The following is a 57,671-nucleotide window of genomic DNA, read 5'->3' on the forward strand; positions in this document are numbered from 1 at the left end:
GATTCGCGCCCAGCGGCAGCGCTTCCAGCGCCGCAACATAGCTGTGCGCGCTGTTCCAGGTCTTGAGCCCGTCGACGGCGGCCACCACGTGTTTGCGCGGAATGGCCTCCACCCGGCCGAACAGGTCACCGGCGTCGGAACCGTTCACGTGCACGGTCGAGAGCGAGCACGACCCGAGCAGAATCGTGGTGACGCCGTGCCGCAGCGATTCCGACAGCGTCGGATCCAGCAGCACCTCCACGTCATAGTGGGTGTGGATATCGACCATGCCCGGAATGACCCACTGCCCGGCGGCGTCTATTACTCGCGCGCAATCGGTTTCGTCCAGCGGGGTGGCACTGACCACGGCGATCCGGCCGCCGCTGATGCCGATATCACGGATGGCCGAGGGCGCGCCGGTGCCGTCGAACCAGCGACCGCCCTTGATGATGGTGTCGTACACGGTGATTCACTCCCCCAGCGATAGTTCGCGGCGCAGCACCTTGCCGGTCGCATTGCGCGGCAGGGCGTCGGCGGTGATGAGCCAGCGCGCGGGCACCTTGAAGTACGCCAGCCGCTGTGCCACGTGATCGCGCAGCTCATCCTCGGTGACCGAATCCGGGTCCGCGACAACGATAATGGCCGCGACCTCCTGCCCGAGATCCTCGTGCGGCACACCGAGCACCGCGGATTCGCGCACCAGCGGATGCTCATCGAGGGCGTTCTCGATCTCGGCGGGGTACACGTTCTCACCACCGCGCAGAATGAGATCCGAACGCCGCCCGGCCATTTGCAAACGGCCTTCGGAGACGAAGCCGAAGTCACCGGTGCGCAGCCAGCGATTCTCATCGATGGACGCGGCGGTGGCGGCCGGATCGTTGTAGTAGCCGAGCATGACGTACGGGCTGCGCACGCAGATCTCGCCCTCGGTACCGTCCGGCACGACTTTGCCTTCGGCATCACGGATTTCGATGGCGACGCCGACGATGGGCCGCCCCACGGTCTCCGGATTCGCGATCAGATCCGGCGGGGTCGCCACGGTGGCGGCGGTACCGCTCTCGGTGCAGCCGTAGCTGGTGGTCAGCGCGACCTGGGCCACCGGCACCCGCTCGCGCAGCCGCTGATGCAGGGCGGGCGAGGACGGCGCGGTGTTCAGCGACAGCGCCGACAGCGAGGACAGATCGTATTGCGCGACATCGACATCGAGCAGTCGGCTGGCCATGGTCGGCACCGCCGCCCAATTGGTGATGCGCTCGGATTCGATGAGCCCCAGAATCTTCTCGGCGTCGAAACCGCCGCTGTGGAAGATGACGGCGTCACCGGTGGTGAGCCGGGGAATCACCAGATTGTGCAGGCTCGCGATATGGAACAGCGGCGAGGTGTTGAGGTAGCGCCGATTCGTCGGCGAACCATCCCATTGCAGCCCGCGGAAGCCCGCCGCCAGCGCATCGGTGAAACGGTGATAGTCGCTGACCGCCACCATATTCCGCTGTGAGTGCACCACGCCCTTGGGACGGCCGGTGGTGCCGCTGGTGTAGAGGATGCAGGCCGGATCCTCCTCGGCCACTTCGGCGGTCGGGTACTGCCCCGCGAATTCCGCCGTCAGCGCCGGAAGGTCGTTCTCCATGGTGATCACGGGCACCTGTGCGCCCGAATCCGCCAGTAGCGCGGCCCGTTTGGCGTCCGCGATCACCACCTTCGGCTCGGTGTGCCCGATACCGTAGGCGATCTCCTGCGGGGCCCACCAGGCGTTGTAGCCGACCGGGATCGCGCCCAAACGCTGTGCGGCCCAGAAGGTCAGCACCCATTCGGGGGTATTGGCGGCCAGAATGCCGACCCGGTCGCCCTTGCCGACGCCGTAGCGCTCGGCCAGCGCGGCGGCGAGCGCGCCCGCCGCCTCGTAGTGCTGGGCGTAGGTCAGCCGGGAATCGGCGGTGACCAGGTAGTCGCGATCGCCGAGTTCGCGCGAATCCTCCAGCAGTTCCAGCAGGGAGCGCCGCCGATTGCGGAATACCGGAATGGTCGCGCCGAGCACCGGTTCCACGGTGATCTCGAACGGGCCGCCGGGACCGGTCAGGCCACCGGCGATCCGCGCCGCGAGCGCTTGGAGGTCAACAGCTTTGGTCATGAATCAGATCCTCGAGTATGTGGTGGGTCCGCGTACCGATATTGCCGTTTCTCCGCGCGCTCACGCGCCGCCCCGCACCGCGGCGAAGGCCGCCTTCAGGTAGGCGTCCGCGCGGTCGGAGCCGATCAGGCCCGGGGCCATGCGATTCATGGTGTACGCGAAGGTCACCCGGTGATCGAGATCGTTGACGACCATGGAGCCGCCGAGACCGCCCCACCAGCACACCCGGCCGTCCGGGACATTCGGCACCGTCTGCGCGTGCGGCAGGCCGTAACCGATGCCGAAGCGCAGCGGTAGCAGGATCGCCAAGTCCACACCGTCGGTCTGCTCATCGAAGATGAGGTCGATCGTCTTCTCGGACAGGTACTTCCGGCCGCTGAGCTCCCCGCCATTGCTGATCAGCGACTGGATGCGCGCCACCGAACGGGCATTGCCCTGACCGTTCACGCCGCCGATCTCGGCGTCCCGCCACTCCGGCGTACCGCACATCTCGAAATCCAGCAGCGGCTGGAACAGCGTCTTGTACATGACGCTGTCCTGCGGCAGCAGCGATTGATCGAACTCCGGATACTCCGGCGGCACCAGGGTGGCGATGCGATCGGAATACTGTGCGGCCCCGCCGATATGGAAGTCCGCGCCGAGCGGACCGGCCAGCTCGTCGGCGAAGAACTTCCCCAGGGTGCGGCCGTCGATGCGGCGGATCAGCTCACCGATCAGATGCCCGTAGTTGAGCGCGTGATAGCCCGAGACGGTGCCCGGCTCCCACCACGGCTCCTGTTCGGCCAGCCGCGCGGTGGACGACTCCCGCTCGTAGATATCGGGCACCTCGATCGGGGCTTCCCAGCCCGAGACGCCCGAGGTGTGCGAAAGCAGGTGCCGCACTTCGATATCGGCCTTGCCATTGGCCGCGAACTCCGGCCAATAGCGCGCCACCTTCTCGTGCACATCGAGCGCGCCCTGATCGACCAGCAGCAGGGCGCTGAGCGCGGTCATGGTCTTGGTGACCGAGAAGGCGTTCACCAGGGTGTCCGCACCCCAGCGCCGGGTGCGCTCGGGGTCCGCGTACCCGCCCCACAGATCGACGACGGTATCGCCCTCGACCGTGACGCACAGGGACGCGCCCAATTCCGCCCCCGACTCCACCTGTTCGGTGAAAGCCGTACGGACATCGGCGAATTCGTCGGCGCAGAATCCAGCCACGTTGCTCATTCCGATCCGCCCTTCCTCAGACTCGGACGGCCGCGCGGGCCGGGACCGGTAGCTCATGACCCCGTGCCGCGGCGCGTTTCGCACCGCGCGCCAGCTCGCGCTGGAGATCGCGCACATAGGGCTCGAATTCGATCTGAATGGTGTGCCGCGGCGAGTCGTAGTACTGGCCGCTGCGCTTCTCCTCGGCCAGCCGCATGGCCTCGGTCATCTCGGCCTCGGACGGCAGCCGGTAATTGCCGGTCAGATAGGCGGCGACCAGCTTGGACTGCTGTTCGGCGAAGTTCACCAGCGTCGGCATGGGCTGGGCCAGACCGAGATAGAAGAGATTGTCGATGCCCGGCTTGATCATCTGCCGGTACAGCGGAATCATATTGCGCGCATCGGGCACCAGTTCCGCATCGGAGAAGAACGGGAAGCTGATGTGATATCCGGTGGCGCACAACACCACATCCACCTCCTCCACACTGCCGTCGGCGAAATGCACGTTCTTGCCGTCCAGGCGGGTGATGGCGGGTTTGAAGTCGATATCACCGCAACCGGCGCGGTGCAGGAATTCCTCACTCGCGGACGGATGCGCCTCGAACGGCAGATGATCCGGCTTGGGCAGGCCGTAATCCTCCATATAGCCGCGATTCTTGACCACGAAGCGCTGTTTCAGCTTGAGCCCCAGCTTCTTCGGCATCCACGGCGGCAGCGACGCCTTATCGCCGACCTTGCCGTTCACATACTTGGGCAGTACCCAGACACCGCGCCGGGCGGACAGAAAGAACTTCGAGGCGATGAACTTCTGCGACAGCTCGGTGGCGATATCCAGCCCCGAATTGCCCATGCCCACGACCACGATCCGCTTACCGCGCATATCGATCGGATCGAACGGATCGTTGTAGGCGTGTGAATGCATGAGCACACCGTCGAATTCGCCCGGGTAGTCCGGCATACGCGGATCCCAGTGGTGGCCGTTGCACACCAGCAGCACGTCATAGGTTTCGGTGCGGCCGGTATCGGTGCTGATCTGCCACAGGCCCTCGGCATCGCGCTTGGCCGAGATCACCTTGGTGTTCAGGATGATTCGATCGCCGAAGCCGAAATGCTCGACGTAATCCTTGAAGTACTGATGCAGCTGGGTGTGGTGCGGGAAGTCCGGCCACTCATCCGGGGCCGGAAAGTCCTCGAAGGCCAGCCGGAACTTGGAGGTGTCGATGTGCAGGCTCTGATAGCAGGCCGACATGCCGTTCGGGTTCTTGAAGTACCAATTGCCGCCGATCTGATCGGAGGCCTCATAGCAATCGAAGGGGATGCCGTACTCGGCAAGCCGCTTGGCGGCAGTGATGCCGGACGGGCCGGCGCCGATAACGCACACCCTGGGCAACTCGCGTGTTTCCAATGCACTCTCCTGGCTTCGGCCGCAGGTCACACTCCACGGCCGGACGTGATGTGACACACACGCTAGCATTCGCTAGACATAGTGTCTAGTGAATCTACAAACGTCTATTATCGGGAGGGAAACACCGGCAGACGTAGACTCGAGCATCGGAAAAGGCCGCCGCACGGGCGCCTTTCGCTCACCCCGAACCAAGGCGGCCAGCACCCATGCAGACCGAACCGGCCACTGACCCCGCACCCGTCGCGGGGGTGACCACCCGGCGCACCTCACTGCGCGATGAGCAGAAACGGCTCACCCGCAGCAGGCTCATCGACGCGGCCAAACAGCTGTTCACCACCCAGGGGTACGCACCCGTGCGAGTGGACGACATCGCCGCGGCGGTCGGATGCAGCCGCGCCACCTTCTATCTGCACTTCACCGGCAAACCGGATGTATTGCGGGCCATCGCCGCCCAGGGCGCACTGCCCAGCGTGCAGCATTTCTACGAGGATCTGGACCACGTGCTCGACACCGGATCGCGCGAGGAGTTCGCGGCCTGGATGCGGCGATCCATCGACTGGTTCCAGGAGTACAAGGATCTGCTGCCCGCCTGGGATGAGGCGACGGCGCTGGAACCCGAGTTCCGGGAAGTGGCGCGCGAGGGCATTCTCGCGGTGCCGAATGTGATGACGTCGTATCTGTCGCGCTGGCCCGAGGGGCAGCAGGATGAGGCGCGGCTGCGGATCGAATTGCTGGTGGCGCAGCTGGAGCGGTTCTTCACGCGCTGGGCCATGCAGGGCACGATCGACGTCTCGGCCGAGGAGGCCGCGACGGTGCTGACCGATATCTGGTTCCCGGCGCTGCAAACACCCGGGGCCTGAGGGCTATTGGCGATGCCGGTCAGCGTGGATCGGCAAATGCTCTGCGGTGAGCACTGGCAAATGCCCAGTTGCCTCAGTTCGCGATGAATGTGGTGCGGGCTTGTTTCAATTCCCAGAAGGCGCGCAGCGCAATGATTTTCCCCGCCGAATTCACGCGATAGGTGAAGACGCCGTCCACCTCGGTGGCGCGCTCGGCGCGCTCGCTGCGAATGGTTCCGATGAACGCCACCTCATCGCCGCAGGCATAGGAATCGGTGAGCCGGAAGTCGATGGCGCTGGGGGCGATGGCCATATCCCAGAAGGCGGCAATGGCATCGAGGCCGAAATGGCCCGCACCGATGGGATCGTACGGGGAGATACCGATGGGGTCCTCGACCCGCGCGTCCGGCGCGAACAGGGCCAGCCACTCCGCCTTGCGTTTACCGCGCACCGCGGCCTGTGAGGCGAGACCGGCACGGCGGGCGGGATGTTCGGCATCGGACATGCCGCCATCCTGTGCCCGCCGCAGTCAATAGTCGACCGGGAATTCCGGTCAGCGGGCGGCGGCGGAACCCGTCCAGCCGAAGCCCGCACCCGGGGTGACAGCCGGATCATTGGCATTGACCTGCGCGCTGCACGCCTCATCGCTCAGGCCCGAGGCCTTGCACGCCGTCCACGGGTCGTACATCGGCACAGCGGAGGCAGGGGCGAAAGACCCTGCGGCACAACCTGCAATCAGACCGACAGTGACAACCAGCTTCTTCACCGGGAAACCCTTCGAGCGAAATGGAATTTCCTGGCACATTGCCATGGCACTGCGAAAACTGCCAAACAATCGAAGATTTCGGCGATTCGGTCAGGCGGCGCGAACGGTGCGCAATGTGCCCGCCGCGATGCGATAGCGATCGATGAGCAAACGCACGATCGCGGGGTGCACACCGATCGGCTCGGCCACTCCGTCCGCGCCCGCGCCATGCAGCCGCTCATGGAAAAGACCGTGCGCCAGCAGATACGACGCGATGAAAACCCGCTGTGCGCCCGCCGCCCGCAATTCGGCGACCACCTCGGGCACCTTCGGCTCACCGGTGGCGATATAGGCCACCCGCACCGGCGCGGCGATCTGCTCGGCCAGCAGTCCCGCCGCCCGCCGCACATCCCGGCGCGCCCGCGCATCCGATGATCCGGCCGCCGCGAACACCACCGCGTCACCGGGCCGCCAACCGGCAGCCCGCAACCGCATCCGCATCACCGCGGCCAGGGCCGGATCCGGCCCCATGGCCCGGGTGACCGCGACCGCGCCGTGCGCACTCGCGGCCACCTCTCGCGGCACATCCTGATACACGTGATAACCGGACGCCAGGAACGCCGGAACCACAACGGCGGGAACATCATCCACGTCGCACAACACCTCGGACGGCGAAGGCCCGAGCACATCCACGAACGCCGTCCGCACCCGCGGCACCTCGGAAGATGCCGATGCGCCCCCGAACGGCGCACCGGCACCAGTCTGTGCCCCGAGCTCGCGTGCCACGGCTTCCGCCAGCGCCGCGATCATCTCCACACCGCGCGCACTCCTGGTGCCGTGCGCCACCAGAATCAGCGCCGGGGTGTTCACCAGACCTCCGCTACGGGGGCGGGGCGGATCGGGCGGACCGGTGCGCCGGAGCCGGTGACGGCGGGACGCGGCGGGAAGACCGGGTGCGCCGCGCCGTTCATCGGGGAGTCGGTGGGACGGGCGATGGCGGGGCCGCGCGCCGGGATGTCCTGGCGAGGCGGGAAACCCGTTGCCTGGGAAGGGAATTGTGAGCGCGCGGCGGAAGCCGGAGGCGGAGCCTGGACCGGGCGCGGGTTGTCGATGCATTCGGCCGGGTCCAGGGCGAGGCGGTAGCCGCGCTTGACGACGGTTTGAATGGCCTTGGGGGTGCCCAGGCCCGCGCGCAGGCGGGCGATGGCGGTTTCCACGGCGTGGGTGTCATCGCCGCCGCCGGGGAGGGCGGCGAGCAGATCCTCGCGGGAGACCACGCGACCGGCCTGGCGGGCCAGCGAACGCATGAGAGCCATTGGGGCCGGGGCCAATTGGCGCACCTGGCCGTCCACCACGACGCATGCGCCGCGCACGCTCAGGATGTGACCGGCCGCCTGGATGCGGTTGGCACGGCGTGGAAGTTCCTCCGCCACATGGCGAGCCAGCGCGCCGAGCCGGGCGCGACCGGGCATGGTGGTGGCGACACCGAGTTCCTCCAGCGGCGCGGCGGTGATCGGGCCGACGCACGCGGCCAGCACACGACCCCGGAAGGCGTGCAGGATGGCGTCGAGCAGCCCGGTTTCCTTGGCGCGCATCAGAAGTGAGGCCACGGCGGGCGCACTGGTGAAGGTCACGCAGTCCAGGCCGCCGGTGACGATGCCCTCGATGAGGCGATCCATCGGGGTGCGGTCCTCGGGCGGAATCCAGCGGTAGACCGGCACCGGCACCACATCGGCTCCGGCACAGCGCAATACCTCGCAGAAGTCCGGGACCGGCTCCCATTCGGTGGTCGCGCCGTGCAGCTGCACCGCGATCCGCATACCCTCGACGCCCTGGGCGAGCAGATGATCGAGCACCTCGGCGGAGGATTCGGACGCGGGCGACCATTCCTCGCGCAGTTCGGCGGCGCGAATCGCGCCCTTGGCCTTGGGTCCGCGCGCCAGCATGCGGGTGGTGGCCAGGGTTTCGCGCAGTTCCTCGGCCAATCCCCAACCCTCGGCGGCCTCCATCCAGCCCCGGAATCCGATCCCGGTGGTGGCGACGGTGAGCTGCGGCGGTTCGGCGATCAGCTGGCGGGTGACCCGCTCCAGCTCGGTGTCATCGGCGAGCGGAATGATTCGAATCGCCGGTGCGGAAACAATATTCGCACCCCGGCGGGTGAGCAGCGTACCGAGCTCATCGGCCCGCCGCGCCGCCGTGATGCCGACAGTGAATCCGGCCAGCGGGGTGCCGGCGTCGACCTCGGTCATGCCGTACCGCCGTCGAACGCTCCAGGCTCACCGGGAAAACGCATGGGCTCGGTCGCCACCGAGACCACACCGTCCACCACACGCACCGCGTGCACCGGCACCGATACCGCCTCATCATCCAGGCAGCGCCCATCGACGAGCGAGAACGCCTGCTTGAGCAGCGGCGAAGCCACCACGGGCACCCCGCCGCGGTCGCCCACGATGCCGCGCGACATGACCGCCGCCCGGCCGAACGGATCGATATTGCCGATGGCGTACAACGTGCCATCGGTGGTCAAGAACAGCGCCGCCTGACGGCCGCCCTTCAGCAATACCGCAACGCCGCGGCCGGGAATCAGATAATCGAGTCGGCATGCCGGGGTCCAGCCGGCGAGGCTGGTCGCGGTGCCTGGTGTGTCGATCACGGTGGTCATCGGTACTCTCCTCCGAACGCCCTCACCTATTGATACGGACGTCCTGTTTCCGGGCGGTTAAGCGGTCATTTCCCGTAGGTGGCGATGGCTGAGCCGCTGATCACAGCGAATCGGCCGCCTTGATCGGCGGAATTCCCAGCAACACCGGCACCTTGCGCTCACCGCTCTCGTCGAAGGCGATGGTCGGATCCGCCTCTTCCGGGGCGTTGACGAACGATACGAAGCGGGACAGCTTCTCCTCGTCCTCGAGCACGGCGGCCCATTCGTCGCGGTAGCCGTCCACGTGCCGGGCCATGGCGGCTTCCAGATCGGCGGCGATGCCGAGACTGTCCTCGCAGACGACGGCCTTGAGGTAGTCGATGCCGCCCTCGAGGGCCTCCTGCCACGGCGCGGTGCGCTGCAAACGGTCGGCGGTGCGGATGTAGAACATCAGGTAGCGGTCGATATAGCTGATCAGCGTCTCGTCATCGAGTTCACCGGCCAGCAGCACCGCGTGCTTCGGGGTGAGACCGCCATTGCCGCCGACGTACAGGTTCCAGCCGTGCTCGGTGGCGATGACGCCGACGTCCTTACCGCGCGCCTCCGCGCATTCGCGGGCGCAACCGGATACGCCCAGCTTCAGCTTGTGCGGGGAACGCAAACCGCGGTAACGCTTTTCGAGCAGCACCGCCATGCCGACCGAATCCTGCTGACCGTAGCGGCACCAGGTGGAGCCGACGCAGGACTTCACCGTGCGCAGCGATTTGCCGTAGGCGTGCCCGGATTCCATGCCCGCGTCGACCAGGCGCTGCCAGATCAGCGGCAGCTGCTCGACCCGCGCGCCGAACAGGTCGATGCGCTGACCGCCGGTGACCTTCACGTACAGATCGAATTCCTTGGCCACCTGGCCGATGGTGATGAGCTGTTCGGCGGTCACCTCACCGCCGGGCATGCGCGGCACCACCGAATAGGTGCCGTTCTTCTGAAGATTGGCCAGGAAGTGATCGTTGGTGTCCTGGAGCGCGGCCTGCTCGCCGTCCAGAATGTGATCACTGGAGGTCGAGGCCAGGATGGAGGCCACGGTCGGCTTGCAGATATCGCAACCGGTGCCGGTGCCGTGCTTGGCGATCAGACCGGAGAAGGTGCGGATACCGGTGGACTGGATGATGTGGAACAGCTCGGCGCGGGACTGCGTGAAGTGCTCGCACAGCGACTTCGAGACCGCGACGCCCGACTGCTCCAGCAGCTTCTTGAGCATGGGAACGCAACCGCCGCAGGAGGTTCCGGCATTGGTGCAGCTCTTGATGGCCGGGACATCGCACGCGCCATCGGCGATCGCTCCGCAGATCGAACCCTTGGAAACATTGTTGCAGGAACAGATCTGGGCGTCATCGGGCAGTGCGTCCGCACCCAGTTCCGCACCGGCCGGGGAGATCAGCGCGGCCGGTTCGGCGGGCAGCGGGCGGCCGACCAGCGGGCGCAGCGAGGAGTACGCGGTGGCGTCGCCGACCAGGACGCCGCCGAGCAGCGTCTTGGCGTCATCGGAGACAACGAGTTTGGCGTAGGTGCCCTTGGCGGCATCGTGCAGTACCACCGAGAGCGCGCCCTCGGTGCGGGCGTGCGCGTCACCGAAGCTGGCCACGTCCACACCGAGCAGCTTGAGCTTGGTGGACAGGTCCGCACCCGGGAATTCCCCCGCACCACCGAGCAAGCGGTCCGCGACGACCTCGGCGGTGCTGTAGCCGGGGGCGACCAGGCCGTAGCAGACGCCCTCGATCGCGGCGACCTCGCCGATGGCGTAGATGTTCGGATCGGAGGTTCGCAGGCTCAGGTCGGTGATGATGCCACCGCGCGGGCCGACCTCGATGCCTGCCGTGCGGGCGATCTCATCGCGGGGGCGCACGCCCGCCGCGAACACCACCAGGGCGGCGCGCAACTGCGACTCGTCCGAGAAGGTGACGTTCAGCTTCTCCGAAAGCGGTGCGTCCGCGATGGTTTCGATGCTGGAGGTGCCGACGCCGGTGTGTACGTGCAGGCCCAGTTCGGTGACCAGCTTGGCCAGGATCGCGCCGCCGCCCTCATCGATCTGGGCGGGCATCAGCCACTGGTTGAACTCGACCACGTGCGGGGTCATGCCCAGCAGGCGCAGCGCGTTGGCGGCCTCCAGGCCGAGCAGACCGCCGCCGACGACCACGCCGACCGCGCCCGGACCGGCGGCTTCGGCGGTGGCGCGAATGCCGTCCAGATCCTCGAGGGTGCGGTAGACGAAGCATTCGGGCTCGTCATGACCGGGGACCGGCGGTACGAAGGCGTACGAACCGGTCGCGAGAACCAGTGCGTCATAACCGATTACGTCACCGGTCGAGGTGGTGACCTTGCGCGCGGCCTTGTCGATCGCGTCGGCGCGCACGCCCAGGCGCACCTGCACCAGCTCATCGCCCGGGTAGTCGTTACCCGGCAGCGCCAGCGCCGCGGTCTCCCACTCGCCCACGTAGGACGAGAGGCCGACTCGGTCGTACGCGGCCAGCCGCTCCTCGCTGAGCACGATGACCTGCCAGTCACCGGCGTCGTCGCGGGAGCGCAGCGCCTCCACGAAACGGTGTCCCACCATGCCGTGGCCGACGACCACCGCGGTCTTGCGTTCGACTGAGTTCGTCATGACAGGTCCTTTCGGGACGGTGCGGGTCAGACCCGGGCCGACGTGGTGGACGGGGAATCGGATTCGGCCGCTTCGGCTTTCAGCACCAGCGCCTCGGCCTCGGTGACCACCTCGGAATCGAGGGCCTTGAGACTCGGGCGGCGCATGAAGACCGTCCAGCAGACCAGGGCGCAGACCACGTAGAAGACCATGAAGACCCAGAAGGCGGTGGTGGCCGAACTGGTGGAGGCGTAGGAGGAGCGCAGCACCAGGTTGATGCCGACACCGCCCAGGGCGCCGATCGCGCCGACGAAACCGATGAGCGCACCGGAAGTGTTCTGCGCCCACGCCGCGCGGGTCGCCGAATCGCCCTCGATACCACGGGATTTCGCTTCGAAAACAGACGGGATGATCTTGGTGACCGCGCCGTTGCCGAACCCGGAGATGATGAACAACGCGGTGAAGCCGATGATCAGCGCCACCAGCACGCCGCCCTTGGGGCTGCCCGTGCCGTCACCCAGGGTGCTCGACACCGCGACCACCGCGGCGGCTGTCGTCATAGCCCCGAAGGTGTACAGCGTGACCCGGCTGCCGCCGATGCGATCGGCCCACTTACCGCCGTAGGGGCGGGCCAGCGAACCCAGCAGCGGACCGATGAAGGCAATCTGCGCCGCGTGCAGCGCCGCGGCGGCGGCGGTCGCGCCGCCCGCCTTGAAGCTGATCTGCAACACCTGGCCGAACGCGAAGCTGTAGCCGATGAAGGAACCGAAGGTGCCGATGTACAGGAAGGCAATGGCCCAGGACTGCGGTACCCGCAGCGCCTTGAGCATGTAGGACAGATCCGCCTTCTGGTTCTTGACGTTGTCCATGTTCAGCGCCGCGCCCAGCGCCGCGACCACGATGAGCGCCAAGTACACCAGGCAGACCACCGAGGCATTGCCGTACGCGTTGCCCAGGGTGGCGATGACTCCCAGGCCGACAAGCTGAATCACCGGCACGCCGATATTGCCGCCGCCCGCGTTCATGCCCAGTGCCCAGCCCTTGAGCCGCTGCGGGTAGAAGACGTTGATATTCGACATCGACGAGGAGAAGTTGCCGCCGCCCAGACCCGCGAACGCCGCGATCACCAGGAAGGTGGTGTACGAGGTGCCCGGCTTGTTGATGAAGTACAGCGTCAGCAGCACCGGCACCAGCAGCGCCAGCGCGCTGAAGATGGTCCAGTTGCGCCCGCCGAACCTGGCGGTGGCCACGGTGTATGGAATACGCATGATGCCGCCCACCAGGGTCGGCACGGCGCCGAGGAAGAACTTTCCGGCGGTGTCGATATGGAACACATTGGTGGGCATGAACAGCACCATGACCGACCAGATCGACCACACCGAGAATCCGATGTGCTCGGCGAACACCGACCAGATCAGATTGCGCCGGGCGATGGCCTTACCACCGGATTCCCAGGCTTGAACATCCTCGGCATCCCAGTGTTCGATGTCGCGATTGCGCGTCAGCATCTTCCCGGCCTCCCTGAAATCTTGATGACTTCAAGGTAGGAAACGGGTATTGCCGCAATGCTGCGCGAAATGACCGGGAAATCAAACGTTGCTCACGTATCTCATGAGCGCGCGGTGAGACGGCGAGAAACCTCACCGTCACATTCACCGCGTAGTGCGCGGAATTATCCCCACGTATCTTCCAGCATGCGCGGCTTGCACGCCAGCCAAGCGCCGCCGACCAACACCAGCACCGCGACCGACAGGAAGGCGAAGGGCGCCAGCCACTTTCCGGTCATCGTGTGCAGCGCGCCGAACAGCACCGGGCCGATGCATGCCACGGCGTAGCCGACACCCTGGGTGAAACCGGACAGCGCGGCCGAACCGGCGGAGGTGCGGGTGCGCAGGTTGATCAGGGTCAGCGCCATCGGGAAGGTGGACGGGCCCAGGCCCAGCAGCAGCACCCACACCAGCGGGGCGCTCATCGGGGCGATGAGCAGACCTGCGAAACCGGCGAAGAAGAAACCGGCACAGGCGATCACGACCGGGAACGGATTGCGCATGCGGCCCACCACGATCGGCGCGCTCAGCGCGGCGGCCAGGCCGATGAGGGCGAAGACGCCGACCATGCTGCCGCCGAAGGACGCGCTGGCCCCGGCGTCGGAGAAGATCGTGGGCATCCAGGTGAACATGGAATACGTGGTCAGCGAGGTCATACCGAACATCAGGGCCATGCCCCAGGCCAGCGGTGAACGCCACACCTTGCCGGTCGCCTCCAGCGGCTCGGGCGGGAGTTCAGTGGTGTCCAGGCGGGCGTGATCACGCCGGATGCGCAGCACACCGAGCCACGGCAGCATGGCCAGCAGGGGCAGAATCGCCCACAGGCCCAAGGAGACTCGCCAGCCGTGCGAATCCGCCAGCGGCACCGCGATCAGCGCCGGGATGACGGTGCCCAGCTGCACCAGCACGATGTAGACCGAGCTCAGCAGGGCCAGGCGATCGGAGAAGTACCGCTTGACCAGCGGCGGGATCACCACATTGCCGATGCCCATACCGGTCAGGGCCAGTGCCGAGAAGGCGAGCAGCTCCCAGGTATCGGGGACCACCGCGCGCACGGCGGAACCCGCGGCGGTCATGAGCATGGCGATCAGGGCGGTGGTTTCCAGCCCGAAGCGGCGGGAGAGAACGGGGGTGAGCAGGCCCGCGATGGCGAACATGGCGGTCGGGATCATGCCGAAGACGCCGACGACGGCGGTGGAATAGCCCAGGTCATCGCCGATGCGAGAGGCCAGCGGGGTGAAGGCGGTGACCGCGATGCGCAGGGTGAGCGCGGACATCAGGATGGCGGCCAGGACGAGCAGGCGGCCTTCGAGCAGGGAGCGTTTGCGTTCCGGTACCGATCGCCTCGTATGCGCCTTTTCCGATTCGACGGCGGCGTTCTGCCGGGTAGCAGAAGTAAGGCCCCGCGTGGGGGCCGTCGTCTCGTTCAGGGTCGCAGTCACCACGAAATCATAGGATGACCCGATGATGTGATGCAAAGAATGTGAGGCACGGTACGCTGTGCAACGTGCAACCAGTCCGGCGCACCAGCCTCATCGCCCAGGTGACCGAGCAGCTGCGTGCCGAAATCCGTTCCGGCCGTTGGCCCGTCGGCTCGCGTATCCCCACCGAGCCCGAACTCACCGAGCTCACCGGCACCGGCCGCAATACCGTCCGTGAGGCCGTGCAGGCGCTCGTCCACGCGGGGATGGTCGAGCGCAGACAGGGTTCGGGGACCTATGTGATCTCCACCTCCACGCTCGGCGGCACCCTCACCGAGTTCTTCGCCGACGCCCAGCAGCGCGACATCCTCGAACTGCGGCAGGCGCTGGACACCACCGCCGCCGCACTCGCCGCCCAACGCCGCGATGACATCGACATCGCGAACCTGGAGCGACTCGACCGGGAACGCCGGATCGCCTGGGATGACGATCACGACACCGCCATCGACGCCGACGTGCAACTGCACCGCGCCATCGTGGTCGCCAGTCATAACGCGGTATATCTGGAGTTCTACGATTCGCTGCTGCCGGTGATCGCGGCCGGAATCCGTTCTCGCTCCGAGAAAGCCGGCGAGGCGTACCACACCGAGCACACCGAGCTGGTGCGCGCGGTCATCGACGGTGATCCCGAGCGCGCGGCGCGGGCGGCCAACTGCTTCCTCGGCTCGCTCATCGCGGAATATCCGGACAACCGATAAATCCTGCGGGTAAACGGAACGTCACCGCGCAGGTCATCCGAAGGTGAGCCGGAATTAGTTTCGGCGTCACCGAATGCTATGTCGGCGTAATCACACCTTCGTACGGTTGTCCCGACCGCAGGTAACCACGATGAGGGCGGTCGACATGCGAGAGGAACGCTGCTCATGGCAACCGTCGAAGAAACGAAACCCGCGTTCGCATTTCAGAAACGCGGACGATGGATAGATCACTGGGAACCCGATAACAGTGAATTCTGGGAGAACGGCGGAAAACAAACCGCGCGCAAGAATCTGATCTTCTCGGTATTCGCGGAAAACCTCGGGTTCAGCATCTGGGTGATCTGGGGCAGCGTCGTCACCGCCATGGGCGCGGCCGGATTCGACTTCCTCGCCGGACTCGGCAAGGGCAACCCGACCGCGGTCAGCAACGCCCTGCTGCTCACCTCCACCCCGACGCTTGTCGGTGCGGCACTTCGCATTCCGTACACCTTCGCCATCCCGCGCTTCGGCGGGCGCAACTTCACCATCTTCAGCGCGGGCATGCTGCTGCTGCCCACACTCGGCCTGGCCTGGTTCATCAATCAGCCCGGCACGCCCATGTGGGTGTTCATGCTGCTGGCCGCGCTCGCCGGTGTCGGCGGCGGCAACTTCTCCTCGTCGATGGCGAACATCAACTTCTTCTACCCCGAAGGCAAAAAGGGTGCGGCACTTGGCATCAACGCCGCGGGCGGCAATCTCGGCGTGGCGCAGACCCAGTTGTTCGTGCCGCTGATCATCACGCTCGGCACGCACATCATGGCCAAGGACGCGGGCGGTTACCGGTTCGGCATCACCCTCGCGGTGCTCATGTGGATTCCGTTCATCCTGGTCGCCATGTTCGGGGCGCTGCGATACATGGACTCGCTGTCCGGCGCGAAATCCGATGGGGCGTCGTACAAATTGGCGCTCACCAACCGGCACACCTGGGTGATGGCGATCCTCTACGTCGGCACCTTCGGATCGTTCATCGGCTTCTCCTTCGCGTTCCCGACACTGCTCAAGGCCAACTTCCCCAGCCTCGCCAAGATCGGCTGGATGGGGACGCTCGGCAATCTGGCATTCCTCGGCGCACTCGTCGGCTCCATGAGCCGGCCGTTCGGCGGATGGATCTCCGATAAGGTCGGCGGGGCCAAGATGACGCTGTACGTGTTCGGCGGTATGGCGGTCGCGACACTGCTCATCATGGCGTCGCTGTCGGCGAAGAACTTTCCGCTGTACCTGATTTCGTTCCTGGTGCTGTTCGTGCTCACCGGTATCGGCAACGGGTCCACCTACCGGATGATCCCGTCCATCTTCGGGGCGGAATCGCGGCGGCGAGCCTCGGAGACCGGGCAGGACATCTCGGCGGCGCTCATCTCCGCCAAGCGGCAGGCCGGTGCGGCCATCGGTGTCATCGGCGCGGTCGGCGCGGCGGGCGGCTGGGTGCTACAGCAGGCGCTGCGGCTGTCGAATACGCACTACGGCAGCATGACTCCGGCGTTCTGGGGGTACGCGGTGGCGTATCTCGCGATGGCGGGGATCACCTGGTGGTTCTATCTGCGGACCTCGTTCGCGGCGAGCCGCGTCCCGTCCCTGGCGCACGCCAACGTGTGATTCTCGCGCTCGGGGAGCATCAATCCCCCTGAATATGACTGTCGCGCCGAGCAATTCGCTCGGCGCGACAGTCTTTCGGCATCGGCGCGGATCGGACGACCGCGCTTGTCCGACTACAGGATCAGCCGGATCATGTCGGCGGTGCGCGCCAGCCCCGGGAACGCCTGCGGCGTCGACCTCGGGTGCAGCGCGTGCACCGCGAGCCGGAACATGACCGCCCGCACCAGCATCTGCGGCCATTCGGGCAGTCCCGCCCAGCGCTCCAGCAGGCCGTCGTCGGCTCCGCCCCAGGACAGCGCGTCGACCACGATGACGGCCGCCGCCCAGGGCGCGGGCCGCCAATACGGGGTGATGTCGGTAAGGCCGGGCGCGGAACCGGTGTGGAACAGCACGGTCCCGAACAGATCACCGTGCACCAGCTGCGGCGGCGTGGCGATCGGCTTACGCAGCGTCGAAAGCTGCGTGATCAACATCAGACTGCGATCCCCGTCCGGCGAGGTCGCGGGCAGCAACCCGCCCACCTTCAACGTCCGCAACGGCACCGCCTCCCAGGCAGCCCGATCCGCCGCGGCGAAAACATCCACATCCATCCAGGGCGCGGCGGGCGCCTGCGCCAGAAACCGAGGCCGCTCCAACTTCGCCGTCACCTCGTGTAATCGAAGCGATAGCGAGACCACCTCATCATGCCGAGGCTCCGGAATCCCCTCGAGGAAGGTATCCGCCCGCCACCCCGACACCACATACCGCCCATCGGTGGCCCGCACCGGCCGAGCCAACCGCACCCCATCAACCCGCAACGTCTCCCGAACCTTCGCCGACCAGGCAGCCCGCGCATGATCGGTCACCGGACTCAACACCACATCCGCACACCGCCACCCCCCATCCCAGTTCCCCAGCGGAACCGGCGCAGCCTCGCGCAACCCAAAGGTCGCCCGCACATGCTCAGGAGGCTCCACAGCAGTCATGGTCACGCGCGTACGGTACCGCCGCAAAGTGACCCGAATCGGACGCCGCGCCGGAAACCGCCCGGTCCGTAAACCATCCTTACCGCCTCGGCCACCAGCCCGCGGATTCCGCATTCACACAACGGCTTCGAGAACATCAGCAGTGCCCTCTGGGGAAATGCCCCGATGGCGGCGGGACTCGACCGGCGAATCGAGTCGATCGGATCCGGCCTTGCGAACCCACCGCGGACCACCAAAACGGGCGTCGGTAAGCCTAAGCCGTAGCGGGCCAAGCCATTTCGACTGGCCGGGAGTTGGCTCCCGACCAGCCTCTGCGTTTCGGTGTGCCGCCTAGTAGACCGGGAGGGAGGGGTCTACCTGGTTGGCCCAGGCGATGATGCCGCCTTGGAGGTGGGTGGCGTCGGAGAAGCCGGCGTTTTTCAATGCGGCCAATGCCTCGGCTGAGCGGATGCCGGTTTTGCAGTGCAGGACTATGGGGGTGTTTTGGGGGAGGTCGGCTAGGGCTTCGCCGGTGAGGATGCGGTCCTTGGGGATCAGGGTTGCGCCTTCTATGCGGACGATTTCCCATTCGACTGGTTCGCGGACGTCGATGATGGCTACGTCCTTGCCCGCGTCGAGCATTTCCTTCAGTTCGCGGGCGGTCACCGTGGAGCCGATCGCGGCGGCTTGGCCTTCCTCGGAGACCACGCCGCAGAAGGCGTCGTAGTCGATGAGTTCGGTGATGGGCTGGCGTTCGGGGTCGCGGCGGAGCTTGATGGTGCGGTAGGTCATATCGAGTGCGTCGTAGACCATCAGGCGGCCGAGCAGCGGGTCGCCGATGCCGGTGATGAGTTTGATGGCCTCGGTGACCATGATCGAGCCGATGGACGCGCACAGCACGCCCAGGACGCCGCCTTCGGCGCAGGAGGGGACCATGCCGGGCGGCGGGGCCTCGGGGTAGAGGTCGCGGTAGTTGATGCCGCGGCCGTCGGGGGCGTCTTCCCAGAAGATGGAGACCTGGCCCTCGAAGCGATAGATGGAACCCCAGACGTACGGCTTGCCCGCGAGCACGGCGGCATCGTTCACCAGATAACGCGTGGCGAAGTTGTCGGTGCCGTCGACGATCAGGTCGTACTGCCGGAACAGTTCGATGGCGTTATCGGGTTCGAGGCGAATCTTGTGCAGCTCCACGTTGATTCCGGAGTTGATCTCCAGAATCGAGTCGCGGGCGCTGTCCGCCTTGGAACGGCCGATATCGGATTCGCCGTGAATGATCTGGCGTTGCAGGTTCGAGGCGTCGACCTCGTCGAATTCGACGATGCCGAGCGTGCCCACACCGGCGGCGGCCAGATACAGCAGCGCCGGGGAACCCAGCCCGCCCGCACCGATCACCAGTACGCGGGCGTTCTTCAGACGTTTCTGACCCGTCACCCCGAGATCGGGAATGATCAGATGGCGGCTGTAGCGGGCGACCTCGTCCTTGGTCAGCTCCGCGGCCGGCTCCACCAGGGGCGGCAGGGAAGGATGCGTTGCTGTCACGCTGGCAGACTCCTCAATCGACTTCGCCGGCATTTCGCGGCCACTCGTGCAACACCGCGGCCCTGGCCGTTCTTCCCCAGCCTAGGCGGCGTGCGGCGGCGCACTAGTCGCGGGGATACGGCCACGGATTGAAGCGGCACTTCTTACCGTCCATCGGCACCACACCGGTCGGGTCGAGGGTGGCGATGTCGTTATTACGGGTGCCGAAAGTCTGCTGCATCATCACCGGCGCCAGCCCGCCGTCCACATCGCACGGCTGATGCTCGTGATAGCCGATGGCGTGCCCGGTCTCATGGTTGATCTGATACTGCCGGTACGAGCCGATATCGCCCTCGAACGCCGGCGCACCGCGCACCCAGCGCACCTCGGACAGCACCACGCGATCCAAATCCGAGTTGTAGCAGGAGGAGTCGATCGGGATCTCGAAACCGCACGACTTGTGCGTGGTCTCCCGCGAGGTCAGTGAGATCCGGAAATCCGGATTGCCGTTGTCGACGCGCCGGAACGCGAAACGCGAATCATGGGTCCAGCTCTTGGGATTGGCGAGCGTGGCATCCACCATCTGCGCCACCGAGGTGTCCCCGCCGAACCCGGAAGTGTCCACCCCGTCCTCGATTTCGACGGTATAGCTGAACACGTGCTCCGAACCGGTGCCGACCTGTCCGGTCCCGCCTGGCACGATATGCCAAGTGCCCGCACCGATTTCGGTGAACGGCCCACCGCCGGGCACCGCACCCGTCGGCAGGTTGGCGGCGAACTTGCCACTGCCCGGCGGCGGTACACCGATGATCTTGGTGGTCTCGCTGCGATCACTCAATCGCCCGAAACCCGGTACCCCGGCGACACTGTCACCGCCGCCGCGGAACGCGTCCACCGCGACCAGCCCGGTCACCACGAGCAGTACCGGCAGCGCATAGGCACGCCAGCCGTAGGTGGAGACGAAACGCCCCAGCGGACTCTGCTTCTTGGTCTCGCGTTCGGGCCGATCACGCGATCCCTCGGGCGCGGCGGTGGGATCCCAGCTGGCGCGCAGCGGTTCATGCGGGAGCGGGAGCCGTTCCTCGGCGAGCACCGGCAGTCCGGACGGTCCGGGCGAATCCGGTTGTCCGGATTGCTCGGGATGTGCCGGAGGGTTCCCGGTGTACAGCCCGAGCGGATCGTAAATCGGCCCGGTCGGTCGGCCTTTCCGCTTGGAGTTTCTGCCCCCGTCGTCGGTCACCAGAACAGACTCTCACAGTGCGCTCGACCGCACTCACGGGCCGTCACGGGGACAGCGACGGATCTCACAAATCCGGACATGTGCTACACAGTTGTGACCCGCCTCGCATAATCGAAGCGGCAAGCGCGCTCGCCGAATACACGAGCCGCATCCACAAAGCCTTGTGCGGATCGACAAACATCCAGCACATCAATATTCGGAACCTGGATCGGCACCGACCCCTCGAGCGAGTATCGTTCGGGTGATACCCGGTGACATCCTTTCCGCCGGGAATCGACTGGGAGATCGGAAAATGACTGACCTCGTGGACCGGATGAGCGCGCAGCGCACGTCATCCGAGGCCATGGCGCCGACAAAGCGCGGCACCCGCCTGCCCCGCGAGGCCCGACGCGCACAGCTGCTCGCCGCCGCCGGCGAGGTATTCGTACTCCGCGGTTATCACGCGGCCGGCATGGATGAGATCTCGCAGTGTGCGGGCGTCAGCAAACCCGTGCTGTACCAGCACTTCTCGAGCAAGCTCGAGCTGTACCTGGCGGTGCTGCAGAACTATGTCGAAGCCCTCGTGTCGAGTGTGCGCCAGGCGCTGCGCTCCACCACCGACAACAAGCATCGCGTGCGCGCGGCCGTGCAGGCGTACTTCGACTTCGTCGATCACGAAACCCAGGGCTTCCGACTGGTTTTCGAATCCGATCTCACCAATGAGCCGCAGGTGCAACGCCGGGTCGAGCAGGCCACCGAATCCTGTGTGGACGCGGTCTTCGATCTTGTCGCACACGATTCCGGATTGGATCCGTACCGCGCGCGCATCCTCGCCGTCGGCCTCGTCGGCGCCAGCCAGATCAGCGCCCGCTATTGGCTCGAGGCGGATCGCCCGATTCCCAAGGACGAAGCGGTCGATACGACCGTCGCACTCTGCTGGGGCGGCCTGTCACACGTGCCTTTGCATCCGATCGACGACAAATACTGAAGACCAAGCAAAGAATTGCCCCGTTGAATTCTCAACGGGGCAATTGCTTTTGACGCATTCGCGGCTTCAGACCGCGGCGAAACCCACACGACCCGCGGACGGAGCGCCGATCTCCACGTAGGCGACCTTCTTGGCCTGGATCAGGTACTTGCGGCCCTTCTCGTCGGACAGCGTCACCACACCGCTCTCACCCGACAGCGCGCCGGTGACCAGTGCCTCCACCTCGGCGGGAGTCTGCGCGCTGTTGATGATCAGCTCACGCGGGCTATCCGAAATACCGATCTTGACCTCCACGGCCAACCTCCGAACCTAGAGTCCTGTGCTGTCTTCGCCAAGGCTAGTGCAGGACGCCCGGCCACCGGCAGCGACCGCCCTGCGCTGAGAGCGAACGAGGGCTAGCCCAGACCCAGCACGCGCATGCGCTCGGCATGCGAATCCTGCATATGTTCGAACAGCGTCGCGATACCGTTCAGATCGCCGGTGGCGGTGAGCACCAGTTCGGTGAGCTCATCACGCTGCGCCATCACGTACTGCGCCTGCGTGATCGCCTCGCCGAGCAGGCGGCGTCCCCACAGCGTGAGCCGGTCGCGCTCGGAGCGATTCTGCTCGACCGCCCGGCGCACCTCCTCGATCACGAATTCCGAATGCGAGGTCTCGGCGAGCACATCGCGGACCACATCGGCGACCTCGGGAGCCAGGGCGCCGGCGATCTCGGTGTAGAAGTCGGCGGCGATACCGTCACCGACGTAGAACTTGACCATCGACTCCAGCCAGGTGGAGGGGTCGGTGGAGGCGTGATAGGCGTCGAGCGCGCGCACGAACGGGGCCATGGCGTCGAAGACGTCCGCACCGCGGTCCGCGAGCGCCTGCTCGAGCGTTTCGAAATGGCCCATCTCATTGGCGGCCATCTTGGCGACGTGCACCTTGCCGCGCAGTGACGGCGACAATTTGGCCTCTTCGGCCAGCCGATAGAAGGCGGAGATCTCACCGTAGGCGAGGACCGCGAAAAGGTCGGCGACTCCGGGATGTGTGGCGGCGATCCGCGCGTCGGCCGATTCCGACGCGTCGCCCAGCGCGGTAGACGAGTTTGCTCCCATGGACCCCACCCTAGTCCGCGGGTATGAACGCCATTCACCCATCGCTGACACATCATCGGTCGTACCCTCGAATTGCTCGGAAGGTACTGTGCCACAACATTTTTCATGATCAACCGATAGTTCGGGAGAAGTACCGTGCCCACTGCGATTCAGAATCTCGTCGTCCTCGGCGACAGCCTGTCGGATATCGGCATCAAACGGGAGGCGCCCGCCGGCATGTTCGCGCGCGCCGCCGGCATGATGCGCACCAATGAAGTAGGCCGCTACAGCGACGGTAAGAACTGGGCCGACTACCTGATCGAGTGGATCGGCGGGGAACCGCTCATTCGCGGCGATAAGAAGAACACCGAATACGCCACCGCACCGCATCGCACCCTGACCACCGACTCACTGGTGCTGCGCACCAACTTCGGTGATCTCGCCCCGGTCAAATACGCCAACTACGCCGAAGGCGGGGCCATCGCCGCCTCGGACTGGAAGCCCAAGGCCGGTGCGCTGGGCTACCTGAAGGAGCAGGTCTCCAGCTATATCAACGCCCGCCGCAAACTGATCGAGCAGAACCAGTTCACCGGGCACACCCTGCACGTCATCTGGATCGGGCTCAACGATCTCATCACCGCCAAACGGCCGGTTCCCGACAATCCGGGACCGACCGATGCGGCCGGAACCGGCGTCCGGCCGCTGGTGCGCGAGATCAACGATCTGGTCAACGAGATCTGCGATTCGTTCCCGACCAATCCGTCATTCGAGCATTTCGTGCTGATCGACCTGCCCAGCCCGCTGGTCTCGATCCGCTTCCAGGACAAGGCCGCCGACAAGGGCGAGGATTCGGTGGCCAAGGCGGTCGCGAACGTGCAGGCGTTCAACACCGCGCTGCGTCAGCTGGCCACGCACTGGGTGCCGCCCAAGGACGGGCTGGGAGCGTTCGCGCCCAATATCTCGTTCGTGCGCATCGCCGACTGGATGCAGGTGGTGTCGAACAATCCACAGCAGTTCAACCTGACACCGCTGGCCCAGGATCACGGGCCGGTGCTCTACCTGGGCATGCAGGATCCGACGCCGCCCGCGATCCGGCGCGCCCTCACCACCAGCGATCTCGCGCACCCCACCCAGGCGGTGTACGAACTCATCGCCCGGCAGATCGCCGACACGCTGGTGCCCAACTACCGCATCGGCACGCTGACCACTACGTCCTGGCCCGAAAGGCGGCCGTTCCCAACGATTCCCGGGATCTAACGGCCGTCCACTCCCCCGGGCTAGTTCACATCCCGCAGGAACTTGTCCAGGTACATCCACGTGGTGTCGCGGGCGATGAGAATGCCGAGGTGCGAACCGGGTGCGGTCTCGTACCGCACCTCCGGTGAGCCGGTCAGCGTGGTCGTGCCGTGCTCGACGGCGGCCGCCGCGGTGATCGCATCGTTCGGCCCGCCCACCAGCAGCACCGGAACCGTGACATCGGCGACCGCGATTTCGCGCGCACCGAAACGCACCACGCCCTTGCCGATGTCATTGTTCAACATGAACCGGCCCCACAACTGGTTGTAGAAACGGCCCGGATAACCCGGCAGCGAATTCTGGAAACGGTCGATCGTCGCCATCCGCTCCAGCGTCGGCGTATCGGTGATATTGCTGGCAATGAAGAAGGGGCGCTTGAGTTCTCGATCCCACGCGGTCGCGCGGTACGCGATCCGGGTCAGCTGTGCCGACACCCCACCGGTGGCGCGAATCGCGGCCGTCGCGGTGCGGCCGCCGTCCAGACGGGCCAGCGCGCGCAATTCCCGCACGCCCACCATGTGGTTGTAGCTCAGCGGCGCGCCCACCGCCGTGATGGAGCGGATCGGCAGCGTGTCATCGGCGGCAGCGGTCAGCAGCGCCAGCACGCCACCGATGGACCAGCCCACCAGATCCACCGGCTGACCGCCGCGATCGGCGGACACCTGGCGAATCGCCTCCGGCAGGATGTCGTCGATCCAATCCTCGAAGCCCATACGGCGGTCCTCGAAGCTGATATCGCCGTAATCGACCAGGTAGGGCGCACGACCGGATTCCAGCAGGAAGCGCGCCATGCTCTGCTCGGGGCTCAGATCGAAGCAGAACGCGGGGGCGGCCAGCGGCGGCACCAGCAGCACCGCCGGATCGCCGTCCGCCGCGCCGTCATAGCGGCGCAATTCCCGGTGCGGCGCACTGGAAAGCACCGTTGACGGGGTCGGTTCGGGGGCTCCGATGCCGGTGCCGAAGGTCAGGGCCCACGCATTGCGCGCGGCGATGCTCACGGTGTCTGCCAAGCTCACCCGCACAACTTCGCACATGCTGCTACAGCTTGTAACAGCTATGTGAGCAATCCAACTGCCGACCTGGGTGAGTACACGCGGCATCCGGGCCAATTCCACTGCGGCACAATCCTTAACGTGGCTGCGAAGACTCGGGGCGGGCAACCGATATGCCGGGGAATCGCGTCTAGCAGCGCAATATCGAAGGCAATTGCGGTGGCGGGGAAAAGAGCGAAGACCGTATCACGCTACAATCTCCGGGGACAACGGAAACTTTCGCCCGAACGTGTTTCGATCGGGTGGCCGTAGTCACGGAAAATGTGCGCGCACTCCGATCCGCAACATTGTCCGCCGCGCCAGGTCGATGCCCGCAAGAGCATCCCGCAGCGGCGACAGACGAACGGATCAAGTGGCAGCGCGGACCGGCCGGTCCGCCCCACACCTCGTGCGCGCGAGACGCGATAAATCGAGGAAGGCACGTACCCTGAGCAAGATCACCGTAGAGCAGGAACCCGGAGTGGCCGACACGCTGCTGACCGCGGAGCTCGACGAAACCCACACCGCCCCCACCTTCGCCGAACTCGGCGTCAACCCCGAGATCGTGCGCGCCCTCGGCGAAATGGGCATCGAACGCACCTTCGCCATCCAGGAACTCACCCTGCCGCTCGCGCTGGCCGGTGAAGACCTCATCGGGCAGGCCCGCACCGGCATGGGCAAGACCTTCGGCTTCGGTGTGCCGCTGCTGCACCGCATCGCCTCCGGCACCTCGGGCACCATTCCGCTGGACGGCACGCCGCGCGCACTGGTCATCGTGCCGACGCGCGAGCTGTGCATGCAGGTCACCTCCGATCTGGAGAACGCCAGCAAGTACGTCAAAACGCATGAGGGACGCCCGCTTCGGGTCACCTCCATCTACGGCGGACGGCCCTACGACACCCAGATCGCCGCGCTGCGCAATGGCGTCGACGTCGTGGTCGGCACCCCTGGACGACTGCTGGACCTGGCCGAACAGCAGCACCTCATCCTGGGCAAGGTCCAGGTCCTGGTGCTCGACGAAGCCGACGAAATGCTGGACCTGGGCTTCCTGCCCGATATCGAGCGCATTCTGAGCATGGTCCCGGACCAGCGTCAGACCATGCTGTTCTCGGCCACCATGCCGGGTCCGATCATCACCCTGGCGCGCACGTTCCTGAACCGGCCCACGCATATTCGGGCCGAGGAGCCGCACGACTCGACCATCACCGATCGCATCACGCAGTTCGCGTACCGGGCGCACGCACTGGACAAGAGCGAAGTCGTCGCCCGCATTCTGCAGGCCGAAACTCGCGGCGCCACAATGATTTTCGCGCGCACCAAGCGCACCGCGCAGAAGGTCGCCGACGATCTGGCCGAACGCGGCTTCGCGGTCGGCGCGGTACACGGCGACCTCGGGCAGATCGCCCGCGAGAAGGCGCTCAAGAAGTTCCGCGAAGGCAAGATCGACGTGCTCGTCGCCACCGATGTCGCCGCGCGCGGTATCGATATCGACGATGTCACCCACGTCATCAACTACCAGTGCACCGAGGACGAGAAGACCTACGTGCACCGCATCGGCCGCACCGGCCGCGCGGGGCGCACCGGCGTCGCCGTCACGCTCGTCGACTGGGATGAGCTCAAGCGCTGGGCGTCCATCGACCAGGCATTGAAGCTCGGTATGCCCGAACCGGTCGAGACCTATTCGCGGTCCCCGCACCTGTACTCCGATCTGGGCATCCCCCAGAACGTCACCGGCATCGTGCGCACGCGCCCCGTCGTACGCGATGAGGACGCCGTGGTGGTGGAACGCGAACCCCGCGAAGCCCGCTCGCCGCGCAGCCGCAATCGCAAGCGCACCCGTGGCGCGCGCACCGGTGAGGACGTGCGGGTCAACGGGTCGAATGCGACTGGCGCAGAAGCCGATTCGGTCAATGGCAGTTCGGTCGACGGCAACTCCGTGAACGGCAACCCGGTCAACGGCACCGCCGTCAACGGCAATGGCGCGGCCGTGAACGGTCACGCGCTCAACGGTCACGCCGTCAACGGCCATGCGGTCGCGGGCAACGAGGAAGGCTCCGCCGATAAGCCGGGCCGCCGCCGTCGCCGCCGCCGTGGCCGTGGTGGTTCCGACAATGCCACCGCCGCAACGGTTTCCACCACCGCCGAGGATCAGGCCGACACCGAGTCCGCCGCCGAGGCCCCCCGGGCCGACACCGGCGACGCCCCGGTGCGCGAAGGCCGCAGGCGCAACCGCAACCGCCGCAACCGCGGTTCGGACAACAACGGCGTGCGCGGCAACGGTGAGCACACCACCGAGAACGCGGCGGCCGTGAATTCCGTGGCCGAGAACGACGCCACGGCGAACACCGTGACCGAGAACGCGGTCGGCAACGCCGGTGGCGCGGTCACGAACGGCGCGGTCACTCCGCCCGTCACCACGGTCACCTTCAGCCATGCCGACGAAACCGGCACCGCGGCAACCACTTCCGCGGTGGCCGCAGGTTCGCCTGCGACCGTGGATTCGACTGCGACCGCATCCGCTCCGTCCGACTCGGTGGCATCCGACTCTGTGGCGACCGCATCGGCTCCAGTCGACTCGGTGGCGTCCACGTCGGCTCCGGCCGATTCGGCCGCGGTGGCCGAGGCCGCCGCACCAGCGAAGCGCACCCGCACCCGTCGTGCGCGGGGAACCGGCGAGAACGGTTCGGCCCCGGCCGAAGCCGCCGCCCAGGTCGGTGTCACGGACTCGGCCCAGGTCACCGCGCCCGCCGTGGTTGCCACCGAATCGGTTGCCGCCGAGGTGAATTCAGCCGAGGTCGCATCCGGCACGGCGGCTGCCGCTCCGGCGAAGCGCACCCGCGCCCGCCGCGCGGACAAGCCCGCGGCCGATGCGGTCACCGGCAACCCCGCCACGGCTGATCAAGCGGTGGACGGTGCTGCCACCGCGCCCGCCGCGACGGTCACCGCCGAAGCCGAAGCGCCAGCCGCTCCGGCAACGGTGCCAGGTCAGCGCCCTGCCCGCCGCCGCGCCAGTCGCCCGGCCCTGGCTCCGGGCGATGCGGCTGCCGAAACCACCGGTGCCGCAGTCGCTTCCGGCGATCCGGTCACCGCGTCGGTGGCTCCGGCCGAACCGGTCAAGAGCACCGGCCGCCGCCGGGCCAGCCGCCCCACGGCGAGCCCGGCCCCGGCCGTGAACGGTTCCGCCCCCGCCGCAACGGTTTCCGGCGATCCGGTCACCGCCACGGCTCAGGTCTCGGAGGACGCCGCCCCCAAGCGCGCCCGCCGCAGCACCAAGGCCGCCGCCGAAACCGCCACGGCCCCCGCCGAAGTCGCAGTCGCGACCGAAGCAGCCGCACCGGCGAAGAGCACCCGCAAGCGCACCGCGGCCGAGACCCCGGTCACCGAGACCGAGACCCCGGCACGCAAGCGCACCGCCAAGGCGGCGACCACCGACACGGTCGCCGAAGTCGCGGCCGCACCTGCGAAGGCCGCTCGCAAGAGCACCAAGGCAGCGGCCAAGACCGCCGAGGTCGCGGAAGTGGTCGCCGAGCCCGTAAAGGCCCCGGCACGCAAGAAGGCCGCCGCGTCCGCCAAGGCTCCGGCAGCGGTCGAAACCACGCCCGCCAAGACGGCTCGTAAGAGTGCGGCCAAGGCAGCGGTCGACGTCGTCGCAGAGCCCGCGAAGGCGACCGGCAAGCGCGTCGCCAAGACTGCTGCCGCAGTGGAGGTTCCGGCCGAACCGGTCAAGGCGGCTCGCAAGAGCACCAAGACCGCAGCGGCGAAGAAGACGGTCGCACCGGCCAAAACCGCACGCAAGACCGCGGCCAAGGCAGTTGCGGCAGCCGAGGTTCCGGCCGAACCGGCTAAGGCCGCTCGCAAGAGCACCAAGACCGCAGCGGCGGAGCCCGCCAAGGCCCCGGCCCGCAAGGTAGCCACCAAGGCCGCAGCAGCGGAGAAGACGGTCGCGCCCGCCAAAACCGCACGCAAGACCGCCACCAAGGCGGTTGCGGTAGCCGAGGTTCCGGCCGCACCGGCCAAGGCAGCTCGCAAGAGCACCAAGGCCGCAGCCGAGACCGCGGTGGCAGAGCCTGCCAAGGCCCCGGCCCGCAAGGCAGCCACCAAGGCCGCGACAACGACCGCCGCCGCGTCGAAGAAGGCCGCCCCGGCTGCCAAGACCTCGAGCAAGACCATTGCGGCAGTCGAGGTTCCGGCCAAGGCAGCTCGCAAGAGCACCAAGGCCGCTGTCGCGGAGCCCGTCAAGGCACCGGCCCGCAAGAAGGCCGCCGAGGCAGCGAAGCCCGCCTCCAACGGGGCGAAGGCCGCCCCCGCGAAGAAGGGCAAGGCCAAGGCGGTCGAGGCCGCACCGGCCAAGAAGACCCGCGCCAAGGCCGAACCCGAAGCACCGAAGTCCGCCGCCAAGAAGCGGACCAAGGCCACCGCTTCCAAATAACCGAAGCAGACCAGCCGGGACCGCCGCTCACCCCTGAGCCGCGATCACCCGCTGGCACGTCATCGCCGCCGCGATCGTCGATCCCGATGATCGCGGCGGCGCTGGTTTATGGCCCGGGGGCGGGTTGCCGCCTCGGCGTAGTGGAGGGGATCGGATAGTCTCGCTGTCGTGCTCGCACCCGAGCGGCGAACGCGCGCCGATATTCTCACCGCTGCCGCGATCGTCGCTCTGCTGGCGATCGCGGCAGGCGTGGTGTGGTGGACCAGTGATGCCCGTGGCACCGAATCGGTGACCGCGGATAAGACGCTTTCCGCGCCACCCACTCCCGAGCAGTTGCCCGCGAGCATGCGGGAGCTGTGGAACTCGCCGAATCCGGCGAGTGCGCGGGCCATTACGGTCGGCGGGGTCGCGGTCACCGGGGACGGGGGCACCGTCACCGGGCGGGATCCGGTCACGGGTGAGCAGGTGTGGAAGTACCAGCGGGATATGCCGTTGTGCGGGATCGAATCCCAGTTCGGGACGGTGATCGCCACCTATCGGGATCAGCGCGGATGCAGTCAGACCACGCTGCTCAATGCCGAGACCGGCGGGCGGATCACCTCGCGGTCCAGCTATATGGACGATTCCATCAAGATGTCGGTGGACGGGACGTACACGCTCGCGCAGGGACCGGACCGGCTCGAGGTGTGGCGGTCGGATCTGGTGCGGACCCTGGAATTCGGCAAGGTCGACGCCCCGGTGAACTCGAAGACCCAGCCGCGCACCGGATGCGCGCTGCTGTCGGCGGCGTCCTCGCCCAGCCGGGTCGCGGTGCTGGAGCGCTGCCCCAAGGACACCGCCGTCCGGCTCACCGTATTGAATCCGGCTCCCAAGGACGGCACCACGCCCGAGGAGTACAGCACGCATGTGCTGAACGAACCGGGCGGCGCGTCCGAGAGCGCGCGGGTGATCGCGGTGTCGGACAGTCGAATCGCGCTCTACCTGCCCGGAATCGGCGGCACCGCACCGCAATTCGTGGTCTACGATATTTCCGGCAATGTCATTGCCACACACCAGCTTCCGGCACCGCTGCCGGACAACGCACTGGTGAGCCATGTGAGCTCGGCCTGGTTCGTCTTCACCGGGCAGTCCCTGCTGGCGCTGAACGCGAGCACCTTCGACGTCACCTGGACGATCCAGAACGTGCTCGGCACCCCCACCCTGATGTCCGGTCAGCTACTGGTCCCCGCACCGGAGGGACTGCGCGCGGTCGATCCCGCCACCGGCGCGGCCGCCGGGCGGATCGCGGTGCAGCGCACCGACTATCACAATGAGCCCATCTCGCTGGCGGCCATCGGCGGCACGGTGCTGGAACAGCGCGGCACCCGGCTGTACGCCCTCGGCGCGGCATAGTCCGGCGATACCGCCGCTATTTCCGTGCGCCGCCGCCCGGGACGGGCGGTTTGTCGGGCATGATCGAGGGCGTGTCCGAACATGATTATCGGCTGATATTGCTACGACACGGTGAGACGGAGTGGTCGGCCGCACGCCGCCATACCGGGCGCACCGATATTCCGCTGACGCCCGCCGGGGAGGAACAGGCCCTGGCCGCCGGGAAATTGCTGGCCGGTCTCGGGCTGCACGATCCGCTGGTATTCAGCAGTCCCCGGCAACGCGCATTGCGCACCGCCGAATTGGCCGGATTGACCGATGTGCACGTCGACGATGATCTCGTCGAATGGGATTACGGCGAATACGAAGGTCTCACCACGCTCGAGATCCAGCGCATGTCACCCGGCTGGACCATCTGGACCGGCGTCACCCCCGAAGGCGAAACCGCCGATCAGGTCCGCAAGCGCGCCGACCACGTGCTGGCCACCGTCATCCCCGAACTCGCCAACCGCGATGTGGTGCTGGTCGGGCACGGGCACTTCTCCCGGGTCATGATCGCGCGCTGGGCCGAATTCGAGGTGGTGGAGGGGCGGCGATTCTTCCTGTCCACCGCCGCCGTTACCGTGCTCGGGTACGACTACCAGGCGCGAACCCTGCTCGCGCACAACCTGGTTCCGCAGTTGGAAGGGAACTGATCGCATGATCCGCCGCGCCACACCCGCCGATATCCCGGCTCTGGTGGGACTCGTCTACGACCTCGCCGAATACGAAAAGCTGCGCGACGAGTGCACGCTCACCGAGGACCAGCTGCGGACCGCGCTGTTCGGCCCGAACCCGGCGGTCTTCGCGCATGTGGCCGAGGGTCCGGGCGATATGGGTGTGGCGGGCTGCGCGATCTGGTTCCTGAACTACAGCACCTGGACCGGCGTGCACGGGATCTACCTGGAGGATCTGTACGTCAAGCCGGAGACGCGCGGGCTCGGCCTGGGCCGTGATCTGCTGGCGGCGCTGGCCCGCGAGGCCGTCGAACAGGGGTACTCCCGGGTCGACTGGGCGGTGCTGGACTGGAATGAGCCGTCGATCAATTTCTACAAATCGATCGGCGCGGTCGCGCAGGACGAGTGGACCGGTTACCGGCTCACCGGTGGCGCGCTGGCCCGGCTGGCTTCGCACGCCGACGACTGAGCCGATCGGGCACATCGGGTAGGTCGGGCGTCCAAAACCCCGCTGTGGCGTGATCAGCGGGGTGTATGCGGCACTCCTGGACGGTTGACCTACTCGTCGTCCGGGGTGACGTAGCCGGCCGCCATCCACCGGCTCGACGCGGGCGCGAACAGCGCACCGAGCGCGCCCAGCGCGATGACGCCGAACAGAATGCCGAGCGGCACCTGATGCGAGGTGATCATGTACCAGGCCGGCGGCAGCAGCAGCAGATTCGCGATCACCGCGATGGCCCGCCCCCACCGCTTACCGCGGAACAGCCCGATCCCGGCCGCGAGCACCGCGCCCGCGAGAATCACCAGCCAGGCCGCAGTTCCGTACCCGTTCACCACATGCTGATCACTCCCGGTGGCCGCGCGCAGAATCAGCACGATCGCCACGATCACCCCGGCCGCGCCCTCCAGCGCCACCAGCGCACCGGCCACCCGCACGGTGCCGGGCACCATCGTCGACGCGCCCGCACCTGTCTCGTTCCGCTCAGCCACCCGCCCAGCCTACGACCGTCCGTAGTTCACGCAATCATCGGATGAGGCTCCGGCACACACCAGTTCGTTCGGGCCTTCGGGGGGGCCGCGAACCCGCACCGCGACGAAGGAGCGGTGCAATTGAACACAGTAGGCTGCTTGGGTGCGGACGCTGCTGATCGTGAATCCCAATGCCACCTCCACCACCCCGGCTACTCGCGATCTGCTCGCCCACGCACTCGAAAGCCGCACCCAGCTGACCGTCGTGCACACCGAACGGCGCGGGCACGCGGCCGAACTCGCGCGCTGGGCCGCGGACACCCGGATGGATCTGATCGTGGTGCACGGCGGCGACGGCACCGTGAACGAGACCGTGAACGGTTTCCTGCCGCTGCCGCATGAGCCGCAGCGCGACTGGCTGCCGCGACTGGGCGTGATCCCGGGCGGGTCGGCGAATGTGTTCGCGCGCTCGCTCGGCATCGAACAGGATCCGGTGTTCGCGGCGAACCAGTTGATCGATCTGCTGGCGGCGGACGCGGATCGGCGCATCGGACTCGGACTGGCCGACGATCGCTGGTTCCTGTTCAGCGCGGGCGTGGGCCTGGACGCCGATGTGTGCGAGGCCATCGACGCCAAGCGCGCCAACGGCAAAGCCGCTACTCCCGCACGCTACCTGCGCACCACGGTGCGTGAGTTCTTCAAGGCCGCGCGCAGTCTTCCCCAGGTGCGCTTGGAGATTCCGGGTCACGAACCGGTCACGGAAGTGCATTACGCATTCGTGACCAACACCAGCCCATGGACTTTCCTCGACAACACGCCCGTGCGGACCAACCCCGGCACCACCTTCGAATCCGGTCTCGGGGTGTTTGCCATGCGGACCATGGGGATCGTGCCCACCCTGATGATTGCCCGCCAGTTGCTGGCAAGCGATGGAAATCCCAAGGGACACAAATTGTTTCGCGAGGACGATGTCCCGTCCGTCCGCATCGAAGCCACCGAGCCGATCGGACTGCAAATCGATGGTGACTTCATTGGTCGGCGCAACATGGTGAATTTCACAGCCGCACCGGATATCCTCGATGTGGTCGCGCCGAAGCCCTAACCGGTAAGACACACCTGAGAAACCTTGCGGTTGCGCTGCGAAAACCCGCTCGACCGAGTAGAAATGGTTCGGCAGGCCCGCCTTGTAGGGGTCTTACAGCGTGAGCTTCCCCACGGTGCACCAGGTATCTATTGACATCTACGGTGTTCGTGAAAGCATTCACAAGCAACCGTGCGGAAACATTCGAGTCGCACAAGTGAACGGACCACAAACCACAGGGGCAGCGCCATGCGCATGCCCAAGCAAAGGAGCAGAGGAATGGACTGGCGCCACAAGGCCATCTGTCGCGACGAGGACCCCGAGCTGTTCTTCCCGGTGGGTAACAGTGGTCCTGCGCTCGCGCAGATTGCCGATGCCAAGCTGGTCTGCGCTCGCTGCCCCGTCACCGCCGATTGCCTTTCCTGGGCCCTGAAGTCCGGTCAGGATGCAGGCGTGTGGGGTGGAATGAGCGAAGACGAACGTCGTGCGCTGAAGCGTCGCAACGCTCGCACGCGTACCCGCACCGTCGTCTAACAGCAGCTAGACGACTCGGCGCTAGGCCGCACAGCTCGCGGCCCAGCGCAATTCAGCCCGGCACCACACGGTGCCGGGCTTCAGTGTCTAACAGGGGTAAACGAACCCCAGGACATCTTCCGAGGGCTTTGCACGAACCCGGAAAACGCTTTGGGCTGCGACTAAACCTCTGATGCTCCGACTCGCCGAAGAACAATTCCGTTGAGTGGGATTCAGCTATTCATGAATGACATGAGCGCTTCGCCACTAATGGCGAAGCGCTCATTTAATGGCGCGGGTGTGCCGGTTTCTAGCGGGCTGAACGGCGACCCAGGGGGACGCGGAGAACGGCGTCGGTGCCAATGTCCGCACCCGGGTGCAGGCCGATGGAACCACCCAATTCGGCGGTAACCAGGGTCCGGACGATTTGCAGGCCGAGGCGGTCGGAGGCCTCCAGGCTGAAGCCGTCGGGCAGGCCGCGGCCGTCATCGCTGATGATCACGTCCAGCCAGCGGGCCGAGCGCTCGGAGCGGATGGTGACGGTGCCGTTCTCACCCGCGTCGAAGGCGTGTTCGATTGCGTTCTGGACCAATTCGGTGAGCACCATGACAAGCGGGGTTGCGCGCTCGGCCGAGAAGACGCCCAAAGAGCCTGCGCGCCGGACCTTTATGCGAGCGGTGTGCACCGTAGCGACATCGGCCATTATCGGCAAGAGGCGATCCACAACTTCGTCGAGATCGACCTCCTCGTCCACCGACATCGAAAGCATCTCGTGCACAGAGGCAATCGAGGTGACGCGGCGAACCGATTCGGTCAGCGCCAGCCGCGCCTCCTCGTTCTCGGTGCGGCGAGCCTGCAACCGCAACAATGCGGCAACCGTTTGTAGATTGTTCTTGACACGATGGTGGATCTCGCGAATGGTCGCGTCCTTGGACAGCAGCGCGCGATCGCGGCGCTTCACCTCGGTCACATCGCGCACCAGTACGGCCGCGCCGGCGAGCTCCCCATTGGGACGCAGCACAAGCGTGCGCAGCAGTACGGTCGCACCGCGCGCCTCGACTTCCATTCTGCGCCCGGCCTTTCCGGCCAGCGCGGCTTGGATATCGCCGACGACTTCCTGCGCGTCGAACGGATCGGTGATGAGCGAGCGCGTGGTCAGCGCCAGATCCTGGCCGACCAGATCATTCTGCAGACCCATGCGGTGATAGGCCGAGAGCGCGTTCGGGCTGGCGTAGACCACGATGCCGTCGGTATCGAGGCGAATGAAACCGTCACCGGCGCGCGGGCTGGAATGCGCTCCGGTGCGATCCTCCAGCGCGGGGAAGGTGCCGTCCGCGACCATCTGGCACAGATCATCCGCGCACGCCATGTACGCGATCTCCAAGCTGGAGCGCATCTTTCGGCGCTGCACATCGGTATCGCGGCCGAGAATGGCGATCACATCGTCGCCGACGCGGACCGGAATGGCCTCGCGGATCGCGTGCACCGGATGCGGGTGATAGACGCCGGACACCTCGGCATCGGAATCCACGCGATTGATATCGCTGGTGAGCAGCGCTTCGAAGATCTGCGGGAACGCGTCCTTATTGGCCAGCGAACCGACCAGATCCTCCGGATGCACCGTCGGCGCGGTGGTGGGGCGGCACTGCGCGACGCACACCACATCCGCGCCATCGGTGATGGGCCCGGTGCCCACCCACAGATGCAGATCCGCGAACGACAGGTCGGCCAGTAACTGCCAGTCCCCCACCACCCGCTGCAGATGATCGACCGCCGCACCCGGTAGATCGGTGTGCTCAGCCAGTAGATCGCTCAGTGTCGACATTCACCCACGCTCCTCAGATCCCAACCTCGGTGTATGTTCCCACGCCGAACTAAGGATTCGCGCTTTCGCCAGGAACGCGCGGGTACCGCAGGTGTTGCCGGGGGTACTAGCTGATGACCGCGATCAGGTCATCCTTCTGAATCACATCGCCGGGCTTGACGTTGATGGATGCCACGGTGCCGTCGGCCTCGGCCACGACCGGGATCTCCATCTTCATCGACTCGAGGATCACCAGGGTGTCGCCCTCCTTCACCTGATCGCCCACGTTCGCGACGATCTGGAAGACGGTGGACACCATCTCCGCGAGTACTTCCTCAGCCATGTTGCCCCTCGGTGTTCGTTGACCTGATCCGATGAAGGTACAGCCAATCACACATGAAAGAATGGTCTTCAATCAGAAGGGAGACTACCTATGGGTAAGCGTGGACGTAAGAAGCGTGGCCGCAAGAAGAACGCAGCCAACCACGGCAAGCGGCCGAACGCCTGAGCTGGCTACATAGCTCGAAATGCACTGAGCGGCATCACTTCTCATCGAAGTGTGCCGCTCATGCTTTTTTCGGGGGTCCTACTCGACCGGTCCGATCCTGGTCTCCACCTGGGTGAAGGTCGTGCGGATCTCCATGGTCAGGCGGGCGCGCAGCGAGTCGGGGGCGCGCTCGCCGCCGCACTTGCGGTTCAGCAGCGACTTGAGCTTCTCCTCCAGGCCGTACGCCTCGATGCAGGGGGAACACCGGTTGATGTGCTCCTGCAGGCGAGCCTTGATCGACTCATCGCATTCGTTGTCCAGGAGCAGCCAGACGTCGGCGAGTACCGCCGTGCAGTCCATATCCATCTCGTCGCTCACTGGGTGACCTCCTGACGCGCGTCATTGCCCGACCGGTTGAATCCGCGTTCCCGCGCCACATCCGCGAGCAGACCCTTGAGCTGCTTACGGCCGCGGTGCAGGCGGGACATGACGGTGCCGATGGGGGTACCCATGATCTCGGCGATTTCCTTGTAGGGGAAGCCCTCCACGTCGGCGTAGTACACCGCCATGCGGAATTCCTCGGGAAGTTCCTGTAGAGCGCGCTTGATCTCATCGTCCGGCAGCGCCTCGAGGGCCTCCATCTCGGCCGAGCGCAGACCCTGCGAGGTGTGCTCCGCCGTGGCGGCGAGCTGCCAATCGGTGATCTCGTCGGTCGGATACTGCGCGGGCTGGCGCTGCTTCTTCCGATACGAGTTGATGTAGGTGTTGGTGAGAATGCGGTACAGCCACGCGCGCAGGTTGGTGCCCTCGCGGAACGAGCGGAACCCCTGGTACGCCTTGGCGAACGTCTCCTGGACCAGATCCTCGGCATCGGCCGGATTGCGGGTCATGCGCAGTGCGGCGCCGTACAGCTGATCCAGCAGCGGCAGCGCGTCACGCTCGAATCGGCGGCCGAGCTCCTCGGTGGTCTCCGTGCTGCGCACACGGTTCTCGTCATCTGTGCCGGAATCGCCGCCGTCGATGGCCTCGTCAGTTTCCGAGTCGTCATCGGGCAGGCGATCGACCTTGTCGTCGTCGCTCGTCACGCTGTTCCCTTCGATCGCCGTAGCAATTGAATCTACCGCGAGCGGGGTGAGCGCCGGGAAACCGGCAGGGCGGGCGATGTCTGCTGGGATGTTGATCAGCATCCGCACCGGGCGTTCTTCGACCAGAACGGTCACCGACTCCTCCTTCGTGATGAATAACGTCGCGCAACTGTGCCGCGTATGGCGTGCAACAGGGTGAGAGATCGCCATGTTCCCGCCACGGCGAAATCCGGTGTCGCGTCATGGTGCCGGATGTTTAGGGTGACGGCATGGCAGCTGCGTCGACTCCCGCGATCAAGGCCCTGGTACAGGCGAAGGTGGAGCATCGGGTGCACGCGTATACGCATGATCCGCGCAGTGATTCGTACGGGGCCGAGGCAGTGGACGCGCTCGCCGAAGAGCTCGGACTGGTGGCGGGGCAGATCTTCAAGACGCTGGTGATCGAGCTCGGATCGGGCGGGCTGGCGGTCGCGGTGCTGCCGGTTCCGGCCAAGCTCTCGCTCAAGGCGGCGGCCGGGGCGCTGGGCGGCGGTAAGGCCGCGATGGCCGACAAGGCGAAGGCCGAACGCACGACAGGCTATGTGCTGGGCGGGATTTCGCCGTTGGGGCAGAAGAAGCGACTGCCGACGGTGATCGATGAATCGGCGCTGGGCTTCGATCGGGTGCTGTGCAGCGCGGGTAAGCGCGGGCTGGAGATCGAGCTCGCGCCCGCCGATCTGGTGCGGCTCACCGGAGCCGTCACCGCGGCCGTCGCCGTGAGCTGAGACACCCTTCCGAAAAAAACTTGCCAAGACACAACTATCTCCACATACTTGCTCAGTACAACTAGTTGATTGCTACAAGCAGTTGTTTAGCGCAAGGAGGTGCCCGATGAGCGATGACCCGGCTATAACGCTCGCCGACGACCTGCTCGACACCATCGGTTACCAGCTCACCCGCCTCACCCGGCTACGCGAGAAGACCAATGCCCAGGTCGCCGCCGCCACCAATGGCGAGGTGGAACCGGCCGCGTTCGGCATCCTCTTCCAACTGCTGCACAACGGGCCGATGCGCTCGGGCGCACTGGCCGAGGCGCTGTATTCGGATGCCTCCACCATCAGCAGGCAGGTCGCGGCGCTGGTGAAACGCGGACTGCTCGAACGCCGCGCCGATCCGGCGGACGGACGGGTCAGCGTGCTGGCGGTCACCGACCTCGGGCGCGAATGCGCCGCGCAGATTCGCGTGCGCCGCAATGAATCCCTGACGCAGATCCTGCGCGCCTGGGAGCCCGGCGAACGCGACACCTTCGCGCACCTGCTCGAGCGCTTCGTGGACGACTACGAGATCAACCGGCAGACCATGCTGGCCGAACTCGCCACCCGCGCCCCCCTCTTCCCGAAAATCGATTCCGCAGAGAGTAATTCGTGACGACTACCGCAGAGACGGAAGCCGCGGCACCCGCCGGCTTCACGCATAAGCAAATCCTGGTGGTGCTCAGTGGTCTCTTGCTCGGCATGCTGCTGGGCGCGCTCGACCAGACCATCGTGTCCACCTCCATCCGCACCATCGCCGATGACCTGCAGGGTTATTCGATGCAGGCGTGGGTGACCACGGCGTACCTGATCACCGCCACCCTCTCCACCCCGCTGTACGGCAAGCTCTCGGATATGTACGGCCGCAAGCCGTTCTATCTGGCCGCCATCACGATCTTCGTGGTCGGCTCGCTGCTGTGCACGTTCTCCCAGTCCATGTACGAGCTGGCCGCGTTCCGCGCGTTCCAGGGCCTGGGCGCGGGCGGTCTGATGTCGCTGGCGCTGACCATCCTCGGCGATATGGTCGGGCCGCGGGAGCGCGCCCGCTACCAGGGCTACTTCCTGGCCGTGTTCGGCACCTCCAGCGTGGTCGGGCCGGTGCTCGGCGGCGTCATCTCCGGACAGGACACCATCCTGGGCATCACCGGCTGGCGCTGGGTGTTCCTGGTGAACGTGCCGCTGGGCATCATCGCGCTGGCCGTGGTGTCGCGCGTGCTGAAGCTGCCGAAGGTGGAGAAGCCCAAGGTGGCCGTCGACTGGTTCGGCGTGCTGACCATGGCCGTCGGCCTGGTGCCGCTGCTCGTGGTGGCCGAACAGGGCCGCGAATGGGGTTGGGGCAGTGTCAACTCCATCACCTGCTACGTGGTGGGTGCGCTCGGCCTGATCGGATTCGTGGCCGTCGAGGCCAAACTCGGTGACGCCGCGCTGATTCCACTGCGCATGTTCAAGAACTCGACCTTCGCGCTCGGCGTTGTCATCTCGATCGTGGTCGGCTCGGCCATGTTCGGCGGCATCACCCTGCTGCCGCAGTACCTGCAGGTGGTGCGGGGCTCCAGCCCGACGCTGGCCGGTATGCAGATGCTGCCGCTGGTGGTGGGCATGATGACCGCGTCCATCATTGCGGGACAGTTGATCTCGCGCACCGGACGGTACAAGTGGTTCCCGCCGATCGGCGCCGGACTGCTGGTGCTCGGACTGTTCCTGCTGCACTTCGTCACCGCGGACACGCACCTGTACGTGACCATGCTGTTCATGCTGATCACCGGTCTGGGACTGGGCAATCTCATGCAGCCGCTGACGCTGGCGATCCAGAACGCGTTGCCGCCCAAGGATATGGGCGTCTCCACGGCCGCCGCGACGTTCTTCCGGCAGATCGGCGGCACGCTCGGTGTCGCGGTATTCCTGTCCATCCTGTTCTCGCAGGTCGGGCCGAATATCAGCACCGAATTGCAGTCGGCCGCCGCGACTCCGGCGTACCAGGCCGCCATCGCCGAGGGCGTGCACAGCACCAACCCGGCCGATGTGGCGCTGTCCACCGGGCTCGCCAAGCAGGACCATGCCGCCGCGGCGGAGGTGCTCAATGACAGCTCGATCATCCAGAAGCTGAATCCGACGCTGGCGCATCCGTTCAAGGTCGGCTTCGCCAATGCCATGGACACGGTGTTCCTGGCGGCGGCCGCGGTGGCGCTCATCGCGATGATCCTGGTGCTGTTCTGGAAGGAGGTGCCACTGCGCACCTCCGGCGGTATCCAGGCGCGGCAGGAGAAGATCGAGGAGGCCGCGGTCGAGGCCATCGGCTAGCCACCAAAAGATCACCCGCTGGGCGCTTGACCAGCACTTTTGACACGCACACATCCGGTCGCCTTCCCCGGGAAGCGGCCGGATGTGTGCGTTACTTGTACCGCGTGGGTTCCCATCTCGCCAGGTTCGTTTCGACCCGAGGATGTGATGCGGTTATGTCCAACCAGCGTTTTCGCACCGGCATCGTGGCAGTATCCGGCGCACTGCTCTTGGCGCTGGCAGGCCCGATGACAATGGCAACGGCCACCGCCGCGCCGGCCAACCCCAACTATCCGCTCGGGCCAGATCCGAGCACACCCGGCCAGCAGCAGAAGGACGAGAAGCCGGAGAAGGCGGGCAAACTCGGTGGCACCGTGACCACGAAGGTCATCGACCTCGCCACCGGAGTGCTCAAGTGCGGGCTCAATATCGCGCTCCCCGCCGTGAAGTGCGACCTGTAACAACTCTCGTAGCTCTCAGGGGCTTCGCCCCCGAACCCCCAACCCCGAGAGCTCTACAAGCCGGTCAGATCAGGCTGATCTGACCGGCTTTTTCGTCTACTTCGGCCAATAGTTCGGGACCGTTGTTGCGGACGCTGTTGACCAGGGCGGGCACCGGGCGGATGAGGATATCCGAAACCGCTTCCGCGCCAGGGGTTTCCAGCAGTTCCTCCGGGGCCGGGTGATCCGGATCCAGCCAGGCGGCCCAGTGCTCGCGGGGCATGGGCAGCGGCATGCGATCGTGGATCTTCGTCAGATCGCCCACCGCGTCGGTGGTCAGAATGGTGCAGGAGAGCAGGGGTTTGGCGTCGTCGCCGAGTGAGCGGTCACGCCAGACCGACCACAGGCCCGCCATGTAGAGGCGGCCGCCATCGGCCCGGGACATGAAAAACGGCTGCTTGACGGCCTTTCCGGGGCCCTCGGACTCGGTGACCCATTCGTACCAGCCGTCCATGGGGACCAGACAGCGGCGCTTCTTCACCGCATCGCGGAACGATGCGGTGGTGGCGGCCTTATCGGCGCGGGCATTGAACAGGGGTTTGCCCTTGGCCGGGATGCCGGGTTCGGACGCCTTGCTCCAGGGCGGGATCAGACCCCAGCGCATGGCCCGGATGCGCAGGGTGGCCGGATCCTCCGGATGGTCGCGGTCGTGCCGCTCCACCACGGTGAGCACCTGATTGGTCGGGGCCACGTTGTAGTTGGGGTTGAAACCCTTATCGCTCGAAGTCCCGGGGGTGGCCTCGTCGAGCGCGTCCAGCTCGACGGCCAGCGTGGCGGGATTCGTCGTTGTCGCGTATCTGCCGCACATGATGACCATGCTGCCACCGCGGACCGACATATTCGAGGCTTCGCCACCCTGGGAAATACCGCACGGTTCCTTTCCGGACCTCTTGCGAGTCATGTGAAGGCGGTTGACTTCACTTGTATCGTATGAGACGTTCGTCCCATCACACTCTCGTAAGGGATCGCCGCCACTCATGTCTGCAACCGATACCGCCTCGATCGACCGGGACGCCTCGCTGACCTCCGTCAACCCCGCCACCGGCGATGTTCTCGCCACCTACAAGATCGACGATGAAGACGCGGTGCACGCCGCCGTCGCCAAGGCCCGCACCGCCGCCGCCACCTGGGGCGCGCTGAGCTTCGCCGAACGCAAACGGCATCTGCTGCGCTGGAGCAGCAAGCTGGTCGCCAAATCCGACGAGCTCTGCGCGCTCATCCACGCCGAGAACGGCAAGCCCCTCGATGACGCCTACCTCGAGCTCATGCTCGCGCTGGAGCACATCAAATGGGCGGCCTCCAACGCCGAGAAGGTGCTCAAGCCCAAGAAGGTCGCGCCCGGTGCGCTGATGGCCAACTTCGCGGCGCATCTCGAGCAGCGGCCGCTGGGCGTGGTCGGCATCATCGGACCGTGGAACTACCCGGTCTACACACCCAACGGATCCATCGCCTACGCGCTCGCCGCGGGCAATGCCGTGGTGTTCAAGCCGAGCGAATTCTCCACGGGCATCGGTAATTTCGTGGCCGCCGCGTTCAACGAGGCGAATCCGGAACTGCCCGACGGGGTGTTCACCACCATCAACGGATTCGGCGCCACCGGCGCGGCGCTGGTGCGGGCGGGCGTGGACAAGCTGGCGTTCACCGGATCCACCGCGACCGGTAAGAAGATCATGGCCTCGGCCGCCGACTCGCTCACCCCGGTGCTGCTGGAATGCGGTGGCAAGGATGCGGTGATCGTGGCCGCAGACGCCGATATCAAGGCCGCCGCCGACGCCGTGGCCTGGGGCGCGACCGCCAACTCCGGGCAGACCTGTGCGGGCGTGGAGCGGGTGTACGTCGACAAATCGGTCGCCGAACCGTTCATCGCCGAGGTCAAGCGGATCCTCACCGATATCAAGCCGGGCTCGGATGACAAGGCCTCGTACGGGCCGATGACCATGCCCAGCCAGATCGATATCGTGCGGCGGCATATCGAGGACGCCATCAAGAACGGCGGCACGGCCGTGCTGGGCGGACCCGAATCGATCAAGGGTCCCTACATCGAGCCGGTCATCCTGGTCGACACCGATGAATCCTCGGATGCGGTGTGCGAGGAGACCTTCGGGCCCACCGTCACCATTCGCACGGTGAACGGCATCGACGAGGCGGTCGAACTCACCAACAAGAGCAAGTACGGGCTCGGGTCCGCCGTGTACTCGGCCAAGCACGGGCTCGAGATCGCCCGCCGCCTGAATGTCGGCTGCACCTCGGTGAATTCGGTGCTCAGCTACGCCGCGATCTCCGGACTGCCGTTCGGCGGCGTTGGCGATTCCGGCATCGGGCGCATCCACGGTGCGCCCGGACTGCTGGAATTCTCCCGCCCGCACTCGATCGCGGTGCAGCGCTTCACGATTCCGGGTATGGCGCTGCTGTCCTACAGCCGCACCGACAGCACCATGAAGCTGCTGCGCAAGATCGTGCCGTTCCTGCACGGGCGCAACAAGTAGGAACTACCCACTCCCGGACCCTCAGGGGCTCCGCCCCTGAAACCCCGGACAGGCGGAAGGACCGCTGAGGGCCCCGCACCTGAAGCCGGGACAGACGGGAAGGGGTGCGCCCCTCGCGCACCGCAGATGCCGGTTCCCTTGCGGGGACCGGCATTTGGCGTATCAGGGGTTGGGTGGCAGGACCGGTGGGGTGAAGAATTCTTCGAGCGGGGTGGGGCCGGTGTAGCGGCGGCAGTTGCAGGGGACCCAGGCTTTGATTCCCACACCGGTGTTGCGGAAGGTCTCACCGTGACATTGGCCGGATTCGCGGTCGTGGACGGCGAGATCGTGGCCGCAGCCGCAGAGCGCGGTGGCCACGGCGGGCTTCTTGGCCGGGCGGGAGCCGAAGCGGCCCAGCGCCCAGCCGCCGCCGACCAGCCCGGCGCCGATGAGGAGGCTGATGGGATCGATCACCCGGCCAGTATACGTACTCATATACGTATATGGCTAGCGCGACGGGCGCGATAGCGTCTCACGCCTGCGCAATACCGGAAATATCGGACATTTCTACTGGCCGCACCGGACGAAAGGGGCGGGGAGGGCCCGCGAGAGGTCGATCGTTTGGGAGGATGGGACTGTGACTTTCTGGCCCGCGCCCCACGTCCGCACTCCCGTCCACGCTTCGGTGACCCTGCCCGGGTCCAAATCCATTACCAATCGGGCGCTGATCCTCGCCGCGCTGGCGGATCGGCCGTCCACCCTCACCGGTGCGCTGCGCAGCCGCGACACCAACCTCATGATCGACGCGCTGCGGGCCATGGGCGCGAGCATCGAGGGCGACGGCGACACCCTCGTCGTCACCCCGCCCGAGGAATTCGGCAGCGCCGTGGTGGATTGCGGACTCGCCGGGACGGTCATGCGGTTCCTGCCGCCGGTCGCGGCACTGGCCACCGGCGATGTCGCGTTCGACGGCGATGAGCAGGCCCGGGTCCGGCCGCTCGGCACCATTCTGGACGCACTGCGCGGGCTCGGCGTCGATATCGACGGCAACGCACTGCCTTTCGTGGTGCACGGGACGGGCGCGCTGCGCGGCGGGCCGGTCACCATCGACGCCTCCGGCTCCTCACAGTTCGTCTCCGGGCTGCTGCTCTCCGCGGCGCGCTTCGAACAGGGCATCACCGTGAATCACGATGGCGCGGCACTGCCCTCGATGCCGCATATCGAGATGACCGTGCAGATGCTGCGCGAAGCCGATGTGCAGGTCGACGCGCCCGCCGATCCGCGCAAGGCGCAGACCTGGACCGTCTCCCCCGGGCCGATCCGCGCCGTGGACTGGGAGATCGAACCCGATCTGTCCAATGCCACCCCGTTCCTGGCCGCGGCCGCGGTCACCGGCGGTGAGGTGAGCATTCCGCACTGGCCGCGCTACACCACCCAGCCCGGCGATGTGATCCGCGAGATCCTGGTGCGGATGGGCGCGGAATGCCGCATCTTCGACGGGATTCTGACCGTGCACGGCCCGGATCGCCTGGCGGGCATCGATATCGATCTGCACGATGTCGGCGAACTCACCCCGACCGTGGCAGCCCTTGCCGCCCTTGCGGATTCGCCGTCCCGGCTGCGCGGTATCGCGCACCTGCGCGGGCACGAGACCGATCGGCTGGCCGCGCTCACCACCGAGATCAACCGGCTCGGCGGCAAGGTCACCGAAACCGAGGACGGGCTCTCCATCACGCCCGCACCGCTTTCCGGCGGGCAGTGGCATTCCTACGCCGATCACCGGATGGCCACCGCGGGTGCGATTCTCGGCCTGGTCGTGCCCGGTGTCGAGATCGAGGACATCGGTACCACCGCCAAGACGCTGCCCAATTTCGTGGAACTGTGGAGCACCATGCTCGACGGACCGGAGGCGGTCCGCTGAAGCGCCGCGAGTACGACGAGTCCGATGTCCGGATCCGACCGGGCAAGAGCTCACGTCCGCGCACCAAAACCCGCCCCCAGCACCTGGACGCGGAAGCGGCCATGGTCGTCTCGGTCGACCGCGGCCGCTGGGGTTGCGTCCTGGCCGACGATCCGGACCACCGGATCGTCGCCATGCGCGCCCGCGAATTAGGGCGCACGCCGATCGTGGTCGGCGATCAGGTGGATGTGGTCGGCGATCTGTCCGGCAAACCCGATACCCTCGCCCGTATCGTGCGGGTGGCGGATCGGCGAACCGTGTTGCGCCGCACCGCAGATGACACCGATCCCTTCGAACGGATCGTGGTCGCCAATGCCGAACAGCTGTTCATCGTGGTGGCGCTGGCCGATCCGCCGCCGCGCACCGGATTCGTGGAACGCGCCATGGTCGCGGCGTATGTCGGTGGGCTGCAACCGATTCTGTGCCTGACCAAACACGATCTGGCCGCCGACTCCGAATTCGCGGCCGCCTTCGAGGATTTGGATCTCACCATCGTGTACGGCGGTATCGAGGATCCGCTGGAACCGGTCTTCGAGATGCTGAACGGCCGCCTCACCGCATTGATCGGACATTCGGGGGTCGGCAAGTCCACCCTGGTGAATCGTCTTGTGCCGGACGCGGATCGGGCCGTCGGCGTCGTCTCCGGAGTCGGTAAGGGGCGGCATACCTCCACCCAGTCCGTGGCGCTGGCGCTGGAAGCGGGCGGCTGGGTGGTGGACACCCCCGGCGTGCGCTCCTTCGGTCTCGCGCACATCACCCCGGACGATGTGATCGGCGCGTTCTCCGATCTGGCCGATGCCATCGAGGATTGCCCGCGCGGCTGCACCCATCTGGGACCGCCCGCCGATCCGGAATGCGCGCTGGACAATCTGCCCGGTAAAGAGGCGCGGGTGGCGGCTATTCGACTGCTGCTCACCGCGCTCAACACCAATGATCCGTGGTTCAAGGGCGTGCAGCCGACGGTCTGAACCGTGCAGCTTACCGCCCGAGTCATGCACGCGACCGCGTCTACGCGGAAACTACTGGGCGGTAATGAAATAAGCTGTACAGCAACAGGTTTCAGTTTCGGTTAGGCTCACAGCTGACCGCCCGCAATCGGAAATATTCGCGTTACAGGTGGTCATCCGAGCGCCATCGGACCGTCACCCATTCGGCAAACTCCGAGGCGCACACTGTCTTCCGCACCCGGCGTCCGGCAGCGGCCCGCCCCCTCCGCAGCGGGCCCCGGCGGTACGGATCCGGCGCGAAGACTTCGTCCTGCGATCGCGCCAGCCCACGGGATCCGTCGACGCCCCGGGCGCCGGGTGCACACCACTCGCCGCCCGGAGGTCCCCGATGTTCGAATCCTGCTGCTCCCCACATGAATCGGCCCACCTGCTGCGGGCGCGCTATGGGTTACCGGTGGAAATGTTCGCCAACCGCCCGTTCCTGTCCGTCGGTCCGACCCTGGAGGCGATCACGCTGCCGGCCGGGCTCGGCCGCCGGGTGCTGGAACGGCTCCGGGTCGGCCGCGAACTGCTGGAGCGAGCCGAACAATTACCGCGACCGCCCGTCATCGCCGATCCCCGCGGCCGCCGCTGGACCCTGCTGACCGCACCGCCCGCCCCGTATCACCCACTCCCCCAGCAACTCCTGCGCCGCCTGCACGCCCACGCCGTCGAACTGCCCGAACCCGGCACCCGCATCATGCTGCCCACCACGGATCTCCCCCTCGGCTGGCACTGGGCCAGCGAACCGGAGCCGGGCACCATGCGGCTACCGCACCGAACGGTCGTACTCGGCGCGGTACGCCTCTCGATTCTGGCCGGCGCCGACAATGTTCCGGCGTGAGCCGAGCGCATCGCGGTGGCACGGAGACGGCCTTTTCGCCGTCCGCGCTCCGACCGCCCGAAGGACCTGACATCCCATGAATCCGCGTCGGCGGACTAGGCTTGATAGGCATGGCGAATGATCAGCAGGAGGGTACAGGTGCGGGACGGCGCGAACGCCGCCTGCGGAATCCGCTTCCGGCGGTGGGGCGGGCGCTGGCTCGCAGGCCGATCGTGATGCGCAGTGCGCCCGCGGTCGCATTGCTGGAACGCACCACCCGGCGGCTCAGCCGGGGGCGGATGGGCGTACTCGATCTGGCCGGACTGCCCGCACTCGAATTGACGGTCGCGGGACGGCGCACCGGACAACCGCGCACGGTGTCCCTGCTGTACATTCCGGATCCGATCGATCGAAAAGTCTTCCTGCTCATCGGATCCAATTGGGGAAAGCCGAAACATCCCGCGTGGTCGTCGAATCTGGCCGCGGCAGATCACGCCGAATTGCATATCGGCGGTGAGCGATTCACGGTGAACGTGCGCACCCTCGACGGTGTCGACCGCGAACGCGCCTGGGCTCGCGCCATCGCGTTCTGGCCCGGTTACGTCATGGAACAGCGACTGGCCGGAGCGCGGGTGTTCCGGATGTTCGAGCTCACCCGAGCGTGACCGCCCGCAGATAGCCCGTAACGGACCGGACGGTCGACGTAAGTGCTGCGCGCGCCGCCCGAACTCGCTAGATTGCCGGAGTGGAAGACCATGAGCGGGGCGAATACTCGCCGCTCCTAGACGAAGACCTGGGGCCCGGCGCACCGGTAACCCCGGAGGTGCGGATCGGGCGCAACGACGACAGCGCGGGCCTGCCCGAATGCGTGCGCTGCGGACGACCGGCCGCGCTTTACGTACGCGCGGTATGGCTGTCCATGCGCGCGGTCCTCAGCGGAGATACCGACGTGGACAAGATGATTCAGGTCAACGCCTGCGGCCCCTGCACGGGCAGCGTCGCGGGCATGATCCTGATCAATTGGGACCCCCGGCACTGGGGCGAATCGGTGAACCTGGACTGACACCGCGTGCGGGACCCGGCCGAACCGGGCCCCGCCGGAATCACATCGCGGAGCTATCGAAACGGTGGCGCGGAGTGCACGATGCTCTGAATCGCCCCCGCAGCCCCGAAATGACAGCGCCCCGGGTGTCTCCACCCGGGGCGCTCGTCGTGCACGGATCGAAATCAGCGGCGGCGCTTGGACTTCGGGGCCTTGTCCAGCTTGCCCTGGGCGCGGGCGGCCTCGCGGCGCTCGCGGCGGGTGCCCTCGGCACTGCCGTCGCCGTACTCCTCGGAGTCGCTGTGCACCGCGGTGTGGCCACCCTCGTCCGGACCCGAGTAGCTCAGCGCACGGGGCGCGGGCTCGTCGATTCCCTTGGCGCGCAATGCCGCCGGAGCGCCATTGCCGGCCGCGGGCTGCTCCTGGGTGGGCAGCGGGCGGTTGCCGACCGGGGACTGCAGGCCCGCGCCGACCGAGACACCGGTGGGCTGGGGCTGCTGCACCTCGACCTGGAGGTTGAACAGGAAGCCGACCGATTCCTCCTTCAGACCCTCCAGCATGGCGGCGAACATATCGAAGCCCTCGCGCTGGTACTCGACCAGCGGATCACGCTGGGCCATGGCGCGCAGGCCGATGCCCTCCTTGAGGTAATCCATCTCGTAGAGGTGCTCACGCCACTTGCGGTCCAGCACGGACAGCAGGATCTGACGCTCCAGATTGCGCATGCTGCCCTCGCCCGCGAGCCCGTCGATCTCGGCTTCGCGGTTCTCGTAGGAGGCGTGCGCGTCATCCAGCACGGCTTCGAGCAGTTCCTCGCGGGACAGCTCGCCGACCTCGCCGTCGGCGTTCTCGCCGGTGAGGTCCTTGTAGTCGATGCCGATGGGGTACAGCGTCTTCAGCGCGGTCCACAGCTTGGCGAGATCCCAGTCCTCGACATAGCCCTCGGCGGTGGCACCCTGGACGTAGGCGGTGATCACATCGGTGATCATCTCCTGGACCTGGCCTTCCATATCCTCGCCGTTGAGGATGCGGGCACGCTCGGCGTAGATGACCGTGCGCTGCTGGTTCATCACCTCGTCGTACTTGAGCACGTTCTTGCGGATCTCGAAGTTCTGCTGCTCGACCTGGGTCTGCGCGGACTTGATGGCCCGCGAGACCATCTTGGCCTCGATCGGCACATCGTCCGGCAGGTTCAGGCGGGTCATGATCGACTCGAGCGCCGCGCCGTTGAAGCGCCGCATGAGCTCATCACCCAGGGACAGGTAGAAGCGGGATTCACCCGGATCGCCCTGACGGCCGGAACGACCGCGCAGCTGATTGTCGATACGACGCGATTCATGCCGTTCGGTGCCGAGCACGTACAGGCCACCGGCCTCGCGCACCGTCTCGGCGTCCGCCTCGGTCTGCTCCTTGACGCGCTCGAGCGCCGGATGCCAGGCCGCCTCGTACTCGGCCGGGGTCTCGACCGGGTCCAGGCCCTGTCGGCGCAGCAGGATGTCGGCGATGATGTCCGGATTGCCGCCGAGCACGATATCGGTACCACGACCGGCCATATTGGTGGCGACGGTGACCGCGCCGGGCCGACCGGCCTCGGCGATGATCTGGGCTTCCTGCTCGTGGAACTTGGCGTTCAGCACCGAATGCGGGATACCGCGCTTGGTGAGCTGCTTGGACAGGTACTCCGAACGCTCGACCGAGGTGGTGCCGACCAGCACGGGCTGGTTCTTCTCGTGCCGCTCGACGATATCGTCGGCGACCGCGGAGTACTTGGCCTCTTCGGTCTTGTAGATCAGATCGGACTGGTCCTGGCGGACCATTTCCCGGTTGGTCGGGATCGGCACCACGCCCAGGCCGTAGGTCTGGTGCAGCTCGGCCGCCTCGGTTTCGGCGGTACCGGTCATACCGGACAGCTTGTCGTAGAGCCGGAAGTAGTTCTGCAGCGTGATCGTCGCCAGGGTCTGGTTCTCCGGCTGGATCTCGACCGCTTCCTTGGCCTCGATCGCCTGATGCATGCCCTCGTTGTAGCGACGGCCCACCAGGATGCGGCCGGTGAACTCGTCGACGATGATGACCTCGCCGTCGCGGACGATGTAATCCTTGTCGCGGGTGTACAGCTCCTTCGCCTTGATGGCGTTGTTCAGGTAGCTGACCAGCGGGGAGTTCGCCGCCTCGTACAGGTTGTCGATACCGAGCTGATCCTCGACGAATTCGACGCCCGCCTCGTGCACGCCGATGGTGCGCTTCTTGATGTCGACCTCGTAGTGCAGGTCCTTCTTCAGCAGCGGCGAGATGCGTGCGAACTCCGCGTACCACTTCGAGGAAGCGTCCGCCGGACCCGAGATGATCAGCGGGGTGCGGGCCTCGTCGATCAGAATCGAGTCGACCTCGTCGACGATGGCGAAGTTATGGCCGCGCTGCACCAGATCGTCCAGTGAATGCGTCATATTGTCGCGCAGGTAGTCGAAGCCGAACTCGTTGTTCGTGCCGTAGGTGATATCGGCGTTGTAGGCCACGCGGCGCTCGGCCGGGGTCATACCGCCCAGGATCACGCCCACCTCGAGACCGAGGAACCGGTGCACGCGGCCCATCCACTCGGCATCGCGCTTGGCGAGGTAGTCGTTGACGGTGACCACGTGCACGCCCTCGCCGCCGATGGCGTTGAGGTACGCGGGCAGCACACAGGTCAGGGTCTTGCCCTCACCGGTCTTCATCTCGGACACATTGCCGATATGCAGGGCGGCGCCGCCCATGATCTGCACTTTGTAATGCTTCTGGTTGAGCACGCGCCAGGAGGCTTCCCGGGCCGTCGCGAAGGCCTCGAGCAGCAGTTCGTCGAGGGATTCCCCCTCGGCGAAGCGCTCGCGGAACTCCTCGGTCTTGGCTTGCAACTCGGAGTCGGACAGCGCCGAGAACTCCTCGTCCAGGGCGATAACTTCATCCGCCAGGTTCGCAAGCCGCTTGACCGTGCGACCTTCACCAATCCGTAGCAACCTCGAAAGCGTCAGCGCAGGCACGGGTCTTGTCAGTCCTCTGGTCGGTGTATTCGGTAGCCCCCACCAAGGCAGGGAACGTGCGCGCGAGCGCGCAATCACTGCCATGGTAATCCGCAGCTGTAACTATGCGCCCTCCGCTTCGCTGCGGGCGGGTTCGTGGCCCCTGAAGTCCCGATTCTTCCCTCCCTCCACTCCTCCGCTTCGCTCCCCCGCTCCACTCAGTCCAGAATCGGAACGGGCCACGAACTTCGAGTCATGGTCGGCGCGGGGATACCGGCGGCGATTCGTCAGCGAATCACTTTGCTACAGAACCCGTTTCGAATGACCTGACGTAGGATGTACCAAGGTTCGGCGCGCGGAGGCGCGAACCGGGGGCGTCGGCTACGACGTGAATTTGCGGGCAGTGAGGCCCGGACCGTTCCCCCAGGTGATCGGATTGCGATAGCTTGCCACCAGAACCGGCGCGCGCCGCCGACGCCTTGCGGGGGGATGCCAGGCGGGCGCACGGCAGGGATTAGGGAGTAGCGGGCAGCGTGATCACCAGACTGACGCCGCAGGACGCGTCGTTCTACCGGCTCGAATCGAGCAGCAATCCCATGCATATCGGCTCCCTCGCCATCCTGCGCAATAGCGCGCCCACCGGGAATTCCGGGCACGCACCGCTGGATTACGACAGTCTTGTCACGCTGGTGGAATCGCGGTTGCCGCTGGTGCCGCTGTATCGCCGCAAGGTGCGTGAGATTCCGTTCGCCCTGGGTCGTCCGATTTGGGTGGACGATGCGCAATTCGACGTCACCTATCACATTCGCAGGTCCGCGCTGCCCGAGCCGGGAACCGATGAGCAACTCCTCGACCTGGTCGCGCGGCTGGCCTCGCGGCCGCTGGACAGCGCCCGGCCGCTATGGGAGATGTATCTCGTCGAGGGCCTCTCGGACGGGCGGTCCGCGGTGTTCACCAAAACGCATTCGGCGCTGGTGGACGGCGATACCGCCCTGGAGATCGGGCATGTGATCCTGGACACCTCGCCCGCACCCCGCGAGGTCGCCGACGACGCCTGGATCGCGCATCGCGAACCCGCCGATCTGGAATTGCTCATCGGGGCGGTGCTGCATCTGGCAACCCAGCCGCGCGAAGCCCTGGAGGTCGTGCGGCATCACGGCGCGGAGGCGTTCGCGGTGGTCGACGCCACCGGCAAGGCCGTGCAGAAGATGGTGTCCATGCTGCGCGCGGCCGCACTCGGGGCGCCGGACAGTCCCCTGAATACGCGTACCTCGCGCAGCCGCAGATTCGAAGTCGTGCGCACCGATCTCGAGGATTACCGCAAGATCCGCAAACGATTCGACTGCTCCATCAACGATGTGATCCTCGCCGTGGTCACGGGTGCGCTGCGCAATTGGCTGCTCTCGCGCGGGCAAGTGCTCACCGAGGCCGATGCCTTGCGCGCGGTGGTGCCCATGTCCGTGTACGCCGACGGCGCGGAGTTGAAACCGGCGGGCGAGGTCACTTCACTACTGGTGGATCTGCCGGTGGGCGAACCGAATCCGGTGATCCGGATGTCGCATATCAAGCACGCCACCGAGGCGCACGCCCGGCATCAGCAGGGTGTGCAGGCGCGGACCCTCGTGCATATGGCCGGATTCGCTCCGGCGAGCCTGCATGCGATGAGTGTGCGGTCTGCGAGTACCTTTGCCGAGCACACGTTCAATCTGGTGATCACCAATGCGCCGGGTCCGCAGCAGCCGATGTATATCGGCGGCGCGCGGATGCTGGAGATGTATCCGGTGTCGCCATTGCTGCGCAATCAGGCATTGAGTATCGGACTCACCTCCTATGACGGGCGGGTCTGCTACGGGCTCACCGCCGACCGCGACGCGATGGCCGATATCGCGGTATTGACCGCTTCGGTGCACGAGTCGATGGAGGAGATGCTCGGTGCCTGCGTCCAGTGAGTCGTCCGGCGTGGCGAAGAAGCTACGCGTGTACGTCCCGGCCACCGTGCCGATGCTGCGGGAACTGGTCGCCGACCGGGAGATCCGGGCAATCAACGACACCGCGTTCGCGGTCACGCCCGCATTGCGCGAGGCGTACGCGTCCGGGGATGACGACGAGTTGGCCGAGGTCGCCATGTCCGAGGCGGCGCGCGCCTCGCTGCGATTGCTCGCCGAGGATTCCGCGCTCGAGGACAAGGACACCGACTCCGACGATGACGCCTCGCCCTCACGCGGGCCGATCTTCCGGCGCGCGGTGATCGCGGCCGATGTCGACGGCGCGACCCTGCGACCCGACCTGGATGACGCGGTGGTGCGCCTGTCCGCGGCCATCCCGTACAGCGCGATCGCCTCGGTGCACGTCGACCTCGTGGAGGCCGAGCCCGAGGTGGCGAAGGCCGTCGATGTGATCGATGCCGCCGATATGGGTGACACCGATGCAGAATTCGTGCTCGGCGACGCCGAAGACCACCAATTGGCCTGGTACGCGGCCCAGGAACTCCCGTTCCTGCTGGAACTGCTGTAACCCCGTAGTCCTGCCTCTTTCGTCGGCGGCACCGGCACCGTAACCTACGATGCCGTAACCTTGCTGTGACAGCGTGCGTAAGCACCCGGTATGGCCCGCACAGGCCATCGCCCGGGCGGCACCTGAGCACCGCGAGCAGCGACGCAGCTGTGCCGCGGAGCGGGCGGCCCGTCACGGGCCGCGGTTGACGACACTGCGCTACAGCGCACGACGACAGGAACGTCCGGAAAAATGGCATCGAAGAGTGGCGGATTCTCCGTGCGGGGACTCCGGGAATGGCTGGAGGCTCCGGTCGCCGAGGGCGCGACCGCGGGACGCACCAAGCTGAACACGCTGCGCGGTGCGGCGGCACGAGTCACCACTCCCCTGCTGCCCGACGATTATCTGCATCTGGTGAATCCGCTGTGGTCGGCGCGCGAGTTGCGCGGGCGCATCGTCGAGGTGCGCAAGGAGACCGCGGATTCGGTCACGCTGGTGATCAAGCCGGGCTGGGGTTTCGATTTCAAGTTCTCGCCGGGCCAGTACATCGGCATCGGCGTACTGGTGCAGGGGCGCTGGCATTGGCGTTCGTATTCGCTGACCTGCCCGCCGGATTGGACCGATCCGGAGCATAAGGCCAAGCGGCTCATCTCGATTGCCGTCAAGGCGATGCCCGAGGGGTTCCTGTCCAGCCATCTGGTGAACGGTGTCGCGGTCGGCAGTGTGGTCCGGCTGGCCGCGCCGCAGGGCGGCTTCGTACTGCCCGAGCCGCCGCCGGCGAAGGTGCTGTTCCTCACCGCGGGTTCGGGCATCACACCGGTGATGGCGATGCTGCGCACCATGGACCGCCGCGGGGTGGTGCCGGATGTGGTGCATGTGCACTCCGCGCGCACCCCCGAGGACGTCATGTTCGGTGACGATCTGCGCGAATTGCACGATAAGCACCCGAGTTTCACCGCGAACCTGCACTACACCGGTGAGAACGGCAAGTTCGCGCTGTCCTCGCTGGATGAGCTCGTACCCGATTGGCGGGAGCGCGACACCTGGGCGTGCGGGCCGATCGGCATGCTCGATGAGATCGAAAAGCATTGGGACGACGCCGATATCGCCGATCAGCTGCATGTGGAGCGGTTCGAGATCGAGCGTTCGGCCACCGGCGAGGGCGGCACCGTCACCTTCGCGCGCGCGGGCCGCAGCGTCGAGATCGACGGCGCCACCACGCTCTTGCAGGCCGGTGAGGAAGCCGGCGTGCAGATGCCGTTCGGCTGCCGCATGGGCATCTGCCAGACCTGTGTGGTGACCATCACCGACGGTCATGTGCGCGATCTCCGCAACGGCAATGAGCGCCGTGCCGGGGACAAAGTGCAGACCTGTATCTCCGCCGCCGCGGGCGATTGCACGCTTGACGTATAAAGCACGCACCGTGCGGCACCACCGTTCCGAATAGCAGCTACCCTCGATAGCAGTCGAGCCTGACCGCGGCCCCGCTCGGGGCCGCGAATCCGCCCCAAGGGCGTGAGGCAGTTCAACCACGGAAGGATCGCCGGTGGCCATCACCGACATCAAGACGTTCGCCCACCTCACCGAGGCGGATATCGAGACCCTGGGTCAGGAGCTCGACACCATCCGCAGGAATGTGGAGCTCTCGCTAGGCGAACGGGACGCGAAGTACATTCGCCGTGTCATCCGGGCGCAGCGGCTGCTGGAGGCGGCGGGGCGGGCCACCCTCTTCGGTAGCCGGAACCGGTGGGCATGGTTGGGCGGTACCGCGCTGCTGTCGGTGGCCAAGATCATCGAGAACATGGAGCTCGGGCACAACATCAGCCACGGGCAATGGGATTGGATGAACGATCCGGAAATCCACTCCACCTCGTGGGAGTGGGATATGACCGGTTCGTCGGCGCAGTGGCAGCGGGCGCACAACTATTCGCACCACACCTACACCAACATCCTCGATATGGATGAGGATCTGGGCTTCGGCATTCTGCGCATGACGCGCGACCAGGAATGGAAGCCCATCAATCTCGCGCAGCCGGTGGCGAATCTGGTGCTGGCGGCATTCTTCGAGTGGGGCATCGCGCTGCACGATCTCGATGCCGCCAAGGAGCAGCTGGGCATTCCGAAGAGCCAATGGTTCTCCGAACCGACCAAGGTGTTCCTGCGCAAGGCCGGCAAACAGGTCGCGAAGGATTTCGTCATCTATCCGGCGCTCACCGGTCCGGCGTGGAAGTCGACGCTCAAGGCGAACGCCACCGCGAACCTGGTCCGCAATCTGTGGGCGTACGCGGTGATCTTCTGCGGCCATTTCCCGGACGGCGCACAGAAATTCACCGAAGAGCAGTTCGAGAACGAGACGCAGGGCGAGTGGTATCTGCGGCAGATGCTGGGCAGCGCGAATTTCGAAGCCGGTCCGGCGATGGCGATGATGAGCGGCAACCTCAGCTTCCAGATCGAGCATCACCTGTTCCCGGACATTCCGAGCAATCGGTATGCCGAGGTATCGGTGAAGGTGAAGGAGCTGTGCGACAAGTACGACCTGCCGTACACCACCGGTTCCATCGCCAAGCAATACCTGTTGGCATTCCGGACAATTCACAAGCTGGCGCTGCCGGATCAGTGGTTGAAGCGGACTTCCGATGACGCTCCGGAAACGTCGTCGGAACGCAAATTCGTCGGGATCACGCTGCCCGCATTGCCCAGTATGCCGTCGCTGCAGGACGGTCAGGAGTGGCTGGCCGAGCACAATTGGGCCGGTGTGGACCCGGTGACGGGTGAGCGGCGCGGCCTGCGTTCGGCCATGCAGGAGGCCAAGACCGCGCTCAAGGAGAAGGCCCAGCACGAGAAGGAAGTACTGCGCGAGGCCAAGGTCGCATTGCAGGAAAAGGCAAGGCACGAAAAGGCTTTGCTCACCGAGAAGGCCGGGCGGCGGCGCTCGCTGAAGCAAATGCTGCGGCGTTCGCGCTAGCAGGTTACGATATCGAACGCAATGCGGCGTTCGACACGTTACGGATTCACTCGCCCGCAACCTACGGAGCCGTAACCTACGGTACTGTAAGTTGCATGGCGATCTCGGATGTCAAGGAATACGCACACCTCACCCCGGAGGATGTCGAAGCTATCGGCGCGGAACTGGATGCCATCCGCCGCGAAATCGAATCCTCCCGGGGCGAAAGCGATGCGCGTTACATCCGCCGCGTTATTCGTCTCCAGCGCGCCCTCGAAATCAGCGGGCGCGGAGTGCTTTTCTTCAGCCTGTTCCCGCCCGCCTGGATCGCGGGCACGGCACTGCTCGGCACGGCCAAGATCATCGAGAATATGGAGATCGGCCATAACGTCATGCACGGCCAGTGGGATTGGATGAACGATCCGGAAATCCACTCCACCTCGTGGGAATGGGATAACGCCGGACCGTCCGAGCACTGGAAGATCACGCATAACTTCCTGCACCACAAGTACACCAATGTGCTCGGCATGGACGACGATATCGGCTACGGCCTGCTGCGCGTCACCCGCGATCAGCGCTGGAGCCCGTTCTACCTCGGCCAGCCGATCTACAACCTGCTGCTGCAGAGCTTCTTCGAATACGGCGTCGCCATCCAGCATTTGGAGCTCGGCAAGGTCGCCAAGAAGAAGTGGGCCAAGGACAGCCCCGAATGGAAGCAGTTCGAGGCCGACCGCGCGCTGGTGCTCAAGAAGATCGGCAAGCAGGCGGGCAAGGATTACCTGCTGTTCCCGCTGCTCACCGGTCCCGCGTTCTTCGGCACGCTGACCGCGAACCTGGCCGCGAACGTCATGCGCAATGTGTGGACCAACGCCATCATCTTCTGCGGGCACTTCCCGGACGGTGCGGAGAAGTTCACCAAGCATGATGTGCTGAACGAGACCCAGGG

51 protein-coding genes and 1 pseudogene (2 of these 52 only partly in view) are annotated in these 57,671 nt (G+C 66.2%); 26 read left to right on the plus strand and 26 right to left on the minus strand.

The annotated features are described in order from the left end of the window. The 4 genes in view from AB0L82_RS22735 to AB0L82_RS22750 are tightly spaced (at most 60 nt apart) and all read right to left on the minus strand, a layout consistent with a single transcriptional unit that may run on beyond the window. Positions 1-442: the start of an amidohydrolase family protein gene (locus AB0L82_RS22735; protein WP_364639469.1), read on the minus strand. The gene continues 1,310 nt to the left of window position 1, outside the view; only the first 442 of its 1,752 coding nucleotides appear in the window; it begins with the start codon at positions 440-442; the stop codon falls past the left edge of the window. A gap of 6 nt (positions 443-448) precedes the next feature. Beyond that, entirely contained in the window at positions 449-2,107 is a 1,659-nt protein-coding gene (locus tag AB0L82_RS22740; protein ID WP_364639472.1) for a class I adenylate-forming enzyme family protein, read from the minus strand. A gap of 60 nt (positions 2,108-2,167) precedes the next feature. Then, entirely contained in the window at positions 2,168-3,316 is a 1,149-nt protein-coding gene (locus tag AB0L82_RS22745) for a serine hydrolase domain-containing protein (RefSeq protein WP_364639475.1), read from the minus strand. A gap of 16 nt (positions 3,317-3,332) precedes the next feature. Next, positions 3,333-4,700, minus strand: coding sequence for an NAD(P)-binding domain-containing protein (locus AB0L82_RS22750; RefSeq protein ID WP_364639478.1), 1,368 nt, complete (start codon positions 4,698-4,700; stop codon positions 3,333-3,335). Between the two features lie 206 nt (positions 4,701-4,906). Between AB0L82_RS22750 and AB0L82_RS22755 the strand changes: the two genes are divergently transcribed. After that, entirely contained in the window at positions 4,907-5,560 is a 654-nt protein-coding gene (locus AB0L82_RS22755) for a TetR/AcrR family transcriptional regulator (RefSeq protein WP_364639481.1), read from the plus strand. 73 nt (positions 5,561-5,633) lie between these two features. Here the strand turns inward: AB0L82_RS22755 and AB0L82_RS22760 are convergent, their stop codons facing one another. The 8 genes from AB0L82_RS22760 to AB0L82_RS22795 form a co-directional block, all read right to left on the minus strand. Next, positions 5,634-6,044, minus strand: coding sequence for a nuclear transport factor 2 family protein (locus AB0L82_RS22760; RefSeq protein ID WP_364639484.1), 411 nt, complete (start codon positions 6,042-6,044; stop codon positions 5,634-5,636). Positions 6,045-6,092: 48 nt separating this feature from the next. Next, positions 6,093-6,227 carry a hypothetical protein gene (locus AB0L82_RS22765; protein ID WP_364639487.1) on the minus strand — a complete coding sequence of 45 codons (135 nt, stop codon included), beginning with the start codon at positions 6,225-6,227 and terminating at the stop codon, positions 6,093-6,095. 168 nt (positions 6,228-6,395) lie between these two features. Further along, a complete protein-coding gene (locus AB0L82_RS22770) occupies positions 6,396-7,154 on the minus strand; it encodes a CbiX/SirB N-terminal domain-containing protein (RefSeq protein ID WP_364639490.1) in 759 nt (252 codons plus the stop codon). Further along, complete coding sequence (locus AB0L82_RS22775) at positions 7,151-8,533, minus strand: uroporphyrinogen-III synthase (RefSeq protein WP_364639493.1); 1,383 nt, start codon at positions 8,531-8,533, stop codon at positions 7,151-7,153. Before AB0L82_RS22775 ends, AB0L82_RS22770 begins: the two co-directional genes overlap by 4 nt. Further along, on the minus strand, positions 8,530-8,946 hold the full coding sequence (nirD, locus tag AB0L82_RS22780) for a nitrite reductase small subunit NirD (protein WP_364639496.1): 417 nt from the start codon (positions 8,944-8,946) through the stop codon (positions 8,530-8,532). Before nirD ends, AB0L82_RS22775 begins: the two co-directional genes overlap by 4 nt. Before the next feature lie 100 nt (positions 8,947-9,046). Beyond that, positions 9,047-11,584, minus strand: a complete 2,538-nt coding sequence (gene nirB / locus AB0L82_RS22785) for a nitrite reductase large subunit NirB (protein WP_364639499.1) — start codon at positions 11,582-11,584, stop codon at positions 9,047-9,049. 26 nt (positions 11,585-11,610) lie between these two features. After that, positions 11,611-13,071: a nitrate/nitrite transporter gene (locus tag AB0L82_RS22790; RefSeq protein WP_364639501.1), complete on the minus strand. Its 1,461-nt coding sequence runs from the start codon at positions 13,069-13,071 to the stop codon at positions 11,611-11,613. A 164-nt stretch (positions 13,072-13,235) separates the two neighbouring features. Then, a complete protein-coding gene (locus AB0L82_RS22795; RefSeq protein WP_364640447.1) occupies positions 13,236-14,387 on the minus strand; it encodes an MFS transporter in 1,152 nt (383 codons plus the stop codon). A gap of 230 nt (positions 14,388-14,617) precedes the next feature. Between AB0L82_RS22795 and AB0L82_RS22800 the strand changes: the two genes are divergently transcribed. Both AB0L82_RS22800 and AB0L82_RS22805 read left to right on the plus strand, forming a co-directional pair. After that, positions 14,618-15,289, plus strand: a complete 672-nt coding sequence (locus tag AB0L82_RS22800; RefSeq protein ID WP_364639504.1) for an FCD domain-containing protein — start codon at positions 14,618-14,620, stop codon at positions 15,287-15,289. Between the two features lie 165 nt (positions 15,290-15,454). Then, entirely contained in the window at positions 15,455-16,921 is a 1,467-nt protein-coding gene (locus AB0L82_RS22805) for a nitrate/nitrite transporter (protein ID WP_364639507.1), read from the plus strand. 113 nt (positions 16,922-17,034) lie between these two features. Here the strand turns inward: AB0L82_RS22805 and AB0L82_RS22810 are convergent, their stop codons facing one another. The 3 genes from AB0L82_RS22810 to AB0L82_RS22820 all read right to left on the minus strand — a co-directional run bounded on the left by AB0L82_RS22810 (position 17,035) and on the right by AB0L82_RS22820 (position 20,482). Then, entirely contained in the window at positions 17,035-17,886 is an 852-nt protein-coding gene (locus AB0L82_RS22810) for a TIGR02569 family protein (RefSeq protein ID WP_364640450.1), read from the minus strand. Positions 17,887-18,216: 330 nt separating this feature from the next. Then, the gene (gene moeZ / locus AB0L82_RS22815; protein ID WP_364639510.1) at positions 18,217-19,404 is read right to left on the minus strand and encodes an adenylyltransferase/sulfurtransferase MoeZ; all 1,188 of its coding nucleotides are present in this window, start codon (positions 19,402-19,404) and stop codon (positions 18,217-18,219) included. 103 nt (positions 19,405-19,507) lie between these two features. Further along, complete coding sequence (locus AB0L82_RS22820; RefSeq protein ID WP_364640453.1) at positions 19,508-20,482, minus strand: DUF3152 domain-containing protein; 975 nt, start codon at positions 20,480-20,482, stop codon at positions 19,508-19,510. Between the two features lie 433 nt (positions 20,483-20,915). On the opposite strand from AB0L82_RS22820, the gene AB0L82_RS22825 reads away from it, so the two are divergent. After that, positions 20,916-21,590 carry a TetR/AcrR family transcriptional regulator gene (locus AB0L82_RS22825; protein ID WP_364639513.1) on the plus strand — a complete coding sequence of 225 codons (675 nt, stop codon included), beginning with the start codon at positions 20,916-20,918 and terminating at the stop codon, positions 21,588-21,590. Between the two features lie 66 nt (positions 21,591-21,656). On the opposite strand, the gene AB0L82_RS22830 is transcribed toward AB0L82_RS22825, so the two are convergent. Together AB0L82_RS22830 and AB0L82_RS22835 are read right to left on the minus strand one after the other, a co-directional pair. After that, a complete protein-coding gene (locus AB0L82_RS22830; RefSeq protein WP_364639516.1) occupies positions 21,657-21,884 on the minus strand; it encodes a DUF3107 domain-containing protein in 228 nt (75 codons plus the stop codon). A gap of 101 nt (positions 21,885-21,985) precedes the next feature. Next, on the minus strand, positions 21,986-22,687 hold the full coding sequence (locus tag AB0L82_RS22835; RefSeq protein WP_364639518.1) for a ferritin-like fold-containing protein: 702 nt from the start codon (positions 22,685-22,687) through the stop codon (positions 21,986-21,988). A gap of 135 nt (positions 22,688-22,822) precedes the next feature. On the opposite strand from AB0L82_RS22835, the gene AB0L82_RS22840 reads away from it, so the two are divergent. Continuing rightward, a complete protein-coding gene (locus tag AB0L82_RS22840) occupies positions 22,823-23,923 on the plus strand; it encodes an SGNH/GDSL hydrolase family protein (protein ID WP_364639521.1) in 1,101 nt (366 codons plus the stop codon). Positions 23,924-23,943: 20 nt separating this feature from the next. On the opposite strand, the gene AB0L82_RS22845 is transcribed toward AB0L82_RS22840, so the two are convergent. After that, positions 23,944-24,978, minus strand: coding sequence for an alpha/beta fold hydrolase (locus AB0L82_RS22845; protein WP_364639524.1), 1,035 nt, complete (start codon positions 24,976-24,978; stop codon positions 23,944-23,946). A 496-nt stretch (positions 24,979-25,474) separates the two neighbouring features. Here AB0L82_RS22845 and AB0L82_RS22850 point away from each other — a divergent pair. The 4 genes and pseudogenes from AB0L82_RS22850 to AB0L82_RS22865 form a co-directional block, all read left to right on the plus strand. After that, positions 25,475-26,752 (plus strand): annotated as a pseudogene (locus AB0L82_RS22850) (DEAD/DEAH box helicase); the annotation flags it as partial. Positions 26,753-29,590: 2,838 nt separating this feature from the next. Further along, positions 29,591-30,814, plus strand: coding sequence for a hypothetical protein (locus AB0L82_RS22855; protein ID WP_364639527.1), 1,224 nt, complete (start codon positions 29,591-29,593; stop codon positions 30,812-30,814). A 59-nt stretch (positions 30,815-30,873) separates the two neighbouring features. Further along, a complete protein-coding gene (locus tag AB0L82_RS22860) occupies positions 30,874-31,488 on the plus strand; it encodes an acid phosphatase (protein WP_364639530.1) in 615 nt (204 codons plus the stop codon). A 4-nt stretch (positions 31,489-31,492) separates the two neighbouring features. Continuing rightward, complete coding sequence (locus AB0L82_RS22865; RefSeq protein ID WP_364639532.1) at positions 31,493-31,978, plus strand: GNAT family N-acetyltransferase; 486 nt, start codon at positions 31,493-31,495, stop codon at positions 31,976-31,978. A gap of 89 nt (positions 31,979-32,067) precedes the next feature. Here AB0L82_RS22865 and AB0L82_RS22870 read toward each other — a convergent pair whose 3' ends face one another. Beyond that, positions 32,068-32,460, minus strand: coding sequence for a hypothetical protein (locus tag AB0L82_RS22870; protein WP_364640456.1), 393 nt, complete (start codon positions 32,458-32,460; stop codon positions 32,068-32,070). A gap of 181 nt (positions 32,461-32,641) precedes the next feature. On the opposite strand from AB0L82_RS22870, the gene AB0L82_RS22875 reads away from it, so the two are divergent. Both AB0L82_RS22875 and AB0L82_RS22880 read left to right on the plus strand, forming a co-directional pair. Next, on the plus strand, positions 32,642-33,580 hold the full coding sequence (locus tag AB0L82_RS22875; RefSeq protein WP_364639535.1) for a diacylglycerol kinase family protein: 939 nt from the start codon (positions 32,642-32,644) through the stop codon (positions 33,578-33,580). A 258-nt stretch (positions 33,581-33,838) separates the two neighbouring features. Continuing rightward, a complete protein-coding gene (locus AB0L82_RS22880; RefSeq protein ID WP_011211115.1) occupies positions 33,839-34,093 on the plus strand; it encodes a WhiB family transcriptional regulator in 255 nt (84 codons plus the stop codon). Positions 34,094-34,382: 289 nt separating this feature from the next. Here the strand turns inward: AB0L82_RS22880 and AB0L82_RS22885 are convergent, their stop codons facing one another. The 4 genes from AB0L82_RS22885 to AB0L82_RS22900 form a co-directional block, all read right to left on the minus strand. Beyond that, positions 34,383-35,897, minus strand: coding sequence for a histidine kinase N-terminal domain-containing protein (locus tag AB0L82_RS22885; RefSeq protein WP_364639537.1), 1,515 nt, complete (start codon positions 35,895-35,897; stop codon positions 34,383-34,385). Between the two features lie 106 nt (positions 35,898-36,003). After that, complete coding sequence (locus AB0L82_RS22890; RefSeq protein WP_364639540.1) at positions 36,004-36,219, minus strand: biotin/lipoyl-binding carrier protein; 216 nt, start codon at positions 36,217-36,219, stop codon at positions 36,004-36,006. A gap of 243 nt (positions 36,220-36,462) precedes the next feature. Next, positions 36,463-36,729 carry a mycothiol system anti-sigma-R factor gene (gene rsrA / locus AB0L82_RS22895; protein ID WP_364640459.1) on the minus strand — a complete coding sequence of 89 codons (267 nt, stop codon included), beginning with the start codon at positions 36,727-36,729 and terminating at the stop codon, positions 36,463-36,465. Positions 36,730-36,737: 8 nt separating this feature from the next. Continuing rightward, the gene (locus AB0L82_RS22900) at positions 36,738-37,550 is read right to left on the minus strand and encodes a sigma-70 family RNA polymerase sigma factor (protein ID WP_364640462.1); all 813 of its coding nucleotides are present in this window, start codon (positions 37,548-37,550) and stop codon (positions 36,738-36,740) included. Positions 37,551-37,717: 167 nt separating this feature from the next. Between AB0L82_RS22900 and ybaK the strand changes: the two genes are divergently transcribed. The 4 genes from ybaK (at position 37,718) to AB0L82_RS22920 (ending at position 40,980) form a co-directional block, all read left to right on the plus strand. Beyond that, complete coding sequence (gene ybaK, locus AB0L82_RS22905; RefSeq protein WP_364639543.1) at positions 37,718-38,212, plus strand: Cys-tRNA(Pro) deacylase; 495 nt, start codon at positions 37,718-37,720, stop codon at positions 38,210-38,212. 106 nt (positions 38,213-38,318) lie between these two features. Beyond that, positions 38,319-38,855 carry a MarR family transcriptional regulator gene (locus tag AB0L82_RS22910; protein WP_364639546.1) on the plus strand — a complete coding sequence of 179 codons (537 nt, stop codon included), beginning with the start codon at positions 38,319-38,321 and terminating at the stop codon, positions 38,853-38,855. Beyond that, positions 38,852-40,540: an MDR family MFS transporter gene (locus AB0L82_RS22915; protein ID WP_364639549.1), complete on the plus strand. Its 1,689-nt coding sequence runs from the start codon at positions 38,852-38,854 to the stop codon at positions 40,538-40,540. The genes AB0L82_RS22910 and AB0L82_RS22915 overlap by 4 nt, the downstream gene beginning before the upstream one ends. A gap of 155 nt (positions 40,541-40,695) precedes the next feature. After that, entirely contained in the window at positions 40,696-40,980 is a 285-nt protein-coding gene (locus tag AB0L82_RS22920; RefSeq protein ID WP_364639551.1) for a hypothetical protein, read from the plus strand. A 64-nt stretch (positions 40,981-41,044) separates the two neighbouring features. Here AB0L82_RS22920 and AB0L82_RS22925 read toward each other — a convergent pair whose 3' ends face one another. Further along, a complete protein-coding gene (locus AB0L82_RS22925; RefSeq protein WP_364640464.1) occupies positions 41,045-41,827 on the minus strand; it encodes an SOS response-associated peptidase in 783 nt (260 codons plus the stop codon). Positions 41,828-41,996: 169 nt separating this feature from the next. Between AB0L82_RS22925 and AB0L82_RS22930 the strand changes: the two genes are divergently transcribed. Continuing rightward, positions 41,997-43,505, plus strand: coding sequence for an aldehyde dehydrogenase family protein (locus AB0L82_RS22930; protein ID WP_364639554.1), 1,509 nt, complete (start codon positions 41,997-41,999; stop codon positions 43,503-43,505). A 162-nt stretch (positions 43,506-43,667) separates the two neighbouring features. Here the strand turns inward: AB0L82_RS22930 and AB0L82_RS22935 are convergent, their stop codons facing one another. Continuing rightward, complete coding sequence (locus tag AB0L82_RS22935; protein WP_364639557.1) at positions 43,668-43,958, minus strand: hypothetical protein; 291 nt, start codon at positions 43,956-43,958, stop codon at positions 43,668-43,670. Between the two features lie 163 nt (positions 43,959-44,121). Here AB0L82_RS22935 and aroA point away from each other — a divergent pair, with 163 nt between their 5' ends. The 5 genes from aroA to AB0L82_RS22960 all read left to right on the plus strand — a co-directional run bounded on the left by aroA (position 44,122) and on the right by AB0L82_RS22960 (position 48,316). After that, positions 44,122-45,405, plus strand: coding sequence for a 3-phosphoshikimate 1-carboxyvinyltransferase (aroA, locus tag AB0L82_RS22940; protein WP_364639560.1), 1,284 nt, complete (start codon positions 44,122-44,124; stop codon positions 45,403-45,405). Beyond that, complete coding sequence (gene rsgA, locus AB0L82_RS22945; protein WP_364639563.1) at positions 45,366-46,412, plus strand: ribosome small subunit-dependent GTPase A; 1,047 nt, start codon at positions 45,366-45,368, stop codon at positions 46,410-46,412. Before aroA ends, rsgA begins: the two co-directional genes overlap by 40 nt. A 367-nt stretch (positions 46,413-46,779) precedes the next feature. After that, positions 46,780-47,274, plus strand: a complete 495-nt coding sequence (locus AB0L82_RS22950) for a hypothetical protein (protein ID WP_364639566.1) — start codon at positions 46,780-46,782, stop codon at positions 47,272-47,274. Positions 47,275-47,384: 110 nt separating this feature from the next. Then, positions 47,385-47,918, plus strand: a complete 534-nt coding sequence (locus tag AB0L82_RS22955; RefSeq protein WP_364639570.1) for a nitroreductase family deazaflavin-dependent oxidoreductase — start codon at positions 47,385-47,387, stop codon at positions 47,916-47,918. 80 nt (positions 47,919-47,998) lie between these two features. Further along, entirely contained in the window at positions 47,999-48,316 is a 318-nt protein-coding gene (locus tag AB0L82_RS22960) for a hypothetical protein (RefSeq protein WP_364639573.1), read from the plus strand. Between the two features lie 164 nt (positions 48,317-48,480). Here AB0L82_RS22960 and secA read toward each other — a convergent pair whose 3' ends face one another. Continuing rightward, positions 48,481-51,309, minus strand: coding sequence for a preprotein translocase subunit SecA (gene secA, locus AB0L82_RS22965; RefSeq protein ID WP_364639576.1), 2,829 nt, complete (start codon positions 51,307-51,309; stop codon positions 48,481-48,483). Between the two features lie 512 nt (positions 51,310-51,821). On the opposite strand from secA, the gene AB0L82_RS22970 reads away from it, so the two are divergent. From AB0L82_RS22970 to AB0L82_RS22990, 5 genes are all read left to right on the plus strand, one after another. Continuing rightward, on the plus strand, positions 51,822-53,237 hold the full coding sequence (locus tag AB0L82_RS22970; protein WP_364639579.1) for a wax ester/triacylglycerol synthase family O-acyltransferase: 1,416 nt from the start codon (positions 51,822-51,824) through the stop codon (positions 53,235-53,237). Between the two features lie 52 nt (positions 53,238-53,289). Continuing rightward, positions 53,290-53,802, plus strand: a complete 513-nt coding sequence (locus AB0L82_RS22975; RefSeq protein WP_364640467.1) for a hypothetical protein — start codon at positions 53,290-53,292, stop codon at positions 53,800-53,802. Between the two features lie 231 nt (positions 53,803-54,033). Then, on the plus strand, positions 54,034-55,194 hold the full coding sequence (locus AB0L82_RS22980) for a ferredoxin reductase (protein ID WP_364639582.1): 1,161 nt from the start codon (positions 54,034-54,036) through the stop codon (positions 55,192-55,194). 133 nt (positions 55,195-55,327) lie between these two features. Continuing rightward, positions 55,328-56,746, plus strand: coding sequence for a fatty acid desaturase (locus tag AB0L82_RS22985; RefSeq protein ID WP_364639585.1), 1,419 nt, complete (start codon positions 55,328-55,330; stop codon positions 56,744-56,746). A gap of 95 nt (positions 56,747-56,841) precedes the next feature. Continuing rightward, positions 56,842-57,671, plus strand: the 5' portion of a protein-coding gene (locus AB0L82_RS22990; RefSeq protein ID WP_364639588.1) for a fatty acid desaturase. 421 nt of this gene lie beyond the right edge of the window; the window shows 830 of its 1,251 coding nt (coding positions 1-830); the start codon lies at positions 56,842-56,844; its stop codon lies off the right edge, out of view.

The organism is Nocardia sp. NPDC052001 (assembly GCF_040680615.1).
Taxonomy (GTDB): Bacteria; Actinomycetota; Actinomycetes; order Mycobacteriales; family Mycobacteriaceae; genus Nocardia.

What these genes read in the sequence shown, in the direction of transcription:
- AB0L82_RS22740 (WP_364639472.1), bottom strand. Translation starts at nt 2,107, where the DNA reads ATGACCAAAGCTGTTGACCTCCAAGCGCTCGCGGCGCGGATCGCCGGT.
- AB0L82_RS22745 (WP_364639475.1), bottom strand. Translation starts at nt 3,316, where the DNA reads ATGAGCAACGTGGCTGGATTCTGCGCCGACGAATTCGCCGATGTCCGT.
- AB0L82_RS22755 (WP_364639481.1), top strand. Translation starts at nt 4,907, where the DNA reads ATGCAGACCGAACCGGCCACTGACCCCGCACCCGTCGCGGGGGTGACC.
- AB0L82_RS22760 (WP_364639484.1), bottom strand. Translation starts at nt 6,044, where the DNA reads ATGTCCGATGCCGAACATCCCGCCCGCCGTGCCGGTCTCGCCTCACAG.
- AB0L82_RS22765 (WP_364639487.1), bottom strand. Translation starts at nt 6,227, where the DNA reads ATGTACGACCCGTGGACGGCGTGCAAGGCCTCGGGCCTGAGCGATGAG.
- AB0L82_RS22775 (WP_364639493.1), bottom strand. Translation starts at nt 8,533, where the DNA reads ATGACCGAGGTCGACGCCGGCACCCCGCTGGCCGGATTCACTGTCGGC.
- nirD (WP_364639496.1), bottom strand. Translation starts at nt 8,946, where the DNA reads ATGACCACCGTGATCGACACACCAGGCACCGCGACCAGCCTCGCCGGC.
- nirB (WP_364639499.1), bottom strand. Translation starts at nt 11,584, where the DNA reads ATGACGAACTCAGTCGAACGCAAGACCGCGGTGGTCGTCGGCCACGGC.
- AB0L82_RS22790 (WP_364639501.1), bottom strand. Translation starts at nt 13,071, where the DNA reads ATGCTGACGCGCAATCGCGACATCGAACACTGGGATGCCGAGGATGTT.
- AB0L82_RS22795 (WP_364640447.1), bottom strand. Translation starts at nt 14,387, where the DNA reads ATGTCCGCGCTCACCCTGCGCATCGCGGTCACCGCCTTCACCCCGCTG.
- AB0L82_RS22805 (WP_364639507.1), top strand. Translation starts at nt 15,455, where the DNA reads ATGGCAACCGTCGAAGAAACGAAACCCGCGTTCGCATTTCAGAAACGC.
- AB0L82_RS22810 (WP_364640450.1), bottom strand. Translation starts at nt 17,886, where the DNA reads ATGACTGCTGTGGAGCCTCCTGAGCATGTGCGGGCGACCTTTGGGTTG.
- AB0L82_RS22825 (WP_364639513.1), top strand. Translation starts at nt 20,916, where the DNA reads ATGACTGACCTCGTGGACCGGATGAGCGCGCAGCGCACGTCATCCGAG.
- AB0L82_RS22835 (WP_364639518.1), bottom strand. Translation starts at nt 22,687, where the DNA reads ATGGGAGCAAACTCGTCTACCGCGCTGGGCGACGCGTCGGAATCGGCC.
- AB0L82_RS22860 (WP_364639530.1), top strand. Translation starts at nt 30,874, where the DNA reads ATGATCGAGGGCGTGTCCGAACATGATTATCGGCTGATATTGCTACGA.
- AB0L82_RS22865 (WP_364639532.1), top strand. Translation starts at nt 31,493, where the DNA reads ATGATCCGCCGCGCCACACCCGCCGATATCCCGGCTCTGGTGGGACTC.
- AB0L82_RS22870 (WP_364640456.1), bottom strand. Translation starts at nt 32,460, where the DNA reads ATGGTGCCCGGCACCGTGCGGGTGGCCGGTGCGCTGGTGGCGCTGGAG.
- AB0L82_RS22880 (WP_011211115.1), top strand. Translation starts at nt 33,839, where the DNA reads ATGGACTGGCGCCACAAGGCCATCTGTCGCGACGAGGACCCCGAGCTG.
- AB0L82_RS22885 (WP_364639537.1), bottom strand. Translation starts at nt 35,897, where the DNA reads ATGTCGACACTGAGCGATCTACTGGCTGAGCACACCGATCTACCGGGT.
- AB0L82_RS22890 (WP_364639540.1), bottom strand. Translation starts at nt 36,219, where the DNA reads ATGGCTGAGGAAGTACTCGCGGAGATGGTGTCCACCGTCTTCCAGATC.
- rsrA (WP_364640459.1), bottom strand. Translation starts at nt 36,729, where the DNA reads ATGGATATGGACTGCACGGCGGTACTCGCCGACGTCTGGCTGCTCCTG.
- AB0L82_RS22900 (WP_364640462.1), bottom strand. Translation starts at nt 37,550, where the DNA reads ATGCTGATCAACATCCCAGCAGACATCGCCCGCCCTGCCGGTTTCCCG.
- ybaK (WP_364639543.1), top strand. Translation starts at nt 37,718, where the DNA reads ATGGCAGCTGCGTCGACTCCCGCGATCAAGGCCCTGGTACAGGCGAAG.
- AB0L82_RS22910 (WP_364639546.1), top strand. Translation starts at nt 38,319, where the DNA reads ATGAGCGATGACCCGGCTATAACGCTCGCCGACGACCTGCTCGACACC.
- AB0L82_RS22920 (WP_364639551.1), top strand. Translation starts at nt 40,696, where the DNA reads ATGTCCAACCAGCGTTTTCGCACCGGCATCGTGGCAGTATCCGGCGCA.
- AB0L82_RS22925 (WP_364640464.1), bottom strand. Translation starts at nt 41,827, where the DNA reads ATGTGCGGCAGATACGCGACAACGACGAATCCCGCCACGCTGGCCGTC.
- AB0L82_RS22930 (WP_364639554.1), top strand. Translation starts at nt 41,997, where the DNA reads ATGTCTGCAACCGATACCGCCTCGATCGACCGGGACGCCTCGCTGACC.
- AB0L82_RS22950 (WP_364639566.1), top strand. Translation starts at nt 46,780, where the DNA reads ATGTTCGAATCCTGCTGCTCCCCACATGAATCGGCCCACCTGCTGCGG.
- AB0L82_RS22955 (WP_364639570.1), top strand. Translation starts at nt 47,385, where the DNA reads ATGGCGAATGATCAGCAGGAGGGTACAGGTGCGGGACGGCGCGAACGC.
- AB0L82_RS22975 (WP_364640467.1), top strand. Translation starts at nt 53,290, where the DNA reads ATGCTGCGGGAACTGGTCGCCGACCGGGAGATCCGGGCAATCAACGAC.
- AB0L82_RS22980 (WP_364639582.1), top strand. Translation starts at nt 54,034, where the DNA reads ATGGCATCGAAGAGTGGCGGATTCTCCGTGCGGGGACTCCGGGAATGG.